This window comes from Virgibacillus sp. CM-4 (genome assembly GCF_000445495.1).
Taxonomy (GTDB): Bacteria; Bacillota; Bacilli; order Bacillales; family Amphibacillaceae; genus Virgibacillus; species Virgibacillus salexigens.
The window spans coordinates 1,557,130-1,614,800 of the sequence record NZ_AUQA01000002.1; the positions used below are offsets into that span (position 1 = coordinate 1,557,130).

The window sequence follows — 57,671 nt, forward strand, 5'->3', positions numbered from 1 at the left end:
ATGCAGATAGGGAAAGTATACGCCTAAAAGCCCTGATATCACCGTATTCTTAAAACAAGGTCTGTTCATTTCGCCTAAAAGATGATAAAATAATAAAGCAACTCTAAACTTTTAAAAGTCCCAACTTAGTAATTCTGCATGAGATACTCTCATTTCCTTATTCCACCTTTCACCAGAATTCTCAGAAAAGACAATCAACAAGAAAGGACGAATGCTATGAATTTAACGAAAAAAATACTGATTGCACTTGTTTTAGGTGTAATTGCAGGTATTGGTTTAACGTTTTCATCTAATGACTTTTTTTCTGCGATTGATACCTATGTATTAAATCCAGTTGGAGAAATATTCTTAAATCTAATCATGATGATTGTAGTACCGATCGTCTTTGTATCAATAGTACTGGGAACGGCTGGTCTTGGTGATCCCTCTAAGCTTGGGAAAATCGGGATTAAAACGATAGGTTTTTACTTGGTTACTACCGCTGTAGCTTTAGTTATTGGTCTTGGAGTTGGGTTAATTCTAGAACCTGGTCAAGCAGGCACGTTTGATACAGAAAATGCAAGTTATGAAGAAGAAGCTGCGCCACCAATTATGGATACATTTATAAATATTATTCCCGAGAACCCAATCGAAGCAATGTCTACAGGGAATATGCTACAAATTATTGCTTTTGCGGTGTTTATTGGAGTCGCCTTAGCAATACTTGGTGAGAAAACAAGTGGAATACACAAGTTATTTGAACAAGCAAATGAAATCTTAATTTTTCTAGTTAATGCAATAATGAAAACGGCTCCTTATGGTGCGTTTGCTTTAATTGCATCAGCGATTGGTGAAGCCGGATTAGATGCTTTAGGGTCAATGGCAATGTATATGGTTGCTGTAATTCTAGCACTACTCATTCACGGGGCTGTTACGTATAGTTTAGCTATTAAAGGATTAGGAAAAGCTAGTCCAATAAAGTTCTATAAACTATTTTTCCCTGCTATGTCTGTTGCCTTCAGTACATCAAGCTCAAGTGCAACGCTGCCAGTTTCTATGAAAATGGCACAAGAAAGACTAGGAGTGAAAAAGTCGATTAGTAGCTTTGTTCAGCCATTAGGTGCTACTATAAATATGGATGGTACTGCGATTATGCAGGCGGTAGCTACTGTATTTATTGCTCAAGTATATGCAGAGCCATTAGGAATCAGCCAAATGTTAATGGTTGTCTTAACAGCAACCCTAGCGAGCATTGGTACTGCTGGAGTTCCTGGTGTTGGACTCATTATGTTAGCAATGGTTCTTAAGCAAGTGGGCTTACCTGTGGATGGTATTGCATTAATTATTGGTGTTGATAGATTATTAGATATGCTACGTACTTCTCTAAACATTACTGGTGATGCTGCTTGTGCTTATATTATTTCAGAAAGCGATAAACGAAATGAAAAAGATCAAGCGGAGCAAACTGCTTAGATATACACACGTCTATTTTTGAAATAGACGTGTTTTTTATAATCATCCAGACGTTCATTTAATTTAACGTACGTATTACTTTAAAATTGTCACGGAATGTTCTAAAATAAATACTAGTTACCAAAAAGTTTGCATAATTTTTAATACATTGTTAATTAATCGGTTTCATTATACAAAACATAAGGTCTTAAATGAATCGTCTAGTATAAACGATAGATGTAACCGATTTCAATTCTAATAACGAGGTGATTGGATGGATATGCAAAAGATACCAGCTAGAGAAGGTAACCACAATCTAACAGACTATGAAAAAACTCGAGAGACATTCTCATGGGAAGCATTGAAGAAACATTTTACTTGGAATGAAACGGGAAAAGTAAACATGGCATACGAGGCGTTAGATCGCCATGCAGAAAACCCAAAGAAAAAAGATCAAGTAGCATTGCTTTATTCAGATCCAGAAAGAGAAGAAAAGGTTACATTTGCAACTCTTCGTGATGAAAGTAATAAATTCGCTAATGTACTTCGTAAATATGATGTGAAAAAAGGCGATCGCGTATTTTTATTTATGCCGAGAAGTCCAGAGTTCTATGCTGCCTTCTTTGGTATTTTGAAAGTAGGTGCTATTGCAGGACCTTTATTTGAAGCGTTTATGGAGCAAGCAGTTAGAGATCGACTGCAAGACAGCGAGGCTCGAGTCTTAATTACTACGCCGGATTTATTGTATCGCGTTCCTCAAAACGACCTACCAGCTTTAGAAAAAATTGTACTTGTTGGAGATCATCAGGAAACTGGAGAACAATATATTGATTACAATAAGGAAATGGAGAACACTTCAGCTAAAACAGAAATCGAATGGGTTGACTTAGAAGATGGAATGTTACTCCATTATACTTCCGGTTCTACAGGGAAACCGAAGGGTGTTTATCATGTGCATCATGCGATGATTCAACATTATGCTACTGGCGACTGGGTGTTAGATCTGAAAGAAGACGATGTCTACTGGTGTACAGCAGATCCAGGTTGGGTAACAGGAACCAGTTACGGCATTTTCGCACCTTGGTTACATGGGGTAACCAATGTCATAAGAGGTGGTCGGTTTACACCAGATGACTGGTACAATACAATCGCTACGTATCGTGTCACGGTTTGGTATACAGCACCAACAGCTCTACGAAAATTAGTTAGTGCTGGTGAAGATATTGTGAAAAAATATGACTTATCTTCATTACGGCATATTATGAGTGTCGGGGAGCCATTAAATCCAGAAGTGGTGACTTGGGGACTCAAAGCATTTAACTTACGGATTCATGATACATGGTGGATGACAGAAACAGGGGCGCAATTGATCGTTAATGTACCGTCTATGGAAATACGTCCTGGATCCATGGGCAAACCTATACCAGGTGTAGATGCAGCAATTATTGATAATGAAGGAAATGAGTTACCGGCGAATCAAATGGGCAACTTAGCTATTAAAAAGGGTTGGCCTTCTATGATGCGGGCGATATGGAAAAATCCGAGTAAGTATGAAAGTTATTTCATACATGGCTGGTATGTTTCCGGAGATAGTGCGTATAAAGACGAAGATGGATATTTTTGGTTCCAAGGACGTTTGGATGATGTTATAAATACTTCTGGAGAGCGAGTGGGGCCATTTGAAGTGGAAAGTAAATTAATTGAACATCCAGCTGTAGCAGAGGCTGGCGTAATTGGTAAACCGCATGCGGAGCGTGGGGAAATCATTAAAGCGTTTATTACATTGAATGATGGTTATCAAGACTCCGAAGAATTGTTAGAAGATATTCGCAGGTTTGTGAAGACCGGATTAAGTGCGCATGCTGCTCCGAGGGAATTAGAAGTGAAAGATACCATCCCGAAAACCCGTAGTGGTAAGATTATGAGACGTTTATTAAAATCGTGGGAGTTAGGACTGCCAACAGGTGATACCTCAACATTAGAAGAATAAATTCACAAAGGCTGACGTTCTGAAATGATTGAATGTCAGCCTTTTTATATGTTTAATTTTAATGTACTTGGGAATATGTAATTATGTAGCAATCGTAAAGGAGTGGATATCAATGAGTAAGAAAATAGCAACAGTCATTACAGATATGTTTGAGGATGTAGAATATACGGATCCAGTAAAGGCTTTTAAAGAGGCTGGTCATGAAGTTGTTACCATTGAAAAAGAAAAAGGAAACAATGTAACAGGAAAGCAGAAAGAAACCACTGTCACGATTGATCAAGGAATTGATGATGTGAACCCGAGTGATTTTGATGCGTTATTTATTCCCGGTGGCTTTTCTCCAGACATGTTACGTGCAGATGATAGTTTTGTTACATTTGCAAAGCATTTTATGGATGAGAAGAAACCGGTATTCGCTATCTGTCATGGTCCACAGTTATTAATTACGGCTAAAACGTTAGAAGGTAGAAAAGCAACAGGATTTAAATCGATTCAAGTAGATATGGACTATGCTGGTGCAAAGGTAGTAGATGAAGAAGTAGCGGTTTGTCAGGATCAACTTGTTACAAGTCGTCAACCTGATGATATACCGGCATTTAATCGCGAAGCAGTTCGTGTATTAAATAAATAATCGAAAAGAAAGAGGAGCTCTATGCATCAAGCAGAGCTCCTCTTTTTTTATGGTTCCATTTTTTCGATGTCAAATTGATCCTGCAGTAACAGCCAATTTTGTGGGAAAGCAAGGCCCAGCTTCCAATAGGATATGCCTAATAATCCTAACTCTTTAATTAGATTAAATTTGGCTTGGATGGATCTGGCATCCTCAAACCAGACCTCATGTTGATTGCCTTCGTTATCCGTATAAGTGAAATAGGGAGCTTGCGAGCCTTCATCAAATTTTATTTCTGCATTGTTCTCCCTCGCTATTGTTATTGCTTGTTGCGGGCTAACTGCTTGTGCAGCTTCACCACCTTCTTCATAAGGTAATGTCCAATCATAACCATATAAATTTTGCCCCAATAAGATTTTATCAGCTGGCATTTCCGTTAAGGCATATTCAACAACTTCTCTTACTTGATCTAGTGGAGATACAGCCATTGGCGGTCCATAACTATACCCCCATTCATATGTCATGAGCACGACAAAGTCTGCAATCTCTCCATGTGCTGCATAATCATGTGCTTCATACCATTGCCCGGTCTGGGTAGCGCTCGTTTTTGGTGCTAATGCAGTTGACATCAGTAAACCGGCTTGTGATAAACGCTCTTTTGCTTTCCGTAAAAAGTTATTGTACGCCTCTCTATCCTCTGGCGGAAGAAACTCAAAGTCAAAATGAACATCGCTATATCCGCCAGTAGTAGCTGTATTGACGATATTATCCAGTAGTGTGTTTTGGACACTTTGAACGGTTACAATAATATGACCAAGTTCTTGGCTGAATTCGCCTTCTTCCAGGTTTGTTACCACAAGCATCTTCGCTGCGTTATTCTGTTGGGCAATCTCTGATAACCCGTTCAATGGGGGCGGTGTCAAACTTCCATCACGACCAACACGATAGCTGAAAATTGCTAAATAGGTTAAGTAAGGTGTTGTTTTTGTGGCTGCGTTTTCTAATGTTTCTGATACGGTTCCACCGGTTGGCTCAATATAGGCGTTTGTCGTGATAGGTGACTTAGAGACTGGCGGTATATAAAGCCTAAATCCGACTGGCAGGATATTACCTGGTGGGAAATTATTGATTTGTGCTAATTCTTGATAAGAGATACCAAATTGTTGAGCAATGGAATATAAACTATCACCAGGTTGAACAAAATAAAATTGTCCAATGATCGGGATCACTAAAGCCTGGCCGACAACAAGATTATTTGGAGCATCAAGTTCATTTGCATCGATAAGCGCCTGCGTAGTTGTGTTATACGTATTGGCAATTCCGTACAGTGACTCGCCTGAGGTAATTACATGTATTTGCATACCGATTCCCTCCTTTATGAGGTTGTTCAAAACCTACAGTTTATAGATGTGCTACTTACAATCTATGAGAAGGGAATCTTTGTTATTCCAATTATATCGCTGAGATATCAGCTTTCATGACAGAATTTAATAAATACAAAGCATAATCATTATTGTCTTTTCCTTCGGATGCCATGCAATTCTTTGGAATATGCATGTTGTATCCGTACATATAGGCATCCTTTGCAGTAAATAGAATGCAAATATCACCAGCAATGCCAGCCATTAATAGATGTGTCTTTCCTAATTCATTTAACAAGGATTGTAATGGGGTTTGAAAAAAGGCAGAGTGCTGTGGTTTAATTAAGAAATAATCTTGATCATCTGGTTTTAACGTTTCGATGATTTCTTGACTGCGATCGTTATGACAATAATCGATAATTTTGTGAAAATCAGCCTGCCATAGACCATAATGGTCATTAATATAGATGATAGGTAATTTATTCTCTTTCGCATATATCCGTAAATTTTTTAAGTCAGGTAATATTTCTTTTGTATTTGCTAATAAGTTATCTCCACCATCAAATCGAAAATCATTAATAATATCAACAAAAAGAACAGCCGTATTTTCTAATGATGTATCCAATGTGATTACTCCTTTCTAAGAGAAGGGATTACCAGTGTTACCATTTAAAACTATGATGAGCTGCTAGAGGCAAGTGCTTTATGCTTTTCTTATTAATTATTACCTTTTTCAAGGTTTTCAAACTTTTAAAGAAAGGTTGTGATAAAATTGTCAGATGAAACGTTCATGCACGTTGCAATAGAAGAAGCAAAAAAAGCAGCCAACCAAAATGAAGTACCAATTGGAGCAGTTATAACCTATGAAGGGGAAGTAATTGCCTCAGGATATAATCTTCGAGAGACTTCTCAACAAACTCTTTCTCATGCAGAGTTAATAGCAATTCAGCAAGCAAATGAATTTATTGGTAGTTGGCGATTAGAAGATTGCACACTTTATGTAACATTAGAACCTTGCCCTATGTGTGCTGGGACAATCGTTCAATCACGAATAAAGCGTGTTGTATATGGAGCTAAAGATCCGAAAGCTGGTTGTGCAGGTACGTTAATGAATCTCTTAGAGGAAGAAAGGTTTAACCATCAAGTAGAAGTAACAAGTGGAGTATTAGAAACAGAATGTGGCGACCTTTTAAAGAATTTTTTCAAAGAGCTTAGGCAGCAGAAAAAAAACAAGTAAGGGAGAGACGGCAATATAAGCCGGAAAATATAAAAGAGTAGTAATGAAACGCTGAGCGAAGATAGAACCTGTCACGATTAATCCGAAATCGAAATGATCAAGTGAAATCATTGGCGGTCTATTATATGAATAATATACTTTTGACTCAGACTCTTAATTTTCCATGCTCTACCATTGCATTTTTAATATAATATAGGTATAATGATTAATGCCGTGCTAAGTGGGGAGGTAGCGGTGCCCTGTACTCGCAATCCGCTATAGCGAGGCCGAATCCCCACCCGAGGTACAATGACTTTATGGTCTGCCTCAAGAGAGTGGTGTTGACGCTTAGGTCCTGCGCAACAGGAACCCATGAACCCTGTCAGGTCCGGAAGGAAGCAGCAGTAAGTGGTCATTCCTGTGTGCCGCGGGGAAGCCTAGGTAGAGCCATGAACTTGAGTAACGCATAGGGTTGTTGTATCAACGGTGGGTGCACGGTTTACATATAAAAAGAAAACCTCTGACTCATTATAGTCAGAGGTTTTTTAATTACTTTGTATAGCCTTCTTCAACAAGATCAAGCCTTCCGGTATTTGGATCAATAATTAATCCATGAACAGGGATATTATCTGGAATGAGTGGGTGATTACGAATGGTCGATACACTTGTTTTTACACTGTCTTCTACATCTGCAAAACCATTTAAGAACTGATCTAGATTTACTCCAGCGTTTTGTAAGGTATCTAGTTTTTCTTGCGTAACCCCACGTTTCTTCATTTTTTCTATTGTTTGATCTGCTTTAACATTTCCCATTCCACAATCATAATGACCAATGACGCATACTTCATCAACGTTTAATTCATAGACTCCTACAATAATACTCTGCATAACATTACCAAATGGTTCGGAGACAAGTGCCCCCGCTGTCTTTACAACCTTGGCATCACCATTCGCGATATTCATTGACTTGGGTAATAATTCTACTAGTCTTGTATCCATACAAGAGAGTATGAGTACACGCTTATTCGGAAGTTTATTACGTTCAAAATCTTCATATTCTTCATTTTGAACGAACGCTTTGTTAAAGGATAGAATTTCATTTAATAAAGTCATTGTTAGTCTCCTTTTCTACATATTCAATACTAATTATAAAGCAAATGATTAAAAACGACACGAGTTATAGTCGAAATGTTAGATAATGGGATTGATTTTTTCTTATTTGTTGTACCGCCATGGTTCACATTCCCCCCTAAAATAGAGTATAATTAGAAAGAGATTTTAAAGGAGAATCGTATCATGAGCTATCAGGCATTATATCGCGTATGGCGTCCAAGGAATTTTGCTGACGTGGTCGGGCAAGCCCATATAACACGGACATTACAGAATGCGATTGTACAGGAAAAATTCTCCCATGCTTACTTGTTTTCTGGCCCACGTGGTACAGGGAAAACTAGTGCTGCGAAGATTTTTGCTAAAACGATTAACTGTGAACGTTCGCCAGTCAAAGAACCATGTAATGAATGTGCAGCATGCCGTGGAATACAAGACGGTTCTATTTCTGATGTCATTGAAATTGATGCTGCATCGAATACAAGTGTTGAAGATATACGTGAAATTAGAGATAAAGTAAAATATGCCTCTAGTGTAGTACCTTATAAAGTATATATCATAGATGAGGTACACATGATATCCGTAAATGCGTTTAATGCATTGTTAAAAACATTAGAAGAACCGCCACAGCATGTCGTATTTATCTTAGCTACAACAGAACCCCACAAGATCCCGTTGACGATTCTATCTAGATGTCAGCGGTTTGACTTTAAGCCTATTTCAAATCAATCGATTGTAGAACGCATGCAAACGATTCTTGATGTAGAGGGAACCGCTGTATCTAAAGAAGCATTAGATACGGTAGCCTTAGCGGCTGAAGGCGGTATGCGAGATGCCTTAAGTATTTTAGACCAAGCGATATCTTATAGTGAGGAATCGGTTGAACTAGAAGATGTTTTAGCAGTTACAGGGGGCGTATCGCAACAAACACTAACAAGTATTGTCCGCGCAATGTATGAAAAGGATGTACAACATGCGCTTATGCAGCTGAATGAGTTGATTCAAAAGGGGAAGGACCCAGCTCGGTTTGTTTATGATATGATCTATTTCTTACGAGATGTATTACTTTATAAAAGTGCCCCAACCCTAGAAGCGCTTCTTGAACGAGCACGTGCAGATCAACCTTTTAAAGAATTAGCCGCGAAGGTAACGAATAGTTGGATTCAAGAAGCAATGAATCAACTAAATCAATGTCAACAGGAAATCAAGTGGACAAATAGCCCTAAAGTATACATTGAAATTGCTATATTATCCATTACAAATGGAAAAGACAATCAAGCCCAATCAGCTCAACCTGCGGATTCAGAGATGATAGCTAGATTAACCTCACAACTTGGGCAATTAGAAAAAGAGGTGAACTTACTGAAGGAAAACCCTGTAGTAAGTGCGCAACCTGCACCGCAGCGTGAAACACGGAAAGCACCATCTCGATCATCTAAGAATAGCTATAAGATTCCATACGAGCGAATTAGAGATGTCCTCAAGCAGGCAGAGAAATCCGCATTAAAACAAGTACATTCACAATGGGCGGCCTTTTTGTCCAATTTAAAAAAAGCAAACGCACCGGCTCACGCTACCATACAAGACAGCAAACCAGCGGCAGCTTCAGATAAGGTGCTTGTAGTCGCGTTTAAATATGAAATCCATTGTTCCTTGTTCTTAGATAACCAGGAAACCATAGAATCCGTATTGGCAAATGTCATGGGAAAATCGTTAACAATCATACCAATACCGGAAACGGATTGGAAAGAATTACGCACAGAATATATATCGAATCAAGAAAAAACAACGACAATTCAGGAAGAAAGTACTGCTGACCCTCTTGTAGAAGAAGCGAGAAAACTGTTCGGGGACGATGTGGTTGAAATTCACGATTAACCAATGAACGTATCTATTATTAAAAGGAGGTATTTCCATGAAAGGAAATATGGGAAATATGATGAAGCAAATGCAAAAAATGCAAAAGAAGATGATGAAAGCACAGGATGAATTACATGAGATGTCTTTTGAAGCATCTGCAGGTGGCGGAATGGTTACTGTAACTGCAAATGGAAAAAAAGAGATTACAGATATTCAAATTAATGAAGAAGTTATTGATCCAGATGATGCAGAAATGCTACAAGATTTAATTCTGACAGCTACCAATGATGTTCTAAAACAAATTGATGATAAAACAAATGATACAATGGGACAATTCACGAAAGGGTTGAATATGCCTGGAATGTTCTAATTCTTGGAGGCGTATAAATGTATTATCCAGAACCAATTTCGAAGCTAATTGACAGTTTTACTAAATTGCCAGGAATCGGACCAAAAACAGCAGTCCGTCTGGCTTTCTTTGTTTTGAATATGCAGGATGATGACGTAATGGATTTTGCTAATTCCTTGGTTAATGCCAAGCGAGAACTAACCCATTGCTCTACCTGTGGTCATATTACCGATCAGGATCCTTGCTCCATTTGTCAAGATACAACACGAGATCAATCGATTATTTGTGTGGTACAAGATCCAAAGGATGTTATTGCCATGGAAAAAATGAAAGAGTATCATGGCAAGTACCATGTACTTCATGGTGCTATATCTCCTATGGATGGCATTGGGCCAGAGGATATTAATGTACCAGATTTAATTAATCGACTGAAAGATGAACAAGTTGAAGAATTGATTTTGGCTACAAATCCAAATATTGAAGGGGAAGCTACAGCAATGTATATCTCCAGACTTGTAAAGCCATCTGGCATCAAGACAACAAGAATTGCTCATGGGCTGCCTGTTGGGGGAGACTTGGAATATGCAGATGAAGTAACCTTATCAAAAGCGCTTGAGGGTAGAAGAGATCTGTAGGAATTAGGTGAATAAATGGCTAAAAAAATAAAGAAAAAAGAGATGGACGGACAATTACTAGAAACAATGATACGGTTGGAAAAAGAGTGGAAGCAAATTGAATCGATGGTATCTAGAAGCATTGATCCCTCTATGGATGGAAACTATTGGGAAGCTTTTGCTCAAGCTAAGTATCTATTTTTACTACGTGAAGCAAGGCATCGAAAATTGCGGGCGACCTATCATTAAATCCAAAAGTTAATTGATTTGGACAGCAAAGACAAGGCAGTGATGTACTTGTCTTTTTCTATAGGTAAGGAAGTAGTTGCTCATAGAAATTTACAACTGCAGCACATCTCCTACTTGGCTGCTTTTATATTTTCGTATGATACTTTTAAAAATAGGGGGAATGAATATGAGTGATCATGCTAAACGCTATCAATTATTTGCCCAAGAAGCGAAGGATAGCAGTCCACTTTATGAGCATTTGGCGTGGAAGATTTCTGAAGATATGGATATGTTACGCTTAAGCGGTCATGCAGCAAAAGGCCAGCCAGAGCCGAATTTATTCTTAGGAGCCGTGCATTATCTGTTGCTTCAGGGAAGAGACCATTCCTTGCAAGCATTTTACCCGAGTTTAGTAGAAAATCCTGCTGATTATCAACAAGTATTCCCAGAGTTTAAAGACTTTTGTACTACCCATCAATCATCGATTATCGATATTCTTGAATCAAAGCGGGTGCAGACCAATGAAGTCAGAAGATGTGCGTACTTGTATCCAATATTCTGTGGCATTTTTAAGCAGACAAATAAACCATTGTCTTTAATAGAAATAGGAACAAGCGCAGGATTGCAATTACTGGTAGAACAATATAGTTATTCCTATGGGGATGGTATAATATATGGAAACCCAAGCGCTGCATTACACATCACTTCAAGAGTGAGGAAGGGGAAGAAGCCACCGCATTTAGCGATTCGGCCTTCTATTGTTTCTCGAGTCGGTGTGGATTTGCATTGTTGTGATGTAACAAAAGCCTCCGATTATAATTGGTTACGTGCGCTTATTTGGCCAGAAAATCAAGAGCGGGTAGAACTTCTAGCATCTGCAGTTGAGCAGCTGAAGAAAAGCCCTCCATGTCTGTTAGAAGGAGATGGTGTGAAACGAATCGTTGACTTATCGAAACAAGCACCAGCCGATAGCATTGTTTGTATATTTCACACGCATGTAGCTAATCAAATACCATTAGAAGTAAAAAATAAATTGATGGATAATTTACAGCAAATAGCCAAGCATCGTGATGTTATTCATATCTATAATAATATGTCAGACCGCAATTTACATATAGACGCTTACATTAATGGCGAAGAGCATATGTATAATCTAGGTGAAACCGATGGGCATGGTAGATGGTTTGACTGGGAATGGCAGAATAAGTAATAGAAACAAACGGTATTGTACCTAATTCTAGGTAGGTGTAGATAATAAAGATGCTGTGTTCGGAAAAACTAAAATATATATGTATCATCAACCTTGTTAATAATGTAATCTGCCGTTTGCACAGCTCTTTCCCATTGTTCAGTTTTTAGGAAGTAATTAAATAATTCCTTTTCATATCGTTTCATGGTAACGAAAAATCCATGTTCTTTAAAATAAGGTAATGCTTTTTCTGTTAAGTAATGATAATACTGTTTTTCTTGATCAAATATGGTGTAATAATGTAGCAAAAACACATGGTTATATAGGGGTTCTTTTATTTCTGAAGCAATGGATAAGCCCTCTTCAATTAAGGATATTAATTGGTCTTTTTCTAAAAAATCCCCTTCATTTGCACATCGAACATATCCTTCTAGTGACAGTAAATAAATATTACTCTTCTTTTCTTTTAAATCCATGGATGCTTTATATAATTTTCCTGCTTCATGGTATTTTTTTCTTTTTAAGTGTTCATAGGCAAAGTTATGTAGTATTTTCCCCTTTTTATCTGGTGAGTTACACAGATCGCAAAGACGAATTAAATCTTGATATTGTTCTTTTGTTTCTTTGAAATTACGATGTTGACCCGACTCCACTTCAATTAGCATTAAATTTTCTGTATCAATAACCCCGAGAAAATAATTTTTCTTTTTATAAGCATTAAGTGCTTTTTCTCCGTAATAATATGCTAGCACGGGGGAGTGAATATGATGATAAGCTGCGGCTAAGTCATAATAAACTAATGCATTTGAATAAATATCGAATTGAATACTTTTTAATAGATGGATGGACTTTAAATGATCGTCTGTCATCATAAAGTAGATACCTAACACATGTTTCATAAGATTTTCTTCATAATTATTGAGTTTATTGCGCTTTTTTTGCAGTGTTTTAATTAATGTTCCTGCTTCTTTAATAAAACCTTGCTTCAAATGATAGATTCCTTTTAGAAGCAAATAGTAAAGATAATATTCTGAAATAATTATCATTTCATTTTCCTGGAATTCATCATAAATGGTAGTAGCACTGCTATAATCTTGAGATATTATCATCTCGTGCCACTGGTCTAACTTCTTTTTTAAATTGATTAAATTGGCAGTTTCCTGCTCCATATTAATGTTAAGTCTTTGAGCTAATAACATAGTGATTTCAGGAGAATACTCCGTTAACCCTCTTTCTATTTTACTAATATGTGTCACAGAACAAATTCCCCGCCCAAGTTGCTCTTGGGTGATTTTTGCTTTTTCTCTGTAAAATTTTAAGATTTTCCCTTCATACATCGCTGTGTGCCCCCTTATTAGAAGATCTTCATCATTAAATAATCATAATCTTTGTATGAGGATTAATGAAAGCTCCTGTCAATACAATAACCGGCTTTTTTATACCAATTATAGCTGACTTGGGGTAATTATTAATAGTGCTTTTGATGTGAATTTAGCTCTTATAATTACACGTAGGCCAGAATACGATTGACGATTAGAATATAGTACGACTGATTAGAGTAAATTTTTAAACCTATTGTATTTCTAGGAATAGTAATCCGAATTTACTATTTTAAATTTTCGGAAATAACAGAATTACCCCAATTTACAGTATTAAAAAGTAGATATAACATATTTAATAAGAAGGAATTTTACTTGAAGTCCACTACATGAAAGGAGGAAAGTGATTCAAATCTAATTTTAGTAGAAAAAAGAGAGGGGAATAGTAGGCTATGTTAAAACGTAGATTGCAATTGTTCACAATTTATTTATCTATTTTTTTACTTATCATGTATCTACTTCCTGGTCACACATTCGCTTCGTCGAATAAAGATAAGGAAATAAATAATCTATTAAGTAACATAACTGCAGAAGAGCGCAAGGCTATCCATGAATTAGAAGCCGATAAAGGTTTTACTATACACCCAGATATTAATATAGAAAGTTCAGAGCCCGTAAAAGTAATTGTTGAATTTAAGCAGGATCCTGCAAAGGTTGAGGTAGCAAAAGCAAAGGCAATGAGGTCACGTAGCAAGGTTACTTTATCGCAAGCAAAAGAAAAAGTAGAATCATCACATAAACAATTTAAAGAAGTCCTAAAAAAAATGAAGAAAACAAAATCTACTGATGGGCCTTCTATTACACATGAGTATCGGCATGCAATAAATGGTGTGGCAATGACATTGCCTGGAAATTCAGTTAAAGATTTAATTCAAACGGGTGTTGTTAAGCGTGTTTGGAAGGATAAAACCGTTCGCTTAGAATTACCTAAAGTTGATCAAAAGAAAGTGGAACCAAAAATGGCAGATAGTGTCCCGCAAATTGGTGTAGACCGATTACATGATGAAGGCATCAAAGGGGAGGGAATTAAAGTTGGGGTAATTGATACTGGTATTGATTATAACCACCCTGATTTGACGGATGCCTATCAAGGTTATCGTTTTACGGAAGGAGAAAACCCAGCTGAAATCGATCCTAGCCAGGTTAAAGGCTGGGATTATATCGATAATGATGCTGATCCAATGGAGACGACCTATAAAGATTGGCGAGAATCTGGTGAAGCTGAATTTATTAGTGGCGTAAGTTATTACACATCACATGGCACCCATGTATCTGGGACGATTGCTGGTACAAAGAGCAATGATGTTGATTATGCGGTCAAAGGTGTAGCTCCTGAAGTGGATTTATATAACTATCGTGTTTTAGGTCCTTATGGTTCTGGGCCAACCAATGGGGTTATCGCAGGAATTGATAAGGCTGTTAAAGATGAGATGGATGTTATCAATCTATCCTTAGGATCTAATGCGAATGATCCTTTGTCTCCTACATCTTTAGCAGTTAATAATGCTGTATTATCTGATGTAGTAACAGTAGTAGCAGCAGGTAATGCTGGACCAGGTGAGAAAACAGTAGGATCGCCTGGGGCCGCTGCATTTCCTATTTCTGTTGGAGCAAGTGATGTGTCACAGACTATCCCCACGTTTAGCGCTACAGCAGGAGATGTGACGGTAACAGATATGCAACTGTTAGCAAAAAATTTCACAGATAATCTAGAAGCGTTCAAAGATCAATCCTTTTCTATAGTTGACGCAGGGCTGGGGTATGCTGAGGATTTTGCAGCGGTTGATGTAGAGGGGAAAATTGCATTAATAAAGCGTGGCGAGATTTCCTTTGATGAAAAAGTTAAAAATGCAAAAGATGCAGGTGCAGAAGCTGCCATTGTATTCAATAATGAAGACGGGCAAATCCCTTATTATATTGGAGAAAGTACAGCCTATCTTCCAGCATTCCGTCTTTCTAATGAGGATGGACAGGCTTTGAAAGAGGTTCTTTCAGATGAACTTTTACTAACGTTTGGCGAGTTAACAAATACGGAATCAGAAGGTGACCATTTAGCAGATTTCAGTTCGAGAGGACCTGCAGCACAAAATTATGATATCAAGCCAGATGTTGTTGCACCTGGGGTGGCAATTTTCTCTACTTACCCATCCTATGTTAATGATCCAGAACATAATAATTATGATTTAGCTTATGCACGTATACAGGGTACATCCATGGCTTCTCCACATGTTGCAGCGTCAGCAGCACTTATTTTACAAGAGAATCCAAATTACAGTCCCTTTGAAGTAAAAGCCGCCTTAATGAATACCTCTGTTGATCTAAAAGAAAATTACTCTGTCTATGAAGTAGGATCGGGGAGAATTAATGCTTATAATGCTGTTCATACTAATACATCGGTTAAAGTCCTTGATAAAACAGAGATGTTGGATGGGGAAGAAACCACTATGATCGACGAGGTTACTGGTTCCATTGGCTATGGCAGCTATTATTTAGAGGAAGGGGAAGGTTTGGAAGAAAAGAAAGATATTCGCATTGAGAATCACTCAGCCGAGGAGAAATCATATGCCATAAATGTTGAATTCCTACACGGAAATGAAGAAGGGATCGAGTTAAACGTACCTGAATCAATAACTGTTGGATCTGAACAATCAGAGGAAATCAATGCAACGATTCAAGTACCAAAAAATGCAGAATATGGCATGTTTGAGGGATATATCCATGTTGAAAACGAAGCTAGTGAAGAGAATTTCCAAGTACCATTCGCTGTTCGTGTTACCGATAAAGGGATTGATTATGTCGATTTAGACCGCCAAGCAGTTCCAAATGAATGGACATTTCATCCATTTTTACTTCCATTTATCAATATGGCCTTAAAAATAAAAAGTCCAATCGAAACAATGGATGTTATTGTGAAAGATGGAGAAACACAAGAGCCGATTGGATTAGTCGGTACATTAGATAGCAGTAATATGGAAGTTGGTAGAGAGTATTACGTGTTGCAAGCATTTATGGGAAGCGTTTTTCCATTTACCGATGACACAGAAAATCCAATAGCAGAAGAAAGAGTCAAATTACCAGAAGATGATTATATCCTTGAAGTGATTGGTCACGATGAGAATGGAGATACGTACACCATACAGAATGTTGCTATTGTCGATAATACACCACCGGAATTAACGTTTAATGATTTGGAACCAGGAGTACATGAAGTGGATGAGTCTATGTATACAGATGAGGATGGGCATCATGCTCTATGGGTTCATACGAATGTGTATGATTCTACAATTGATGTTTTAAAATCAAAAGGCTTGGATTATGATCAATCGGAAAATATTGTCGCCTATTATCAGAATTCTCCATTTCCAGGTCAGATTCCAGTTGAAGCAAACGGAAATATGAAGTTTGGTTTATTGCCTGAAGAAATTGAGAATGGACCAGTAAATTTAGATTTATTGCCTGTTGATTTAGCTACGAATGCCGATATTGTTAATAAAACGAGGTACACATTTGTTGAAGAAGGAACAGCCTATGGCATGTCTACTTATGACAAAGAGGAAATAAAGAAAGGCAATACATTTACCTTGACATTAAGTCTAAACAACGTGAAGGCGTTAATGTCTGGGGAATTTGAAGTAGAGTATGCGAAGGATCTTTATCAGTTTGATGGAGTTCAGGTAAATGAAGCATTTGCAGCATATGCAGAAGAGAATGACTTAGAAATAAACTTGAACGAACCTTCATTTAGAGAAGACTATTGGACAGATTTTGTGAAAGTAGGAGCATCTATCGAAGGTAATGCGTTTTCAGGCATTGATAAAGATATGAAATTTCTTGATGTCACATTTGAATTAATTGATGACCACTATTACGGTGGCGCAACAAGTCTATCTGTTGACGATTTTAGTTATGAGAAAGCCGGTGAATCAGAACCAGTATCGATCTCTGTTTTCTCACATGACAAGTATACGATTGTTCCAAAGCATTCTACTATTACAGGTTTTATCGAGCCAGAAGCATTTCTTCATGAGGATGGATTTGTATTACAGAAAGATTATGAAGAAATGGGCGTTAAGATATATGCAAAAGATCAAGATGGTAAAAAATACAGAGGTACGATTACAGAGCAGGGGAATTTTACGATCAAGGGGCTTCCGGTATCTGAAAGAACGTACAATGTCTATGTTGAAGTCCCCGGTCATTTAAATAATGTATTGGAGACAGAAGTAGGGATAGAAGAGAATGGTGAAGTTATTGGCGAATCCAAGCGAGTGCATCCAGACATGAACACTGCTGGAGATATCAATGGCGATAAAGTTGTCGACATCCATGATGTAATGCGTGTTGTAGCCCATTATGGTAAAGAAAATGATAAAACGGATGTAAACAAGGATGGAATTGTTGATGAAGCAGACATTCGTTTCATTGAAAAGAATTTCTTAGATATTGGTTTTGACGCACCAGAGAATAAAACCCCGTTAGAAAAATTAGGAAATAAAGGGTTGAATGATTTTCTTAAATCAATAGGGCTAGAACCAAATAATTAGAGAGAAAAGTATGAATTGGGAATGCTACACACTTCGGTGTGTGAGTTCCTATTTATAAAAATGAGCTGTCAGGAGGGAGAGGATGGTTGAAATCAAAGATAAATTTAGGAGAGCACTGAAGATATTGCTGCGTCTTTTATTTGTTCTAATGGTTATCTTCGTTCTATTTATTGTGATTCAATTGCTTCGTAATCCTGGACAGCCTCCTTCTTTGTTTAGTTTTCAGCCTTTTACAGTCTTGTCTAATAGTATGAATCCGACATTCGAAACTGGTGATATGGTCATTGTAAAAAGATTGGAAGCATCAGAGATTCAAGAAAATGACGTTATTACCTTTAAAGAAGCAGCGGATAAATATATTACTCACCGAGTAAGTGAAGTGATTTTGCAACAGGGGGATATCCAGTTTGTTACAAAGGGGGACAATAATAATGTTGTTGATGAGACGCTGGTGTCTGCAAAGAATGTTATAGGAAAACAGGTATTTATGATTCCGAATGTAGGTTTTATTTCTAAGTTTATCAGTGGACCGGTAGGGTTTTTTCTGCTTATCCTTCTCCCTTTTACTGGATATATTTGTTTGGAGGTGTATGAAAGGAGTCAGAAATCCGCAAAAAGGCATCCATCAAAACAAAATATTAAAAAGATATGAGGAGGAACTTTTATGAAAAAATTAAAGAAAACATTATTAGGTACGACTTTTGCTGGAATTTTGGTAGCTTCAGCTGGGATAGGAACATACTCTTGGTTTACTTCAGAAACAGAGGCGCAAGGTGACATGCAGAATGGAGTATTACAAATTAATAATGATAGCAATATAGAAACACCGATTTTTTCCGGAGTTAAATTTGCCCCCTCACAGCTTGAATATGGAAATTGGGTGACTATTGAGAACAGTGGTGACTTAGATACGTATCTAAATGCTACTTATACACATTCAATTGATAAAGCATCCTTAGATGCATATGAGGTTGGATACATGGCTATGAAGTACACAACTACTCCCGATCAGGATACCTATGAAAAATCAAAAATACAATTAGAAAATCTATTTAATGGGGAAACAAATGAACGGACATTTACAACTGCTAATACTGAAGGAGTAGAACTTTCTGGAGAACTATTAACAGACGAAGAGGTTGATTCAGGTGAGATTACGTTCGGTGAGGGGAGTGAAGATTCCTTCTGGCAACTTGATGAAGGTCAATATATTGATATTATGATAGCTATTAAGTTAGATGAGAGTGCGGGCAATGAATACCAAGGTGCACAGTATGATGCAACTTTTCATGTGATTGGTAAACAAACAGATGATGGTGCAACGTATGAGTAATGCGAGTTAGAGGGGTGAGCGTGTAGTGGAAAGGAGAAGAGCTTTTATTATACTGCTTAGCTGCATACTCGTTTATACACTATGTATATCTATATCTTCATCTACTACAAAGGCTTGGTTTATGAGTGAAACTGAATCACACGGAAAGGTAGTCAACGCAACTACAAAAGATCTTCTAGATATTGATGCTGATCTTTTATCTTTTGATGCAGCATGTGTTACTAACATAGAAATAAAGATTAAGAATATTGCAGATGTAGAGATACCAATTAAGCTAGATGAAAAGAAACTACAATTATCACCGGGTGAGTTATTTTCGGAAGTAGTTACAAGAAAGGTGTCCTGTGAAGCTGAGCAAGTAAATTTTCATTTAATAGGATTTAATTCCTTTATTGATGAAATTATCATTGTTTCATTTGATCCACCTCCTACTTGAAGGAACGGCAGTGAAATTGAATACAGAGACTTCTAATATCTGATTAGAAGAACGCAATGTATACTGTGTAGTGTTTTTACTATGTCTGGTTCTTTTTCTTTCATTTTATGCATAAGTAGTAGAAAGGGACAAGAAAGAGGGGTTGATTAGTTTGAATTCGACACTAGTAATTTCTATTATGGTTGCATTAATTATTATCCTATTATTTGTAGGGGCGCCCGTAAAACCAATGCGCTTTATTGGACATACGACGGTAAAGCTTGGAATCGGGATATTATTTCTGTTTTTTATTAATGTGTTCGGTGGAGCAATTGGATTGCATATTCCAATAAATTTATTCACAGCGGTAATAGCTGGATTTCTAGGCATCTTCGGGTTGGCATCGTTATCAGCAATTCATTTGTTTATTATTTCATGATTGATTAAATGCAAATATAAAAGAAATTCTTAAAGCTTACTATTTTCAATTCATTTTCAAAGATTTTTTTGTATAAGATCCGTTAGATTAGGAGATACTAATTCATAACGGAGGTGGAGAAATGAAACAAAGCTTAACACATGAACGTTGTGGTATTTGTGAAGAAGAAAAGGAATCAGGTATTCATTTGTACACATTGTTTATCTGTTCAGAATGTGAGCATAATATGATTCATACGGAACCACGTGAAGAAAAGTATAACTATTATCTCCATAAATTAAAAAATATCAACAAACCAAAACTATATTCCTAGATCGGTAAAGTCTTTGTCCGCAAAGGCTTTTTTTGTTATCTAAATGAAAGTCTAGTGCTGATATGATAAGATATGATCAGTTAATTTCATCATATTGAGGCGAAGATAAATGAACCAACAACGAATGCCGTTATTTCATGCACTACAACAATTTTCAGTGAATCGTCCCATTTCCTTTCATGTACCAGGTCATAAAAACGGGAATATATTTCCTGAAGCAGTGAAACAATATTTTCATACACTGCTTAAATTTGATATGACAGAGTTAACAGGATTGGATGATTTACATGCACCAGAAACGGTTATTGCTGATGCGGAACAGTTGGCTGCCGATTTCTTTCAAACAAAGAAAACGTTTTTTCTAGTAGGAGGAAGTACGGCCGGCAATTTGGCTATGATATTAGCTACATGTAAGGCATCTGATAAGGTTATTGTACAACGTAATGTTCATAAATCAATTATGAACGGATTAGAATTATGTGGAGCAAGCCCGGTATTTATTGCGCCAGATTATAATGAAGCTGTTCATCGGTATAACAATCCAAATATAAACACATTAAAGCGAGCCATAGAACAGCATCCTAATGCGAAGGCAGTCGTGCTTACATACCCGGATTACTTTGGACATACATTTGCTTTAAAAAAGATGATAGAACTGGCACATTCCCATCGTATTCCTGTTCTAATTGATGAAGCGCATGGTGTTCACTTTTCTTTGGGTTCTCCCATGCCTCCTTCTGCTATAAAACTAGGTGCTGATATCGTTGTTCAATCGGCTCATAAAATGGCTCCAGCGATGACAATGGGATCGTATCTTCATATGAATTCTAGGTATGTATCTGAACGGCAAGTTGCTCACTATTTACAAATGATTCAATCCAGTAGCCCTTCTTATCCATTAATGGCTTCGTTGGATATCGCACGTGCTTTTCTGGCAAACATGCCTCCAAAAGCTATACATGCCATATTAGATAGCGTCGACAAGGTCAAAGGGGCGTTAAGTCAAACCAATTACTGGAGTATTGTAACAGCAGATGATCCATTAAAAATTACATTGGAAATGCAGGAAGGGATTACTGCAACACAAGTTGCTAGCTACTTTGAGGAACAGCAAATTTATCCAGAATTAGCAACACATAACCAATTATTATTCATTCACGGATTAGCTCCATTTACTGAAGTAAATCGCTTGAAAAAAGCAGTAAAAACCGTGAATGATCAATTAAAAAATACTGCTAGACATGATACAATAGACATACAAGGACTTTTTACTGAGAAGGTTCAGGAATTAGCTTTGTCTTATCAAACAATGGATCAGTTGCAAACGAATTACTTCCCGCTTCAAGATGCAGTTGGGTATGTTGCGGCAGAATCGGTTATTCCATATCCACCTGGAATCGCATTAATACTAAAAGGGGAAGTAATCACAACTACACATATAAACACGCTATTCCTACTGCGTGAACAAGGAGTACGTATGCAACACCGGTATACAGAAGACATCCAAGTATTTATAAATATAGGATTGGAAGAAGGAGAAGAAGGAAGTTGAGGGGACTATTTATCACATTTGAAGGTGGGGAAGGTGCTGGAAAAACCTCGATTCACCATGCTTTAAGTCAACGGTTAAGCAATGAAGGCTATGATGTACTTGCTACTCGAGAGCCAGGTGGTATCAAGATAGCTGAGAAAATAAGGAATATTATCCTTGATCCGCTTCACACAGAGATGGAAGAGCATACAGAAGCGTTGTTATATGCAGCAGCAAGAAGTCAGCATTTCTTTGAAAAAGTGTTGCCAGCATTAAATCAGGGTAAAATAGTGTTATGCGATCGCTTTATAGATAGCAGCCTTGTATATCAGGGTTATGCGCGAGGTCTAGGAATGGATGAGGTACTAAAAATTAATCAATTTGCCATTGGTGATTGCATGCCTGATCGAACTTTATTCTTCGATATTGAGCCCAAAAAAGGATTAGACCGGATCGCGGCGAATAAAAATAGAGAGCAAAATCGTTTGGATCTGGAAAATCTTGAATTTCATGAACATGTCTATGATGCTTATCATATACTTGCAGAAAGATTTCCTAATCGATTTCAATTCATAAATGCGGATCAACCAATGGAAGATGTGGAAGAAGAAGCTTTACGTCATATCTTATCTTTATTTAAGGAAAATAAGAAAATCTAAAGGAGCTGGCAAAAATGAAGTTACTTATCGCAGTGGTTCAAGATAAAGATTCTAATCGTCTGGTGGATGCACTAGGTGAAGAGAATTTTAAGACAACCAAGCTTGCTACTACTGGCGGTTTTTTAAAGGAAGGAAACACCACCTTAATGATCGGGTGTGAAGACGAATATGTTGATGAAGCATTAGATATCATTAAAGACAACTGTTCGCATCGTGAACAAATGGTTGCACCAATCTCGCCAATGGGAGGCAATGCTGATTCTTATATTCCAAAGCCAGTTAAGGTAGAAGTAGGTGGAGCCACCGTGTTTATTTTGCCGATCGAATCGTTTTATCAATTTTAAGGCTAAGCTGTCTTGATAAAAGAGATTGTAGGCCGGAAGGGACTGAGCATTTGAAAATTAGTCAGGATTTAAGACCCCAACCTGAAACAAAGTATATTAGACCAGCTGGAGAAGAGAACCGGACTTTCCAGAAATCGCTGCAGTCCCAGGCCCAACAACTTAAACAGCAAGAATTCCAAGTTTTAATAAAAAATATTAGTCTGCAGGGAGACAAGCTAGCTCGATTCCGTTCGTTCCGAGATTTAGCAAAATTTAAGCGGTTAGTCAAAGGTTTTTTGCAGGAAGCAGTTAATAGTGGGTTGGACTTGGAAAAGTCTCATCGTTTTGGGGTGGATCAACAAAGTCGAAACCTAACCATCGTAAAAGCTGTTAATGAAAAATTAATGGAACTAACCGAAGAAGTCATGAATAACGAAAAAAAGACAGTAGATCTACTAGGTTTAATTGGTGAGATTAAAGGTCTGCTGGTTAACATATATACGTAAGAAGCATGATAATATGAAGGGGATACATATGGAAACGTGGCCTGAGGTTGCCGAAATACAGCCGTTAGCAAGCAGGATAATAACAAATAGCATAAAGAAAGACCGGATTTCCCATGCTTATTTACTTCAAGGTGAACGAGGCACGGGTAAAGAAGCGATCGCCTTGCTCATCGCTAAAGGGTTATTTTGTGAGAATAATTCAGCTGATGAGCCATGTTCACATTGTAATGCGTGTCACCGTATTGCATCTGGAAATCATCCGGATGTACATTGGATTGAACCAGATGGACAATCGATTAAAATAGAGCAAATCAGGAATTTGCAGAAAGAATTTATGTATTCTGGTCTAGAATCGGATCAAAAAGTTTATATTATCAAAGGTGCTGATACGTTAACCGTTAATGCTGCCAACCGTATTTTGAAATTTTTAGAAGAGCCGAATAAAAAAACAACGGCGATTATGATGACAGACAATAGTCAATCAATTCTCCCGACCATTCGTTCCAGATGTCAGGTCATTGATTTAAAGCCTCTTAATCCAGTAAACTTCCAAAAGCAATTAATAGAAAAAGGGATGCATAATAGAAATGCAGTTTTAATGAGTGCACTAACGAATAATTTAGACGATGCCTTTACTAGAAATAACGACGAGTGGTTTGCCTCCGCAAGAAAGATAGTGGTACAATTAGTAGAGGTACTTTCATCCAATCCAGAGGATGTATACTTATTTATTCATCAGCATTGGGTGACTCATTTCAAGGAAAGAAGTGAGCATGAAGAAGGATTGGATCTCCTACTATTCGCATTCAAAGATATTCTTTATTACCATATAGAAAACGAAGCTGGGATGGTATTTTTCGCCCCTTCTGATGAATTGCTTGAAAAGGCAGCAAGACGCTTTTCGCAGGAGCAATTATTAGACGTCTTACAAACGGTGTTGCAGGCAAAGCGAAAGTTAAAGCAAAATGTCCATCCAACCTTAGTGATGGAGCAGCTCACACTTCAAATACAGAGGTGATAAGGAATGATAGAAGTTATCGGTGTTCGCTTTAAGAAAGCGGGTAAAATATATTATTTTGATCCGGGGGAAGAGACGATTCTGTTAGATAGTTATGTCATCGTTGAAACCATCCGTGGAATTGAGTTTGGTAAAGTTGTCCTTACCAATAAACAGGTTGATGAGGAGGATGTTGTTCTTCCACTAAAGAAAGTTATTCGACTCGCAAACGATAAGGATAAATTAACAGTAGTGGAGAACCAAGAACGCTCACAAAAAGCATTTCAAGCGTGCTTGGAAAAAATTAGAGAACATGACTTAGATATGAATTTAGTAGAAGTGGAGTATACATTTGATCGTAATAAAATTATTTTCTACTTTACTGCTGATGGTCGTGTAGACTTTCGAAACTTGGTAAAAGATCTTGCCGCAATGTTTAAGACGAGAATAGAACTTCGTCAAATTGGTGTACGTGATGAAGCAAAAATGCTAGGAGGAATCGGTCCTTGTGGCAGAATGCTATGCTGCTCCACTTTTCTAGGTGACTTTGAACCTGTATCTATAAAAATGGCAAAAGATCAAAATCTCTCCTTAAATCCTGCAAAAATTTCTGGTCTATGTGGAAGGTTAATGTGTTGTTTAAAATATGAAAACGATGATTATGAAGTAGCCAAACGTGAATTACCAGATATCGGACAATCAATGGAGACACCATATGGAAAGGGTAAAGTAGTTGGTTTAAACATCTTAGAACGACTCATCCAAATCGAAATACCTGAAAAAGAAAGAGTAATCGAATATACTTTAGATGAACTAATTGATGAAGGAATTTTAGCGCAAGCCACAGAATAACGGGGTGAGTAGCGTGAAGAACAGGAAAATTTTTGATCAAGTTTCAGATATGGAAAAGCAAATTGGCGAATTATACGAACAGTTAGGTGATTTGAAAGGTAAACTGAGCGACCTTTTAGAAGAGAATCATCGACTAGCCATGGAGAATCATAATTTACGTAGTCACTTAAAACATACAAAAGAGGACAACGCAGACAATGATAATCATGCAGAAGTGAACAAAGGTTTTCCTGGTGAAGGGTATGATAATTTGGCTCGTTTATACGAGGAAGGCTTTCATATTTGTAATTTGGAATTCGGCAGTCCAAGAAGAAATGAAGATTGCATTTTTTGCTTAGACTTCCTAAATAAAACGAAGTAAGATACATGATGTATGGCTGTCTCGATTTCGGGGCAGCCTTTGTTACAGTTAATGCTATGAAAGTAAAGCAGCTCCTGAATCATAAGCTTCATGTTCATTCAGAAAGGAAATACTAAATGGTTGAGGTTGAGTTATATGATGATGAACGAATAGATTATTTACTAGCAGATAACAGCATGAAAATTATACAGAGTCCTTCGGCTTTTTCTTTTTCTCTTGATGCCGTGTTGTTGGCTCATTTTGCTTATGTTCCATTTAAAAAAGGAAAAATACTTGACTTATGTACGGGCAATGGTGTTATTCCTTTACTACTATCGAGAAAAACAAAGGGTTCTATTACTGGAGTTGAAATCCAGGATCGAATTTATCAAATGGCAACGAGAAATGTTGCAATGAATCAGTTAACGAGTCAAATTGAGCTGATTCACGGTGATTTAAACCATTTACAAACGCGTTTGCTCCAAAGTCATTTTGATGTAGTTACTTGCAATCCTCCTTATTTTCCAACACCATCTAAAACAGAGCATAACCATAATGAATATTTAACGATAGCCAGGCATGAAGTATATTGTACATTAGAGGATGTTATCAAAGCCTGTAAACGCTATGTGCGACCAGGAGGCAAAGTGGCCATGGTACATCGTCCTGGTAGGTTAGTCGATATCATCCGTTTGTTTCGGAAATATAAGTTGGAGCCAAAACGATTGCAATTTGTTTATCCAAAGCAGGGAAAAGAAGCAAATATGTTATTAATTGAAGGAACAAGGGATGGGAAGGCAGATTTAAAAATCTTACCTCCACTCTATATTTATCAAGCCAATGGATCATATACAGAAGAAGCTGAGGATATTATATATGACAGAAAATAACCACGTGGTATATATATTAAAATGCAATGATGGGTCATTATATACTGGATATACCAATAATTTGGAGCATCGAGTCAGGATGCATGAAGAGGGAAAAGGTGCAAAATACACCAGAGGTAGGGGCCCTTTTCAAATTGTTTATGTTGAACGGTTCGCCAGTAAAACGGAAGCAATGAGAAAGGAATACGAAATTAAACAATTGACACGAAAAGAGAAATTTCGAATGATTCGTGACAAGTTGAAAGAAGTGATGAGCCATGCAGATTCAAAAAAGTTATGATCAAGTAACGGCAACAATATATATTGTTCCTACACCAATAGGGAACTTAGAAGATATTACTTATCGAGCGCTAAAAACTCTCCAATCCGTATCTGTGATAGCAGCTGAGGATACGCGGAATACAAAAAATCTACTAAGGCATTTTGATTTGAACACACCGCTCATTAGTTATCACGAACATAATAAGTTGGCTCGTGAAGATCAATTATTAACAAAAGTAGAAAATGGAGAATCGATTGCTCTTGTAAGTGATGCAGGGATGCCAGCGATTTCTGACCCAGGACATGACCTTGTACAAGCAGCAATTGGGAAGAGAATACCCGTCGTGGTCTTGCCAGGGGCTAATGCTGCATTATGTGCATTAGTTGGATCCGGGCTTCCAACAAGTGAATTTTATTTCTATGGGTTTTTGCCAAGAAAAAAGAAAGAAAAAGAAACGGAGATCGAGCGGCTGAAACCCCTGCGTGCGACATTATTATTTTATGAGTCCCCATATCGTTTAAAGGATACTTTAAAGGCTCTACATGGGCAGCTTGGCGATCGCCAGGTTGTCCTTGCTAGAGAATTAACCAAACGATTTGAAGAATTTATTCGCGGAACATTAGCTGAAGTAATCTCACATATTAGTGAAAAAGAAATGAAGGGCGAATTCTGTATTGTTTTGGATGGAGCGGAAGAAGATCAGGATATGGATCGATTATGGTGGAGTAATCTATCTATCATTGAGCATGTAAACCATTATTTAGAAAGTCAAACTAATTCAAGTAAAGAGGCCATTAAACTAGTCGCTAAGGAAAGACAATTGCCGAAGCGAGACGTTTACCAAGCCTACCACATTCAAGAATAAAATTTGTTATAGATAAAAAAGGTCTGACGTAGTGATGAACGTCAGACCTTTATTACATGTATAGCGATAAGTATAATTCATTTTATGTAGTGTAATGTACCATCACACTATACCTTTATTATACTTATTTGTTAAGTCGTGATTCTATCTCTTTAACCAGTTCTTGTGCGCCTTCAGGACTAAGGACAAGTTTGCCGTTCGCTAAAGAAAGGTTCTCATCTGAGACCTCGCCAGTAAGATGACAAGTCATGTTGGGCTTATACTTCTTAAGAATGATTTTGTCATTTTCTACATAGATTTCCATCGCATCTTTCTCCTGAATTTCCAGTGTACGACGAAGCTCCATTGGAATAACGACACGTCCAAGCTCATCAACTTTACGTACAATTCCGGTAGATTTCAATTTCTTTCCCCCTAAGGTTAGAAAAACGCGGCATTTTACTTGTCAGTGAGGCCTTCGTTCTTCCTAAAATTTGTTGTATTAAAAAAATCGTCATATTTCGACATCGCTCTAAGCAATAGAATACCAGTGTTTCTTTTTTCTGTCAATAAATATTTACCTGAAAATTTAATTATTTATAAACAACTTATAAACCTTGATATGACAAGGTTTATCCACTGTGATTATGGCAATACTGAAGAGGTATAGGAAAAAATAGGAAATAAACAAATAATATTTTTCGACATAATTCGATTTTGTTTTTCTAATAATTGTCCAAATTAGATGATATTGCACTCTATTTGGCAAATTGCAGGATAAAAGCTACAATAGTAATAGTTTATGGATGCAGGTGGAAATAGGAGGTAAGATAAATGGCAGATAATAAAAAAACATTTTATATAACAACACCGATTTACTATCCAAGTGGAAATTTACACATTGGTCATGCGTATTCGACAGTGGCTGGTGATGCGATTGCTAGGTATAAGCGGATGCGTGGATATGATGTTATGTATTTAACCGGAACGGATGAGCACGGGCAGAAGATACAAAAAAAAGCTACGGAAAAAGGTGTTTCTCCACAAACATATGTAGATGAAATCGTAAGCGGTATAAAGGATTTATGGTCAAAGTTAAAAATATCAAATGATGATTTTATTCGAACAACGGAAGAACGACATAAAAAAATTGTAGCTAACATATTTGATCAATTGGTTAAGCAAGGCGATATTTATCTGGATGAATATGAAGGATGGTATTGTACATCCTGCGAATCCTTTTTTACGGAAAGACAACTAGAGGATGGACATTGTCCAGACTGTGGCGGACCAGTAGAGAAGGTGAAAGAAGAATCTTACTTCTTTAAAATGAGTAAATATGTAGATCGATTGGTGCAATTTTATGAAGATAACCCTGAATTTATTCAGCCGGAAAGCCGTAAGAATGAAATGCTGAATAATTTTATTAAGCCAGGCCTAGAGGATTTAGCTGTTTCTAGAACGACATTTGATTGGGGAATTAAAGTACCTGGGGACCCCAAGCATGTTATCTATGTATGGATTGACGCATTGACAAACTATATTACAGCTTTAGGCTACGGGACGGATGATGACAGCAAATATCAAAAATTTTGGCCGGCCGATGTCCATTTAATGAGTAAAGAGATCGTTCGTTTCCATACCATTTATTGGCCAATTATGTTAATGGCTTTAGATCTTCCATTGCCAAAAAAAGTCTTTGCGCACGGATGGATATTAATGAAAGATGGCAAGATGTCAAAATCAAAAGGAAATGTAGTCGATCCCGTTAAGCTTACGGATAGATATGGATTAGATGCACTTCGCTACTACCTGCTACGCGAAGTACCATTTGGGTCAGATGGTGTGTTCACTCCCGAAGGATTTGTAGAGCGAACGAATTATGACCTAGCAAATGATTTAGGAAATTTATTGAATCGTACGATTGCGATGATCAATAAATATTTTAATGGGGAAATTCCAGCATATACTGCCAAGGAAACAGAATTTGAAGCGTCACTTGAAGCGTTTGGCAATGAATCCATTCGCAAAGTAGAGGAAGCGATGGAAAATATGCAGTTCTCTGTCGCCTTATCTTCGTTATGGCATCTGATTAGCCGCACCAATAAATATATTGATGAGACAGAACCTTGGGTATTAGCTAAGGATGAAGCAAATAAGGATCGATTAGGAAATGTAATGGCCCATCTTGCGGAGTATCTACGTAAAGCAGCGGTCATGCTTCAACCATTCTTAACAGAAGCACCGGCAGAAATTTTCAGGCAGCTTCATATAACAGATGAAACATTAAAAGAGTGGGATAGCCTTTATCAGGAAGGACAGATTAAAACTGGTACAATTGTTCAAAAAGGAAGTCCAATCTTTCCACGACTCGATGTAGAGAAAGAAGTACAAACCATCAAGGCAATGATGCAAAAACCGGCTCAAGAGCCAAAGACAAGCAATCAAGAAGTAACAAATAAAGATGAAATTGTTTTTGATGATTTTATGAAAGTAGATATGCGAGTAGCTGAGGTAGTTAAAGCAGAACCAGTAAAAAAGGCGGATAAATTATTAAAATTGCAATTGGATTTAGGTGCTGAAAAGCGGCAAGTAGTCTCAGGAATCGCACAATATTATCAACCAGATGATTTAGTAGGAAAAAAAGTAATTTGTGTCACTAATTTGAAGCCAGCTAAATTGCGTGGTGAAAAATCAGAAGGTATGATTCTATGTGGTGAAGATGAAAATGGGAAGCTTGTACTTGCTTCTGTAGAAGAAAACTTACCAAACGGTTCCGTTGTAAAATAATGAAGCAGAAAAGACCAATCTCAACGAGTTTGGTCTTTTCAACAATAAGAAGAGCTTATGTTTATAACTGAGGAGTGAAGAAGTTGTTGTTTGATACCCATGTTCATTTAAACGCAAGAGATTTTTTTGAAGATCGAGAAGAAACGATTCAGCGCGCTTTTGATGCTGGAGTTAAATATATGGTGGTTGTTGGCTTTGATCGTGAAACCATTCCCTTAGCAATTGAAATTGCTGAACAATATGAAACAATATATGCAGCAGTTGGTTGGCATCCGGTTGATGCCATTGATATGACAGGTGAAGAGCTTGCTTGGATTGAAGAGTTGTCTTCCCATCCAAAAGTTGTGGCGATCGGTGAAATGGGCTTGGATTATCATTGGGATAAATCACCGAAGGATGTACAAAAAGAAGTATTTCGAAAGCAAATTCGATTGGCTAAAAAAGTAAATATGCCAATTATTATCCATAATCGTGAAGCTACCGAGGATATTATTGATATTCTCAAACAAGAAAATGCGGAAGTGATTGGTGGAATCATGCATTGTTACAACGATTCAGCAGATTATGTACAAACATGTTTAGATATGAATTTTTATATATCTTTAGGAGGACCAGTAACCTTTAAAAATGCTACTTTACCAAAGGAAGTAGCGGTGCAGGTTCCTATGGATCGGTTGTTAATTGAAACTGATGCACCTTTCCTAGCTCCTCACCCCAATAGAGGAAAGAGAAATGAACCAGCTTATGTTAAATTAGTAGCAGAAAAAATAGCAGAACTTCGAGAAACAACCTTGGACGAAATTTGTGAAAACACGACAAAAAACGCTATTTCTCTCTTTGGTTTAAACTTATGACGGTTGTAAAAAAAGAAAAATAATTTGTAAAAAAATAGGAAAAATACGGTATAAAAAGAAGGTTAACGTAAATGTTAAGCTTCTTTTTTTATGAAATAATCGATTCTAATAAACCCCTTATGTATCAATGGTTATGAGGTATTTTTACTAATAAAAAAGGGCTCTCTTTTTTCTATGTAATCTAATTGTAACTTAAACGTAAACGGAATTACTTTGACTTTGCATATAAGTGTTAATATAATCAAAATGCATTAAGAGGGAGGCAGAAGCATGCGAATGATTTCAAAGCTAATGCCGGCGTCGACAATGAAGCTGGTTATTTCGAGCATTGGTGTTTTGGCACTTGTTGTGTTTTCCGGACTCGTCTTATTTGATGCTACTAAAGCAGAAGTGGTTATTGCTGAAGACGGCAAGAAACAAACTGTAAAGACGCATAAAAACACCGTAGAAGAATTACTAGCTGAAGTTGGAATTACTGTTGGAGAACATGATTACTTATCTCATAACAAAGCAGATTCCGTTGAAAATGGAATGGAAATCTCGTACAAACAAGCAAAACAAGTGACTGTTACAATTGACGATGAACAGAAGAATTACTATACAACGGTAGATACAATAAATGAATTCTTAGAAGAAAATAACCTTTCTTTTAAGCAACGAGATGATGTTTCTTTTAAGCCAGAAGATGCAATAGAAGATGGATTACATATTAAAGTTAAGCAAGCCTACCAAGTTACCATCAATAATGGCGGAAAAGAGAAAACAGTATGGACAACAGGCGGCACTGTAGCCGATTTGTTAGAAGAATCTCAGGTGAAGTTTGATCAGGATGGAGCGGATAAAATTAAACCGGCTCTGGGTGAAAAAGTTACGAAAGATACAACCGTCTCGATTGTACGTGTTGAAACAGAAAAAGATGAAGTTACTGAAACAATAGCCTTTTCGACGGAAGAAAAGAATGATAGCAGTCTTCCAAAGGGAGAGAAAAGGGTCCTCTCTGAAGGGAAAGAAGGCAAAGTAGAGAAAGTTTATGAAATTGTTAAAGAAAATGGAAAAGAAGTAAGTAAAGAACTAGTAGATGAGAACGTCATCGAAGAAAGTGAAGATCGAGTAGTAGCTATCGGTACGAAACAGAAAGAAGATAATAATTTGGTTACGTTATCAACTAAAAAGCCCAAGCAATCCGAAGCAAGTTCAGAGAGTAATAACGCACAAAACGCAAATGATCGTTCGCAAGGCGGAAAAACCTATACAATGTCTGCGAGTGCCTATACTGCAAGCTGTAGTGGTTGTAGTGGATTTACTACGACAGGTATAAATTTAAACGCGAATCCGAATAAAAAAGTGATTGCTGTAGATCCAAGCGTTATTCCGTTAGGGTCAAGAGTTTGGGTTGAAGGATATGGGGAAGCGATTGCTGGAGATACCGGTGGTCATATTGTAGGCAATCGTATTGATGTTCATGTACCTTCGAAACAAGCTGCCTACAATTGGGGTCGAAAAACCGTTACTGTAAAGGTCATTAATTAATAAAAATGCTCTTACCATAGAGGTAAGAGCATTTTTTGTATTATAATAAGTGTATAGCTTTAATCGAACTAGAGGAAATTAAAAAAGGCTAAAATGAATGAGTGTAGAAAGAGGAAATAATGTGAGGATAAAAGAAGTAATAGTGGTAGAAGGAAGAGATGATACAGCAAAAGTCCGCCAAGCTGTTGATGCGGATACAATTGAAACAAATGGTTCAGCAATTAATCAAACGATTCTAACCCAAATACAACATGCCAAGGATAAGCGAGGAGTCATTATTTTTACAGACCCAGATTATCCAGGGGAACGTATTCGTCATATTATTGATCAAGCAGTATCTGGCTGCAAACATGCTTTTTTGACGCGACAAGAAGCAACAGCGAAGCATTCTGGTATAAATAAAAGTTTAGGAATCGAGCATGCCTCGATGAAGTCCATTCAACAAGCTCTCTCAGAAGTTTATGAATTGAATGAAACACAAACCAGCGATATTACCAAACAAGATTTAATTAACTATGGCTTAATTGGCGGCGCACAAGCAGCTCAAAAAAGAAAACGCTTAGGAGAGATACTTCAAATTGGTCATATGAATGGCAAACAATTACTAAAGCGGCTCACCATGTTTCAGATAACCAAACAAGAATTTGAGGCAGCTATTGCGCAGATTTGGCAGGAGGATAAGCATGACAACGAATAAATTTATAGCAACACCGTCACGTACAAAAGAAATTTTATCGAAGTATCATTTCTCCTTTAAAAAGAGTTTAGGACAGAATTTTTTAATCGATAGCAATATCTTGGAGAACATTATTGAACATGCTGGTATTGAGAAAGGTGCTGGAGCTATAGAAATCGGTCCAGGCATTGGAGCGTTAACAGAACAATTAGCCATTCATGCTGATCAAGTTATCGCTTTTGAAATAGACCAACGACTGTTACCTGTTCTTGCAGACACATTAGAACCCTATCCAAATGTTACTATTTTACATCAAGATATATTAGAGGCCGATGTTGCGAATATGATCACAACGTACTTTAAGCATGAGCAACCGATACATCTTGTTGCTAATTTACCGTATTACATTACCACGCCAATTCTTATGAAAATATTACGTGAGGATCTCGCAGTGAATAGTTTTACTGTCATGATACAAAAAGAAGTAGCTGAACGCATGGCAGCTGGCCCCAATAATAAAAGCTATGGTTCGCTGAGTATTGCCATCCAATACTACACAAAAGCAGAAGTAGTTATGCATGTGCCTAAACGCGCGTTTATGCCACAGCCAAATGTCGATTCAAGTATTCTGAAGTTAGTGAAGCGCATTCAACCACCTGTCCAAGTTGATAATGAGGATTTTTTCTTTCGAATGGTTCAGGCTAGCTTTGCACAACGAAGAAAAACCCTTCGCAATAATTTAACCAATCATTTTCAAAGCTTGTTTACCAAAGAACAGGTTACCCAGTACTTAGAAAAGGCGGGGATTGATGGCAATAGACGTGGAGAGTCGTTGACGATGGAAGAGTTTGCATTGTTGGCTAATACCTTATATCGGATCCAGCCAAAGGAAGATAAAAACGAAGGCTGAATTTTAGATAAACGCACAGTTTTAGCCGCCTCCTCATAGGCTATATCAGAATGCTTGGTAGGAAGGCTGTGAGGAGAAGGTATGAGCTTTGCAAAAGGTGATTTAGTAACGAGACAATCGTATAATCATGATTTATTATTTCGAGTAGCCTCGGTAAAAAGAGAAAACGTTGAATTATATGGCGAGGATATCCGTCTCAAAGCAGATGCGCCGGTAACTGATTTGGAAATGGTTCAGCAGAGGGAGCTTGAGAAACGGAGAAAAAGAGAGCAGGAAAAAGAGGAATTCTCCTATCGATTATTTCGACAAGATTATCAATTAATGAAAGAAAAACGGGAGTACCAGGCAACCGATGGATACCAGCATGAAACCATGTTTTTTCAACTCCCTGCGAAAGTACTTCACCTTGATGGCGATCAGATGTATTTAAGAAAGTGTATTGAACTATATCAGCGTATAGGACTGCAAGTGCATGGTGTTCATTTACAAGAGCGTGAAATGCCGCTTCAAATTGGAGAGTTAGTGGAGAAGATACAGCCAGATATTATTGTAATTACCGGCCATGATGCCTTCTCTAAAAATAAAGGGCAGAAAAGTGATATTCGTGCATATCGACATTCCAAATTTTTTGTTGAGACAGTACGTGAAGCCAGAAAAATTAACCCTAACCTAGACCAGCTCATCATATTTGCGGGAGCATGTCAATCTCACTTTGAGTCATTAATACGTGCTGGTGCGAACTTTGCCAGTTCGCCACTACGGATCAATATACATGCATTAGACCCGGTATATATCGCAGCAAAGATAGCTTATACACCATTTATGGAAAGGGTTAGTGTTTGGGAGGCATTGAGGAACACGCTGACAGGAGATAAGGGTATGGGGGGCGTAGAGACAAAAGGACTGTTGCGGACTGGTATGCCTTATTTGGAGCAAGAATCGATGGATTAAGCAACTTACCTTGGCAGGTAAGGTTGCCGTATGAAATAAGGACAAGCATTTTACAGAACTATACCTACCACTTTTTTGAAAAAAATATACATAAAAATTTAACATATACAAATAATAGGGTTAATCGACAAATTAAACTGTTGACATTAAATTTGGTAACTTGTTATAATGATAAGTTTTATTTGACATTTGTACAAGTTTATGGTATACTATTTGCAGTGAGGTGGAGTATAGTGGCGAAAACATTAATCGAAATAAAGCAAGGTCTTGAAGGTCATGTTGGTGAACGGTTAAAGCTTAAAGCGAACGGTGGCAGAAGGAAAACGATTGAACGTTCAGGCGTATTAGCAGAAACATATCCTTCTGTCTTTATCGTTGAGCTTGACCAAGAAGAAAATGCATTCGAACGTGTTTCATACAGCTATGCAGACGTTTTAACAGAAACAGTGGAACTAAGTTTTTCAGACGAACATACCATTGCTTCCGTGATTGAGCAGTAGCCCTAAAGGTTTACTGCTTTTATTTTACATTAAAATAACTGAATTATTCGTCAATAATACTTCGATATATTAATGACGTACATTTAGGTTTAACAATCACTTTAAAATCTATCCAAAAGTTATTTGGGATGAACCATAAAATTTTTCCTTTTTTGTATACATATAACGGGATTGTTCGAGAACCTATTAAGCCATACTAAGCATGTCGTAAGGGAATTACTACTCATTTAAATGAAGGGGGTTGTTCTTTCGTGGCTAGACGAAGAGGGATGATGTCAGACCATTTGAAAGAAGAAATTGCCAAAGAGTTAGGATTTTACGACACGGTGCAAAGCGAAGGCTGGGGCGGCATAAAATCTAGGGATGCTGGAAATATGGTTAAACGTGCTATTGAAATGGCCGAAGCGAACATGCAGCAAAAAGGCAGATCCTAATAGGATTTGCCTTTTTTGCTGCTAGAGAAAGCTGAATGGATGTGTTTTCTTTGAATTCGCTTGGTGATTTCTAATATGTTACAATTTCATTATCTATGTACAAGAAGGTGACGGGTGATGGCGCTATTTGAGAAAGCCCCTGCTAAAATAAACTTATCACTCGATGTGTTAAGTAAAAGAGAAGATAATTACCATAATATAGAAATGGTTATGACAACGATAGATCTGTCAGATCGAATTAAATTATACGAGCTAAAGCAGGATCGTATTGAAATTTCGTTGGAAAGCAGGTTTGTGCCTAGTGACGAGCGAAACTTAGCTTTTAAGGCAGCATATGCCTTGAAGCAAATATATGGAATCCGAGCAGGGGTTCATATCAATATAGAAAAGAACATACCCGTTTCAGCAGGATTAGGGGGCGGTAGCACAGATGCAGCTGCCGTCTTGAGAGGGCTGAATCGATTATGGTCATTAGGCATACCGAATGATGAGTTAGCGAGGTTAGGTTCAACTATCGGAACGGACGTGCCCTTTTGTATATATGGAAAGACCGGTATTGCGAAAGGACGTGGCGAGATTATTGAGCCACTCCCTTCGCCTCCGCCGTGTTGGGTTGTTTTAGCGAAACCTGATATCGGCGTATCCTCTAAAACAATATTCCAGCGAATAATTATAAATGAGCTTGCCCATCCGCAGACAAATAAAATAATCCAAGCGTTACGAGAAAATGATTTTCAAAAACTTTGCATCCATTCAGGAAATTCGCTAGAATCGATAACCGTTGAGTTATATCCGGAAGTACAACGGATTAAAGAGGCCATGCGTCAATCAGGGGCTCAAGGTGTGCTGATGAGTGGAAGTGGACCGACTGTATATGGCTTAGTAGAGCAGGAAAGCAAGGCAAGGAGAATTTATAATGGGATGCGAGGATTTTGCGAAGAAGTATATTATGTTCGATTATTAGGTTAAAAATTGATAAAAGGCATATGTTAATGGTATATTAAAGAGAAATATTCGGTTTTGAGGTGTGGTTATGAAACGAAGTAATCGTTTGGTTGCTTTAACAAACTTTTTTCTAGAGAATCCACGGCAACATACGCAGTTGCCTTACTTTGTATCCAATTTGGAGACAACGAAGGCTTCTGTAAGTGAAGATCTTGATATAATTGACACGGTATTTCAAAAAGAGGGCATTGGTTATTTACAACGAACTACTGGCGCTGGCGGCGGCGTTCAATACATTCCTGAGTTCAATAATGGGAGAAATAAAGCTTTTATTAATGATCTATGCCGAAAGCTAGAAGATCCAGTGCGAATTCTACCCGGTGGTTATCTCTACATGAGTGATTTGCTAGGTGATCCAAAGACAGTAAGAGAGATTGGAAGTGTATTTGCATCGTCATTCTCCAAAATGGATATTGATGTTGTGGTTACGGTTGCTACCAAAGGAATTCCTTTAGCCTATTCGGTTGCCTCTTTCCTTCGAGTGCCGGTTGTTATCGTGCGGAGAGATCCAAAAGTAACAGAAGGCTCATCTGTAAGTATTAACTATGTTTCTGGGTCATCAAGAAAAATTCAAACAATGGTTTTGCCTAAGCGAAGCTTAACAGAAGGATCTAATGTTTGTATTATCGATGACTTTATGAAAGCAGGAGGCACCATTACAGGAATGATTAATTTGTTAGAGGAGTTTAATGCTCAAGTAAAAGCAATTGGTGTACTAGCTGAAGCAGACGATGAAGAAGAGGAACGCGTAGTAGAGAATTATACATCGTTAATTAAAATTTCCAATGTCGATTTGAAAGAAAAAAATATAGATGTCCATCCAGGTAATTTTCTTACAAATAGCATGGACGGGAATTAATGTGATTGTTGTTATATAAGTGTGGTTTCTGCTTTTGTGAAGCGTTTAGGAGGAACCATATGAGGAAAATTACCTGTTAATCACCTTATTTGAAAATATTTTATTTTTTTTAATAATTTAGCAGGACTTTTAATAGTTTTGTTGAACTAGTTAATATAGATTCAAATGGGAAAAGGTGGTGATACATCATGGAAGTAACTGACGTAAGATTGCGCCGCGTTAATACAGAAGGTAGAATGCGAGCGATTGCATCGATTACTTTGGATCAGGAATTTGTTGTCCATGATATCCGTGTTATTGATGGGAACAATGGACTATTTGTAGCAATGCCATCTAAGCGTACTCCAGATGGTGAATTTAGAGACATCGCACATCCGATTAATTCCGGTACACGTGCAAAGATTCAAGACGCTGTTTTAGAAGAATACCATCGTGCTGGTGAAGCTGAAGTGAAGTATGAAGAAGCTGGAGCTTCGTAAAACGCACATTTTTTAATACAACTAGAGGTCTAATCTACATCAGGTTAGCCTTCTTTTTTTGTCTGAAAGTACATAACTTATATAATATTTTATTGGAATACATAGGTATAAAAATGCTTAAATACGCATTTAATGGAAACTTTTACATCATGTAAGACCTTGTTTCACACGGTTTATTTGTTGAAATGGAAAGGTTTTTAAGATATATTCATAATGGATAATTAGAAATGATGGAGGTTTCCTTTATGTCGAATCGATATGCTGTTGTGCTGGCAGCAGGGCAAGGTACGAGAATGAAATCAAAGCTATACAAAGTACTCCATCCCGTAGCGGGCAGACCAATGGTAGAACATGTCATAAATCAGATAAACACGGTTCATTTAAATAAAGTAGTAACCGTAGTAGGTTTTGGAGCAGATAAGGTTAAAGAGCGGATCGGGAGTGAATGTGAGTTCGTCGTTCAAGAAGAACAATTGGGCACGGGTCATGCTGTACTGCAGGCAGAAGAGTTGTTAAAAGATAAAGAAGGTACAACGATTGTTGTTTGTGGAGATACGCCGCTTATAACTGGTGAAACATATCAAGATCTCTTTCAGCATCATGAACGAACTGGAGCGAAAGCAACAGTACTAACTGCTAAGGCCCCAAATCCTTTTGGCTACGGACGAGTAATTCGTAACAAAGCAACTAACGAAGTGGAAAGAATTGTAGAACAAAAAGATGCCAATGAGGAAGAACTTCTTGTAGATGAGATAAATACAGGTACATACTGTTTTGATAATCAAGCTTTATTTCACGCTTTACAAAATGTTTCGAATGATAATTCGCAAGGTGAGTATTACCTGCCGGATGTTATTGAAATTCTTCAAAAGGAAGAAGAAAAGGTTAGTGCTTTTATGACAACGAATTTTGACGAGACATTGGGCGTAAATGATCGTGTTGCTTTGGCTCAAGCCGAAAGGTTAATGAAACATCGTATTAATGAAAAGCATTTACGTAACGGTGTTGCTATTATAGATCCTGATCATACGTATATCGAACCCGATGTCGAGATTGAAGCAGATACGATCATTTATCCGGGTTCCATTCTAAAAGGAAACACGGTTATAAAAGGAAATTGTGCAATTGGACCACACTCAGAAATAACAAATTGTTATATTGGGGAAGGTACGATTGTTAAACAAAGTGTTGCTAGTGACAGTAAACTAGGAAATGATGTAAAGGTAGGCCCATATGCACATATTCGTCCATCAAGTTCTATCGGTGATGAGGCTAAGATCGGCAATTTTGTTGAGATCAAAAAAACTGAACTAGCTGAAAAGAGCAAGGTTTCCCATTTAAGTTATATTGGCGATGCAGACGTTGGACGAAATGTTAATATCGGCTGTGGAACAATAACTGTAAACTATGATGGGAAGAATAAATATTTAACTACCATTGAAGACGATGCATTTATTGGGTGTAATTCGAATCTAATTGCACCAGTAACTGTTGGAAAAGGCTCTTATGTTGCAGCGGGTTCAACAATTACAAAAGATGTCCCTGAAGATTCTTTGTCAGTAGCAAGATCTAGGCAAACGAATAAAGAAGGATACGCATCTAAAATAAAAAACAGACAAAAAGACTAACGGAGGGTTCTTACTCATGGCATCTACGTACAAGGATACATCTTTGAAGGTATTCACACTTAATTCTAATCCCAAACTAGCAGAAGATATAGCAGCACATATAGGTACAAATTTGGGAAAATGTACCGTGTCTCGTTTTAGCGACGGAGAAATTCAAATTAATATTGAGGAAAGCGTCCGCGGCTGCGATGTCTATGTAGTTCAATCTACTTGTTCACCAGTAAACCAGCATATCATGGAGCTATTAATTATGATTGATGCTTTAAAACGGGCTTCAGCCAAATCAATTAATATTGTGATGCCATACTATGGTTATGCTAGACAGGACCGTAAAGCTCGTTCCAGAGAGCCAATTGCAGCAAAGCTTGTTGCTAATTTATTAGAGACATCGGGATCGGACCGAGTAATAACGCTTGATTTACATGCACCGCAAATTCAAGGTTTCTTTGATATTCCTATAGATCACTTACAAGGTGTACCAATTCTTTCCGACTACTTTGAAAAGAAAAATCTAGAAGACATCATCATTATGTCTCCAGATCATGGAGGCGTTACACGTGCACGTAAAATGGCCGATCGATTAAAAGCTCCAATCGGTATTATAGACAAGCGTAGACCAAGGCCTAATGTGGCAGAAGTGATGAACATTGTAGGTAATATTGAAGGAAAGACAGCTATCCTTATAGACGATATTATTGATACAGCAGGTACAATTACGCTTGCTGCTAATGCCTTAGTAGAAAATGGTGCTAAAGAGGTGTATGCTTGTTGTACACATCCTGTATTATCTGGTCCAGCTATTGAGCGAATTGATAATTCTAGAATTAAGGAACTGGTAGTCACTAATTCCATTCCATTACCGGAAGAGAAGCAACTTGAAAAAATCACAGAATTATCCGTCGCACCACTTATTGGAGAAGCGATTATTCGTGTACATGAATTGCAATCTGTAAGTATCCTGTTCGATTAGATGTTTAGAGTATGTTAGATATGGGTATTCTCTATTATGGATGTTTTTAATATAACTACTACAAGAGTTACACAGACAAAAACAGAAGAGTAAGACTTTGATAATTCGTAAATCTTGATAAGTCAAGTTTTTCAAATAATTTGGAGGGTGATCAACGTGGCAGTTAAATTAGCAGCAACTTTAAGAGAGGATCAAACAAAATCAGCAACGAAAGAAATAAGAAACAGCGGTAGAGTGCCAGCTGTTTTATATGGAAAGGCAATCGATCCTAAATCGATTTCAGTAGATAGCATTGAACTAGTAAAAACAGTAAGAGATGAAGGAAGAAATGCGATCATCTCACTTAATGTTGGCAATGATAAGCCAGTAAATGTTATGTTACATGAATATCAAATCGATCCGTTGAAAGATGAGCTCATTCATGCTGATTTCTATATCGTTAATATGGCAGAAGAAATGGATGTTGAAGTGGCACTTCGCCTAGAAGGTGAAGCAAAAGGGACCAAAGATGGCGGTGTACTACAACAACCAATGTACGAGTTACAGGTTCGTGCTAAACCTGCTGATATTCCAGAAGAAATTGTAGTAGATATTTCCGAACTTGAGGTAGGAGATAGCATTGCTATTTCAGATATAACTACAACAGGAAACTTCGAATTATTAGATGAAGCCGATACTACTATTGCAACCATTGTACCGCCGGATACGTTGGAGGATGTAGAAGAAGCTCCTGACGAAAATGCAGAGCCTGAATTAGTAGATGCAGAGCCTGAATCTGAGAACGAATCAAAAGAAGATTAAAATTAATATTTTAAACTATATTACAATATACCCCTCCTGTACAGGAGGGTTTGTTGTATTGTATGATAACGGTGACGAAGACTTTGTAGTAAAGGAAGAAGATTATGAAGTGTATTGTAGGATTAGGTAACCCTGGTAAAAAATATAAACATACAAGACATAATGTTGGCTTTATGGTTATTGATGAATTACTTAGAAGGCATCAATGGGACTTAAATAAATCAAAATTTAAAGGAGATTATACGATCGCTACGCTGCATGGTGAGAAGGTCATGCTCATAGAGCCCCAGACTTTCATGAATTTGTCAGGGGACGCTGTCAGACCGCTGATGGAGTATTACAATATAGATATAGCTGATGTTTTAATTGTTTTTGACGATTTAGATTTGTCTCCTGGAAGAATTCGTTTACGCCAGAAAGGTGGACATGGTGGACATAATGGTATTCGTTCAATTATTGACCATTTAGGGACAAAAGAATTCAAACGAATACGAATTGGTGTGGGTAGACCGACCGCTTCAACTATTTCCATTGTAAATTATGTGCTAAGTGATTTTTCTAAAGGGGAAGCTGATGACGTTAGCGATAGTATAAAACGCGCTGCTGATGCATGTGAAGCTTGGTTGCAAGCTCCTTTTCCAGAAGTGATGAATGAATATAATCAGTAATCCGCTCATAAGCATAAAAGAAGTAAGTTGAAACACACATTAACAAAGCTCTTTTTGTATATTTTACTTGGTATTCGGATAAACTTTAACTGTTAGCTAAAGTTATTCGAGGAGGTTCCCAGTTTGTCTATTGTGTATATGTGCAGACACTGTGGTCAGGAAATAGGGCAACTAAAGCAGCAACGTGTTGATACATCTATGCTGGGGTTAGATCAATTAACAGCAAAGGAAAAAGAAGAGATGGTTACTTATAAACCTAACGGTGATGTACAAATCAAGGCTATTTGCGAGAATTGTGAGGATGCCTTAGGACATCATCCACACTATCATGAATTAGATTTTTTTATACAGTAAAATAGAGAGAGCAGCTTTGGTTTTTTAGCCAAGGCATTTTTGCGTTTTTACCATAAGTTTAAATGAAGATAATATATAAGCTGCTGAATGCTAGAAGATGGCCATGAAATAGGTGTAAGGGTTTTCTAGTTATTTACTAGGGTAAGTGGAGGTTTAGGAATGAAAGGTATACAGAATTACTTACAGTCGAAAGAGGATATACAGTCAATAATTAATGGAATATCAGATGGAATGGAAGAACAACTTGTTGCTGGACTATCCGGTTCCGCGAGAAGCTTGCTTGTCTCTATTATTCATGGTGCTATCCATAAACCTGTGCTGTTAGTGACACATCAATTGGTGCAAGCGCAACAATTATACGATGATCTCACGGCATTCAATGGCGAGGATAATGTGCATCTTTATCCGGTTAATGAATTAATTGCGTCAGAAATTGCAATTGCTAGTCCAGAATTGCGAAGTCAGCGGATTGAGTCATTAACTGCTTGGACTAGAAATAAATCGGGTATATTAATTGCGCCAGTTGCTGCCCTTAAGCGAATACTTCCCCCACCGGAATATTGGAATAATTATCAACTGCCATTTAAGCTTGGAGAAGAGATAGACGTAGAGCATTATTTAGCATCATTAGTAGATATGGGGTATGAACGCGCTTCTATGGTTACTACGCCAGGGGAGTTTAGCAGACGTGGGGGAATCATAGATATTTATCCGATAACCGAAAAACATCCAATTCGCATTGAGCTATTTGATGAAGAGATAGACTCTATTCGTTATTTCGATGCAGAAACACAACGTTCATTAGATAAATTGCAAAATATTACGGTAGGGCCTGCAACAGAGTTACTTTTAACGGAATCGGATATTTATGCAGGTGGCGAACGTTTAGAGGAAGCACTGTCTGAAACGTTAAAATCGTTGAAATCTTCTGAAGCCAAAGAAAAATTAATGGAGTCGATCAAAGGTGACATCGAACGGTTAAAAAACCTCGAACATTTCCCTGAAATGTATAAATATATTGGATATCTTTATCAGAATCCTGCTAGTCTACTAGATTATCTCCCTCAAGATGGACAGATTATTTTTGATGAGATGAGCCGCATACAAGATACAGCTGTACATCTAGATAAGGAGGAAGCTGATTGGTATAGTAGCCTCTTAGAGTCAAACCAGATGGTGAAAAAAAGTATATTCTCATTTGATTGGTATCGTATTTGGGCGAATATTAAGCAGCCTCGTGTGTATATGTCGGTCTTCTTGCGTCATATACCGAATACGCAGCCTCAAAATATTATTAATTTATCTTCAAGACCAATGCAAGAATTCCACGGTCAAATGCACTTATTTAAAAATGAGCTAAAGCGTTGGGAAAAAGGAGACTATTCTGTCGTTATATTAGCGCCAGATGAGGAGCGAGCTGAAAAGATTCACTCTATCTTTATAGATTATAATTTGGAGATACCTATCTCGGATAAATTGGTTCTCCCATCTGATAAACCAGTGATTGCGGTAGGTAATGTAACGAATGGGATCGAATTACCAATGCATAAATTGGTATTGGTAACAGAACAAGAACTCTTTAAGAAGCGTACGAAGCGGAAAAGAAAGCAACAAAAAATATCAAATGCAGAACGTATTAAAAACTACCAAGAGCTAAAAGTTGGAGATTATGTTGTCCATGCGAACCATGGTATCGGTAAGTATCTAGGAATTGAAACATTACAAGTAAACGATCTACACAAAGATTATATGCTTATTAAATATTCTGGGGACGATAAACTGTTTGTGCCAATTGATCAAATCGATCAAGTTCAAAAGTTTGTTGGATCGGAAGGAAAAGAGCCCAAACTATATAAGTTGGGCGGGAGTGAATGGACAAAAGTAAAACGGAAGGTACAGTCTTCTGTAGAAGATATTGCTGACGATTTAATTAAATTATATGCAGAAAGAGAAGCAAAAAAAGGTTACGCCTTTTCTGAGGATACCGAAATGCAACGAGAGTTTGAAGCGTCCTTTCCATATCAGGAAACAGAAGATCAGCTACGATGTATCGAAGAGATTAAACACGATATGGAACGAGAGCGCCCAATGGACCGGCTGCTTTGTGGGGATGTTGGCTATGGAAAAACGGAAGTGGCAATTCGTGCAGCGTTTAAAGCAATAGCGGATGGAAAACAAGTAGCTATATTGGTTCCGACGACTATTTTAGCTCAACAGCATTTTGAAACGATTCGCGAGCGATTCCAAGATCATGCCATTAATATTGGTTTGCTAAGTAGGTTCCGAACAAGAAAACAACAGAAGGAAACACTAGAAGGGGTAAAAAAAGGTACGGTAGATGTTGTTATTGGTACCCATCGAATTCTTTCTAAGGATGTACACTATCAAGATTTAGGTCTTCTAGTCGTTGATGAAGAGCAGCGATTTGGTGTAAAGCATAAAGAAAAGATTAAACAGCTAAAAACAAATGTAGATGTACTTACATTGACAGCTACCCCAATTCCAAGGACATTACATATGTCCATGCTAGGTGTACGTGATCTGTCCGTGATTGAGACCCCACCTGAGAATAGGTTTCCGATCCAAACTTATGTGATGGAATATAATCCTATTTTTATGAGGGAAGCGATCGAAAGGGAGATGGCCCGAGGAGGGCAAGTGTTTTTCCTATATAATCGAGTAGAAAACATCGACAAAGTCGCAAGAGATCTTGGTATGCTTGTTGATGCAAGAATTGCTGTAGCGCATGGACAAATGAACGAAACGGAATTGGAAAATATTATTTTTGCTTTCTTAGAAGGTGAATATGATGTACTTGTAAGTACAACAATTATTGAAACTGGTGTCGATATACCAAATGTAAACACGTTAATAGTGAATGACGCGGATAAAATGGGATTAAGTCAACTGTATCAATTAAGAGGTCGAGTCGGCCGATCCAATCGTGTTGCTTATGCTTACTTCACCTATCAAAAAGACAAAGTATTAACGGAAGTTGCGGAAAAACGCCTACAAGCAATTAAAGAATTCACCGAACTGGGTTCTGGTTTTAAAATTGCCATGCGAGACTTATCCATTCGAGGAGCAGGAAATCTGCTTGGTGCACAACAACATGGGTTTATTGATTCCGTTGGTTTTGATATGTACTCACAAATGCTAAAAGAAGCAATTGATGCTCGTAAAGAAGGAAAAGAAATCGAAGAGATTACTCCTTTTGAACCGGAACTCACTTTATCTATTGATGCGTATATTCCTGATGAGTACATTGATGATGAGAAACAAAAAATTGAAATATATAAGCAATTTCAAGCAATGGATGAAAACGGAGATGCAGAAGACTTACGTGACGAATTAATGGATCGATTTGGTGACTATCCAGAAGAAGTAGAACATTTATTCACCGTGTCTACTTTGAAGCTGATGGCTAAGAAAGAGAAGGTTGTATCCATTACTGAAAAAAATAATAAGATTGAACTGTTAGTAGATGAAAACAGAAGTCAACAAATAGATGGGGCTAAATTATTTGAGCTTGCCAATGAATTTGGGCGAGGTGTTCAACTAGGAACAGAAAATAATAAGTTAAAAATTGTGTTTAAATATACAAAAGATAAGAAGCATCAACGCTATGATCTGGTTGAAGAATTCATTGGAAAATTGAAAGAGGCGAATCGCTCGGAGTAAAACTTTGGTATCTTATGTATAGATATCCTGTATTGCATCATACTAAAAACACACCTGGTGATTTTTACACATACAGAAAACATTTAGAAGTGTAAAAAGAGAGCAGTAATCATCATTAGAAAGTGAGGCTACTTAGTATGAAAGCAACAGGAATTGTCCGTCGAATTGATGATCTAGGAAGGGTAGTAATTCCAAAGGAAATCAGAAGAACCTTACGGATACGTGAAGGAGATCCGTTGGAGATTTATGTGGACAGAGAAGGGGAAGTAATTCTAAAAAAATATTCTCCAATAAATGAGTTGGGTCATTTTGCAAAAGAATATGCAGAGGCTTTATTTGACTCTCTGCATGTACCTGTTATTATATCTGATCGCGATGAAATTATTGCGGTAGCAGGAGAATCAAAAAAGGATTACTTAAACAAAAACATTAGCTCCCAAATAGCTAAAATGATCGAGGGTCGTACACAAGTAATAGAAAAAGAACAGAAACCATTAGAAATAATAGATGGAAATGAGCAAGAACTGAATTCTTATTGTATTAGTCCTATTATTGCGAATGGGGATGCGATTGGTTGTGTGTTAGTCTTTTCAAAAGATGGCGAGGCATTTACGAAAGTGGAGCAAAAAGCAGCAGAAACAGCGGCAAGCTTCCTTGCCAAACAAATGGAATAATACTTCATTATTGAGGATTATTCAACCTGTTAGTTTGTTCAAAGCTTATTCTCTTTGGTATAGGGTAAGTAAAGAGGACGCTTAACATCATTGCGTTCGGCTCAACGATTATTGCTTCGTTGAATTAGCCCGAACAGAAGCTGTCTTACCAAAACGGTAAGGCAGCTTTTGTTTAATACGAGGTTGTTTTTTGCTATGCTATAATGAAATAGAAGTGAGAACAAAAAGGAAGTAAGTTATTGATGAGTGATAATGAAACAAATCGGCTTGTGAAAGGGGCGTTAGTGCTTACACTAGCTGGTTTGATAAGTAAACTATTAAGTGCAGGTTATCGGATACCATTACAAAATCTAACAGGTGACATCGGTTTCTATGTCTATCAGCAGATCTACCCAATCTTAGGTATTGTATTTGTTTTAACCCTATATGGTTTTCCTTCCGCCATCTCGAAAATGGCAGTAGAGCTAAAAGCACAAGGAACCCCCCTATCTATCAGAGGTTTTTATATACCAGTCTTTCTTATTTTATTTGTATTAAGTACGATTTTATTTCTTTTTCTTTATTTCAATGCACCGTATATAGCAGGCTGGGTAGGCGACTCTCATTTAACATCAACCTACCAATTTGCTGCTTTTGCATGCTTACTTGTACCATTTTCATCATTCATTCGTGGGGTATTTCAAGGTGAATATATGATGAAGCCAACCGCTCTTTCTCAAGTTGTAGAACAATTTGTCCGTGTAACTATTATTATCCTGGCAGCACTTTTTATCTTTAAAGAAGGCGACCATATATATCAAGTTGGTAGAGCGGCGGTTTTAGCATCAATACTTGGGGCAATTGCTTCAAGTATTATCCTGATTGTTTTGTTTATGCAGAAGAAACCATATGCGAAACAGCAAAATGAGGAAATACAATGGCAATATTATATACGTACTATATTTATCTTAGGGATTGCTGCAGCCTTAAATCATATGATTTTACTTATCCTTCAATTTGCAGATACGTTTACGTTGTTTCCTAGCTTAATTGAAGCAGGTTATTCGAAAGAAGCAGCAATGGAAGCTAAAGGGGTATTTGATCGCGGCCAGCCATTAATTCAATTCGGAACGGTGTTAGGCTCGTCATTTGCTTTAGCACTGCTGCCATCAATCTCTCTAAAAAAAATAAAACAAGAACCGAATACGTACTACCCTTATATTGGAGGAGCAATGCTGGTTAGTATTTATTTAGCCCTTGGAGCGACAATTGGATTAGTTGCTATCTTTCCAGAGGTTAATCGATTGCTTTTCCAAGATAATCAGGGGACACTAGAACTCCAATTATTAGTTGTATCAATTATACTTAGTTCGATCGCCATTACAGCATCTTCTATTCTACAGGCACTAGGGTTTATCAAACGAATTGCCTTGTTCATACTGCTTGCTTTTTTTGTTAAATGGATAGCGAATCAAGTGCTAGTTGTGCAGTTAGGTCTAATGGGAAGTGCGGTAGCAACCATTCTCTCTCTATTGTTGTTAAGCTGTATTGTATTAATCGAATTACAAAGAAAATTACCTATGTTACACCTTTGGCAAATGTTACGCTGGAAGGCATTAATTTTTCCTGGGATCATCATGGTGATCTATCTATCAATTGTTGAGTGGATCGCTTTGCCTTGGCTAGATAATTCTCGCATAAGCTTGTTCATATATGTCGTTTTCATATCGCTTTCTGGTGCTCTACTATATGGATACATGCTTATTAAATGTCAAGCATTCACAGAAAAACAGTTACGTATGCTTCCATTTAACCAATTTTTTAAAATGAAATAGGAACAGTTACTATATATTAGGAGGAACAACGATGTATAAGGTTGAAGTTGTCGGCCTAGGAGCAGGTGATATGGACCAGCTACCTTTAGGCATTTATAAAAAACTAATCTCTGCTTCTAATCCAATATTCATGAGAACAATGGATCATCCAGTGGTGCATGGATTACAGCAAGAAGGCGTCCGTTTAGAATCTTTTGATACCATTTATGAATCAGAAGATCAATTTACGTCTGTTTATGAACGAATTGTAGACATCATTTTACATAAAGCCAATGAACAAAATGTGATTTATGCTGTGCCTGGACATCCAATGCTTGCTGAAAAAACAGTTCAGTTACTACTAGAACAACAAAAAGTTCCGGTGAATATTATTGGTGGCAAAAGTTATTTGGATGATCTTTACACTGCTTTAAAGATTGATCCAATTGATGGGCTTCAATTTCTAGATGCGACATCATTTGATCGAAGCCAGATAAATTATCAAAATCATCTTATCTTTTGCCAAGTGTATGACCAATTTACTGCTTCGGAAGTTAAACTAACTTTATTAGAGGATCTTCCTGCTGATTATCCAATCACCATTGTTGAAGCCGCCGGAAGCAAAACTCAGGAAGTTATTACCCTTCCATTAGAAGAGCTGGATCGTATGGTGGAAATCAGTAACTTAACAAGTGTTTATATTCCACCTGTTCCAGATCATTTATTACATCATTCATTCCAACAACTGCGTCATGTTATTCGTTTGTTACGTGGACCAGATGGATGCCCTTGGGATAGGAAACAGACACATGAGTCCTTACGAGAGTATGCAATTGAAGAAGTCTATGAATTAATTGATGCCATTGATCATCAAGATGATGAAGGAATCGTAGAAGAGCTTGGGGATGTGCTTCTTCAAGTAATGTTACATAGCCAAATTGGCGAGGATGGGGGCTATTTTAATATAGACGATGTCGTTCGGTCGATCACTGATAAAATGATACATCGACATCCGCATGTTTTTCGGGATACAAATGTGCAGTCCGTTGAAGAAGTGATCTCTAACTGGGAGCAGTTGAAGAAGCAAGAAAAGGGCGACAAACGTACATCTATTTTAGACGGGGTGGCCAAACATTTACCTTCTCTTGCACGCTCCTATCAATTACAGAAGAAGGCGGCTAAAGTTGGCTTTAATTGGGATGACGAAAATGATATATGGGAAAAACTGAATGAAGAAGTACAGGAGTTTAACGAAATGGTGGAGGCAGCCAATAAGCTTGAAATGGAAAAAGAATTTGGAGATGTTCTATTTGTACTTGCAAATCTTTCAAGGTATTATAAGATCAACCCTGAAGTGGCATTAAATCGAACAAACGAGAAGTTTATTTCCCGTTTTTCGTTCATTGAGCAACAATTAGCAATACAAAATAGCAGTGTACAAGATGCTACGTTAGAGGAAATGGATGAATTATGGAATCAGGCAAAGGAAAAGGGGGAATAACATGAGACTAGATAAGTTTTTAAAAGTTTCAAGACTAATTAAGCGTAGAACATTAGCGAAGGAAGTAGCTGATCAAGGACGAATTACAATCAATGGAAATCAAGCAAAGGCCTCTTCTACGTTAACAGCTGGTGATGAGCTTGTTATTAAATTCGGCCAGAAACTTGTAACTATCCATATTAATGACTTGCGTGGGACAGTAAAGAAAGAGGAGGCAGAGTCGTTATATACAGTTGTCAAAGAAGAGAAATTAAATAATTAAAATACTATGTTCTATACTTGTCCCTCCTATCATAAAGTAATAATGATAAGGAGGGCTTTTACGATGAATTATTATGAAAATAAGGAAAATATAACGCGTGTCCAAACAGATCATTATGTGAAGATTAATAATCGAAAAAACCTAGAAATCAGTGGTGTGAAAGAAGTAGATAGCTTTGATAATGAAGAATTTTTATTGGAAACAGTTATGGGGTATTTAATTGTTCGCGGACAAAACCTGCAATTAAAGAATCTTGATGTAGGTGAAGGGCTAGTAACGATTAAAGGTAAGATATATGAGCTTTCCTATGTAGATGAGCAGCAGGAGAAGGCTAAAGGATTCTTTAGCAAGTTATTTAAATGAGTCTAAGTACGCAATTTCTAACAATGATTACAATGATTGCGGGTGGGTTTTATCTTGGATTGATTCAAGATACCTTCCGTCGCTTTAGTGCCTATTGGAAAGATAGGCGGATAATGACCTATCTGATGGAAGTGTGCTTTTGGCTAACACAAACGATGTTATTATTTTATATTTTATTTCGAATTAATGGGGGAGAATTAAGGTTTTATATCATTGCGGCCTGTTTATTGGGATTTGCCTTTTATCAAGCAGTGGCTGCTAACATCTATAAAAAATTGCTTGAATATTTAATTCATATAGCAGCAAATATATATCGTTTTATAGAAAATGTTGTACAAGCTCTCATTATTTCTCCAATTAAATGGGTCGTGAAGTTGGTCTACGCCATTGTCCTTTGGCTTATAAAGATTATCGGAACGATTCTCCTTTTTATTTTAACGGTTATCATAACTCCTTTTAAATGGTTCTTTCAACTGATATATCGCCTATTACCGGAAAAAATTCAATTATATATTTTCAAAGTAGCAGGATTTTATAGTACAATGAAGAATATATGTATTAAGGTGATGAAGTATGTTAAGTTTAAGAGGAGGTAACCATCGTTGGCTTCAGACAAACAAACGGTAACAAGATTAGACTCTAATTATATGCAGCAATATGATGCGTACGTTGACAGGCAAAAGCGAAAGAAGAAGCGGTTAATTCGCAGACTTGTGCTTTTTTCTTTAATCGCCGTAATTGCTTTTGGGAGCATGGCAACATACCATATTAAACAACGTGTACTTCATGCTGAAAAAACGGAAGAATATGAAGCCTTACAACAAGATCTTGCTGAATTAGAGAAACAAGAAAATAATTTAAAAGAAGAAGTAGAGCTGTTGAAAGATGAAGATTACGTATTACAAATAGCAAGAACGAATTATTTCTTTTCAAAAGAAGGAGAATTAATTTTCAAAATTCCTGAAGAAGATCCGTCTTATTGACACACTTTTGTTTGCTTGGCTATAATATAATAGTAAGCTGATGAAGCTTCATCAGTGATGATATATTAGTTTTCTTAAAAATTTTAAGGAGGAGCATTTTTTTTATGTCAATTGAAGTAGGCAGCAAGCTGCAAGGAAAGGTAACTGGTATCACTAATTTCGGGGCCTTTGTAGAGCTTGAACAAGGCACTACTGGTCTTGTTCATATTAGTGAGGTTGCTGACAACTATGTAAAAGACATTAACGATCACCTTTCCGTAGGAGATGAAGTAAAGGTGAAAGTTATTAATGTCGAGAAAGACGGAAAAATCGGCTTGTCTATAAAAAAAGCTGTAGATAAACCAAAACGTCAACGAGATAACCGTGAACGGATGGAATCTTTTGAGTCAAAAATGAATCGTTTTCTTAAAGATTCAGAGGACCGTCTTGCCTCTTTGAAGAAGCACACGGAATCCAAACGCGGGGGTCGAGGTGCTAAAAGAGGATAGCAGTTGCTGTCTATATAATAATGCTCTATAGGATAGATACGAAAAAAGCAGCAGCCGTAAATTAATTTACGGCTGCTGCTTTTTGGTATACACACATATGCATAAATAAAAACCCTACTAATGTAGAAACATAGTAGGGTTTTTATATAGATGGCGGCGGAGGGGATCGAACCCCCGACCTCACGGGTATGAACCGTACGCTCTCGCCAGCTGAGCTACACCGCCTAATTAGCCAACAGAAAATATAATACAGCAGGATTGGATGTCTGTCAATCATTTTTCGGTAGAAATAATAGAAAAGCAGAAAAAGTTATCGGTGTGCTCGGTTGTCATTATAAACTCGAATGAAGGGTTGCCCATTCGTCAAATTGGATTATGTTAGTAAGAATGATTCAGATTTCAACAAAATCTGTTTATCTATAAGAAGAAAAATAAATCAATGGAAACGTTTTTTATAATTGATTCAGCGCGAAGTACTGTAAAAGAGTGACTCTTAGTTAAAACAGGGATACACACGCGTGTTCGTGTTGAAAACTGTTCGATTGATAGAAAGCCGTCGAACGATTCTTGGTAATTGCTCTCTTGTTTTGACAAAAATAGTTGGCATATTGTGGTTTAATGATATGCACAAAGAGGGAGTGGTAGTTATGATGGATTCAATTACAAGAGTCGAACCGAAAGCATTTAGAGCAGAACGCACCAAACAAATGGACAAGCTCCGTAATCGATTATATGCGAAACTTCGTGTAATTCTACTTGAACGGGGATGGCTGTTTTATATTATCGGGTTTCTATTAGGTCGTGCCGTTATTTTATCTGTCGTATCCCCGTTTGCGGTAGCCTTTTTAGCTACTATATGGCTAGTTCATAAAGAAAAAACATTAAAATCGATTGTAGCTGTTCTAATAGGTGCATTAAGCTACTCGTTAGACCATTCAATATTTATTGCACTAGCTATGCTTGTCTTTGTCTTCTTGGGCGGATTTTTTAAGAAAGCTAAAAATCAACAGGTCCTTATTCCTTTATTTGTATTTCTTTCCACGGTAGCAACTAGAGTATTTCAATACTCTATTTCTCAACAATTATCACCGTACGATTGGATGCTCGTATTTGTAGAAGGAGTATTAGGTACGGTTTTAGTATTAATATTTATGCAAAGCATTCCTTTATTATCACCTAAACGTTATAACCCCGCTTTAAAAAATGAGGAGATCGTATGCATGATCATACTTATTGCCTCTATTCTTACTGGAACAATTGGATGGGAGCTTTATGGTGCTTCATTTGAACAGGTATTTTCTCGTTATTTTGTATTATTACTTGCTTATGTCGGCGGGGCGGCAATTGGTTCTACAGTAGGGGTTGTGGCTGGGCTTATTTTGTCTCTAGCTAATGTAGCAAATCTATATCAAATGAGCTTACTTGCTTTTTCCGGACTGTTAGGAGGGTTATTAAAAGAAGGTAGAAAGCCAGGGGTTGCCGTTGGTTTATTTGTAGGAACTTTTCTTATAGGTATTTATGGCAATGCCAGTCAATTAGTTCCATCGATTTTGGAATCATCGATAGCAATTTTCTTCTTTTTACTAACGCCAGCAAGTTGGTTTAAGAAATTATCTCGTTATATTCCAGGAACAGAAGAATACACCAACGAACAGGAACAGTATTTACAGAAAGTGCGAAATGTTACTGCTAAACGGGTTGAGCAATTTTCAAATGTATTTCAGGCATTGTCCAATAGCTTTACTACGGTTGATGGACAAGTAGAAGAAGACCAGGAATCAAGAAGGGAGACGGATTATTTTCTAAGTCAAGTAACAGAGAAAACATGTCAAAATTGCTTTATGAAGGAAAGGTGTTGGCAGAAAGAATTTGATAAGACATATTCGTTAATGGAGATGATGAAGGATGATATGGGAGAGGGTGGTAAACTTAATCGAAAGACGGCACGTGAGTTCGAAAGTTATTGCGTCAAGCCAAAGAAAGTTCTCGATGCAATGAAGGAAGAAATGTCTTATTTTGAAGCGAATCAAAAGCTTAAACAACAAGTGATGGAAAGTAAAAAACTGGTTGCAGATCAATTACAAGGTGTTTCAGAAGTAATGGAGGATTTTGCAAAAGAGATATTAAAAGAACGTCAGCATCATGAGCAACAGGAATTGCAAATTGTTCACGCATTGAAAAAAATGGGTATTGAACTAGAAAAATTAGAGATTTATCGTTTAGATAAGGGGAATGTAGATATAGAAATGACATTAACCTTCTATGATTATCATGGTGAGGGGTCAAAACTAATTGCGCCGGTATTATCAGATATTTTGAAAGAGGTTGTTGTGGTAAAGCAAGAAGAAATTGCACCATTTCCGAATGGATATAGTTATCTTGCATTCGGTTCTGCAAGAGAATTTGTAGTAGAGACAGGTGCTGCAAATGCAGCCAAAGGAGGAGGACTGGTTTCCGGTGATAGCTATACGACGATTGAGCTTGGTGCAGGGAAGTATGCGATGGCGATTAGTGACGGTATGGGGAACGGAGAAAGGGCTCAAGAAGAAAGTGTAGAGACACTTCGATTGCTCCAACAAATCCTACAAACGGGTATACCGGAAAAGGTTGCGATTAAATCGATAAATTCAATTTTGTCTTTACGATCAACGGATGAAATGTTTGCTACCTTGGATTTAGCAGTTATTGATTTACACAATGCGTTTGTACAGTTTCTTAAAATAGGATCGACACCAAGCTTTATTAAACGCGGGGATCAATTAATTAAGGTAGAAGCCAGTAATCTTCCAATGGGGATTATTCAGGAATTTGATGTTGACATTGTTAGTGAACAATTAATGTCAGATGATCTATTGATTATGATGAGTGACGGGATTTTTGACGGTCCAAAACATGTAGAAAATACGGATATCTGGTTGAAACGGAAAATCCGTGATATGCGAACCAATGATCCGCAAGAAATAGCCGATTTAATACTGGAAGAAGTGATTCGTACCAGGTCAGGAGAAATAGAAGATGATATGACAGTGGTTGTAGCCAAAGTGATGAAAAACATTCCCAAATGGGCTTCTGTTCCAGTTTATCATGATAAAGCGCAATGAAAAATAAAATCGTTTCAGTTGAATTCCATTGTTTCAACCAACCGTATACCTCCCCTGTTCTCTTCCGCGATACCATGTATAGATAGCTATAAAACTGGCGATGATGGTACTGAAAAGTTGGGAGGTAGATGGTGTTGAAAAAAGGTACGCTTAAACAAATCTTGTTAATCACCGACGGGTGTTCGAACAAAGGAGAGGACCCCGCCGCTACTGCATCATTGGCAAATCAGCAAGGAATTACCGTAAACGTAATTGGTATTTTAGAAGATGATCAATCTGAACAACCAGAGGGCCTTAAAGAAGTAGAAGACATTGCCTTATCTGGTGGTGGAGTCAGTCAGCTTGTTTATAAACAAGCTCTATCCCAAACCGTACAAACGGTAACAAAACAAGCAATGACACAAACCCTGCAAGGATTTGTAAATAAAGAATTACAGCAAATCTTAGGACAGGATCAATCGCTAGAGGATTTAGAACCGGAAAAACGAGGAGAAGTTATGGAAGTAGTTGAAGACATGGGAGAAACCTGTGATCTTGAAGTGCTTGTTTTAGTAGATACTAGTGCAAGCATGCATGATAAACTACCAACAGTAAAAGAAGCATTAATTGATCTATCTATTAGTTTGAATTCTCGTATTGGCCGTAATCGATTTTGTATTTTCAACTTTCCGGGTAAACGCAAGGATATCCAAAAAGTGTTAGATTGGTCTCCTGCTTTGGATTCAATATCAAGTATTTTTCCGAAGCTTACAAGTGGTGGAATTACACCTACTGGTCCTGCCATTCGCGAGGCAATGTATCAATTTGGTAAGAAGACCTTGCTAAGGAGCTTGAGGGATGAAGATGAATCAGGAATGGAAGAAGTATAGTACAGTTGTTCGCCCTGGAATGTACATTCAAGGGAAATGGCATAAGAAGGTTTACGTTATTAAACAAAAGCTGGGAGCAGGAGCAATTGGTTCTGTTTATTTATGCGAAGCAAATGGAAAGCCTGCTGCATTGAAAATCAGCGATAAACGTTCATCGATGACCGTTGAAGTTAATGTGCTTAAGTCATTAGGGAGGGTCCAAGGGAGTCGACTTGGACCTTCTTTATTAGATGTAGATGATTGGACAGCACCTTCCGGGGAAAAATATTCTTTCTATGTGATGGAATATTTACAGGGAGAACCAATGTCTGCTTATATTAGACGGCATGGTAAAGAATGGATAGGGGTATTTATGTTGCAACTATTAGAAGACTTAGAGCAGCTTCATCAGCATGGATGGGTATTTGGTGATTTAAAAATAGATAATTTACTTATCGTCTTATCCCCACCAAGAGTCAGATGGGTAGATGTTGGTGGTACAACTCAAGTAGGCAGAGCAATAAAGGAATACACCGAATTCTATGATCGTGGTTATTGGGGGATGGGAACACGAAAAGCAGAGCCTAGCTATGATTTATTTGCATTTGTAATGGTTTTTTTAACTATCTACTATCCAAATCGTTTTAATAAAGACACACAACCAGAAAAGATGCTGTTTCGAAAAATTGACGAGGCAAAAGGGTTACGGCCGTACCGTTTAGTGCTGAGGAAAGCGTTGATAGGCAAATATGTAACCAGCTCCCAAATGAAAAAAGAATTATTGCAAGTTATCCACAATATCCAAAAACAGAATACAGTAACTGGAAATCAAGCACAACCAACGAAACAAGACCCTTTTTTGCTTGAGGCTGCAGGCATTTCCTTTTTAGCAGCAAGCTATTATCTAATTTCTTTGCTTTTTCAGTGATTATGATTATGATACGATAAAAGTAGAATTGCTCTGTTGGAGATGGACAAATTGA

General features: G+C 37.4%; 59 protein-coding genes, 1 tRNA gene and 1 other RNA gene (1 of these 61 running past the window's edge). 55 read left to right on the forward strand and 6 right to left on the reverse strand.

Features of this window, described 5'->3' with window-relative positions; genetic code table 11:
- The first annotated feature begins 216 nt into the window (after window positions 1-216).
- The 3 genes from M948_RS30815 to M948_RS30825 all read left to right on the forward strand — a co-directional run bounded on the left by M948_RS30815 (window position 217) and on the right by M948_RS30825 (window position 4,052).
- On the forward strand, window positions 217-1,452 hold the full coding sequence (locus M948_RS30815) for a dicarboxylate/amino acid:cation symporter (protein ID WP_021290313.1): 1,236 nt from the start codon (window positions 217-219) through the stop codon (window positions 1,450-1,452).
- A gap of 253 nt (window positions 1,453-1,705) precedes the next feature.
- Window positions 1,706-3,421, forward strand: a complete 1,716-nt coding sequence (gene acsA, locus M948_RS30820; RefSeq protein ID WP_021290314.1) for an acetate--CoA ligase — start codon at window positions 1,706-1,708, stop codon at window positions 3,419-3,421.
- A 112-nt stretch (window positions 3,422-3,533) separates the two neighbouring features.
- Window positions 3,534-4,052, forward strand: coding sequence for a type 1 glutamine amidotransferase domain-containing protein (locus tag M948_RS30825; RefSeq protein WP_021290315.1), 519 nt, complete (start codon window positions 3,534-3,536; stop codon window positions 4,050-4,052).
- 47 nt (window positions 4,053-4,099) lie between these two features.
- Here the strand turns inward: M948_RS30825 and M948_RS30830 are convergent, their stop codons facing one another.
- Complete coding sequence (locus M948_RS30830; protein ID WP_021290316.1) at window positions 4,100-5,392, reverse strand: glycoside hydrolase family 18 protein; 1,293 nt, start codon at window positions 5,390-5,392, stop codon at window positions 4,100-4,102.
- A 91-nt stretch (window positions 5,393-5,483) separates the two neighbouring features.
- Complete coding sequence (locus M948_RS30835) at window positions 5,484-6,017, reverse strand: isochorismatase family cysteine hydrolase (RefSeq protein WP_021290317.1); 534 nt, start codon at window positions 6,015-6,017, stop codon at window positions 5,484-5,486.
- Between the two features lie 147 nt (window positions 6,018-6,164).
- On the opposite strand from M948_RS30835, the gene tadA reads away from it, so the two are divergent.
- Entirely contained in the window at window positions 6,165-6,629 is a 465-nt protein-coding gene (tadA, locus tag M948_RS30840) for a tRNA adenosine(34) deaminase TadA (RefSeq protein ID WP_021290318.1), read from the forward strand.
- Between the two features lie 211 nt (window positions 6,630-6,840).
- An RNA gene (ffs, locus tag M948_RS42790) (signal recognition particle sRNA large type) lies at window positions 6,841-7,106 on the forward strand.
- Window positions 7,107-7,157: 51 nt separating this feature from the next.
- Here the strand turns inward: ffs and M948_RS30845 are convergent.
- On the reverse strand, window positions 7,158-7,721 hold the full coding sequence (locus tag M948_RS30845) for a beta-class carbonic anhydrase (RefSeq protein WP_021290319.1): 564 nt from the start codon (window positions 7,719-7,721) through the stop codon (window positions 7,158-7,160).
- Between the two features lie 183 nt (window positions 7,722-7,904).
- Here M948_RS30845 and dnaX point away from each other — a divergent pair, with 183 nt between their 5' ends.
- The 5 genes from dnaX to M948_RS30870 all read left to right on the forward strand — a co-directional run bounded on the left by dnaX (window position 7,905) and on the right by M948_RS30870 (window position 11,979).
- The gene (gene dnaX / locus M948_RS30850; RefSeq protein WP_021290320.1) at window positions 7,905-9,596 is read left to right on the forward strand and encodes a DNA polymerase III subunit gamma/tau; all 1,692 of its coding nucleotides are present in this window, start codon (window positions 7,905-7,907) and stop codon (window positions 9,594-9,596) included.
- A gap of 37 nt (window positions 9,597-9,633) precedes the next feature.
- Window positions 9,634-9,948, forward strand: coding sequence for a YbaB/EbfC family nucleoid-associated protein (locus M948_RS30855; protein ID WP_021290321.1), 315 nt, complete (start codon window positions 9,634-9,636; stop codon window positions 9,946-9,948).
- 17 nt (window positions 9,949-9,965) lie between these two features.
- Complete coding sequence (gene recR, locus M948_RS30860) at window positions 9,966-10,562, forward strand: recombination mediator RecR (protein ID WP_021290322.1); 597 nt, start codon at window positions 9,966-9,968, stop codon at window positions 10,560-10,562.
- A 15-nt stretch (window positions 10,563-10,577) separates the two neighbouring features.
- Window positions 10,578-10,790 (forward strand): YaaL family protein, encoded by a 213-nt coding sequence (locus tag M948_RS30865; protein WP_021290323.1) that lies wholly within the window; start codon window positions 10,578-10,580, stop codon window positions 10,788-10,790.
- Window positions 10,791-10,950: 160 nt separating this feature from the next.
- Window positions 10,951-11,979 (forward strand): DUF2332 domain-containing protein, encoded by a 1,029-nt coding sequence (locus M948_RS30870; RefSeq protein ID WP_031335306.1) that lies wholly within the window; start codon window positions 10,951-10,953, stop codon window positions 11,977-11,979.
- A gap of 68 nt (window positions 11,980-12,047) precedes the next feature.
- Here M948_RS30870 and M948_RS30875 read toward each other — a convergent pair whose 3' ends face one another.
- Complete coding sequence (locus M948_RS30875; protein WP_021290325.1) at window positions 12,048-13,295, reverse strand: helix-turn-helix domain-containing protein; 1,248 nt, start codon at window positions 13,293-13,295, stop codon at window positions 12,048-12,050.
- Between the two features lie 434 nt (window positions 13,296-13,729).
- Here M948_RS30875 and M948_RS30880 point away from each other — a divergent pair, with 434 nt between their 5' ends.
- The 16 genes from M948_RS30880 (at window position 13,730) to rsmI (ending at window position 27,606) form a co-directional block, all read left to right on the forward strand.
- On the forward strand, window positions 13,730-17,881 hold the full coding sequence (locus tag M948_RS30880; RefSeq protein ID WP_021290326.1) for a S8 family serine peptidase: 4,152 nt from the start codon (window positions 13,730-13,732) through the stop codon (window positions 17,879-17,881).
- Window positions 17,882-17,963: 82 nt separating this feature from the next.
- A complete protein-coding gene (locus tag M948_RS30885) occupies window positions 17,964-18,533 on the forward strand; it encodes a signal peptidase I (RefSeq protein WP_021290327.1) in 570 nt (189 codons plus the stop codon).
- 12 nt (window positions 18,534-18,545) lie between these two features.
- Window positions 18,546-19,214 (forward strand): hypothetical protein, encoded by a 669-nt coding sequence (locus tag M948_RS30890; protein WP_021290328.1) that lies wholly within the window; start codon window positions 18,546-18,548, stop codon window positions 19,212-19,214.
- 121 nt (window positions 19,215-19,335) lie between these two features.
- Window positions 19,336-19,650, forward strand: coding sequence for a hypothetical protein (locus M948_RS30895; RefSeq protein ID WP_148530672.1), 315 nt, complete (start codon window positions 19,336-19,338; stop codon window positions 19,648-19,650).
- A gap of 151 nt (window positions 19,651-19,801) precedes the next feature.
- Window positions 19,802-20,068 (forward strand): pro-sigmaK processing inhibitor BofA family protein, encoded by a 267-nt coding sequence (locus M948_RS30900; RefSeq protein ID WP_021290330.1) that lies wholly within the window; start codon window positions 19,802-19,804, stop codon window positions 20,066-20,068.
- Between the two features lie 121 nt (window positions 20,069-20,189).
- Window positions 20,190-20,381 carry a sigma factor G inhibitor Gin gene (locus M948_RS30905; protein ID WP_021290331.1) on the forward strand — a complete coding sequence of 64 codons (192 nt, stop codon included), beginning with the start codon at window positions 20,190-20,192 and terminating at the stop codon, window positions 20,379-20,381.
- 109 nt (window positions 20,382-20,490) lie between these two features.
- Window positions 20,491-21,933 (forward strand): aminotransferase class I/II-fold pyridoxal phosphate-dependent enzyme, encoded by a 1,443-nt coding sequence (locus M948_RS30910; RefSeq protein WP_021290332.1) that lies wholly within the window; start codon window positions 20,491-20,493, stop codon window positions 21,931-21,933.
- Window positions 21,930-22,571 (forward strand): dTMP kinase, encoded by a 642-nt coding sequence (gene tmk / locus M948_RS30915; protein ID WP_021290333.1) that lies wholly within the window; start codon window positions 21,930-21,932, stop codon window positions 22,569-22,571. The genes M948_RS30910 and tmk overlap by 4 nt, the downstream gene beginning before the upstream one ends.
- Before the next feature lie 14 nt (window positions 22,572-22,585).
- Window positions 22,586-22,915: a cyclic-di-AMP receptor gene (locus M948_RS30920; protein ID WP_021290334.1), complete on the forward strand. Its 330-nt coding sequence runs from the start codon at window positions 22,586-22,588 to the stop codon at window positions 22,913-22,915.
- Between the two features lie 50 nt (window positions 22,916-22,965).
- Window positions 22,966-23,400 (forward strand): YaaR family protein, encoded by a 435-nt coding sequence (locus M948_RS30925; protein WP_021290335.1) that lies wholly within the window; start codon window positions 22,966-22,968, stop codon window positions 23,398-23,400.
- A gap of 28 nt (window positions 23,401-23,428) precedes the next feature.
- Complete coding sequence (holB, locus tag M948_RS30930; RefSeq protein WP_021290336.1) at window positions 23,429-24,418, forward strand: DNA polymerase III subunit delta'; 990 nt, start codon at window positions 23,429-23,431, stop codon at window positions 24,416-24,418.
- 6 nt (window positions 24,419-24,424) lie between these two features.
- Complete coding sequence (locus tag M948_RS30935) at window positions 24,425-25,249, forward strand: PSP1 domain-containing protein (protein WP_021290337.1); 825 nt, start codon at window positions 24,425-24,427, stop codon at window positions 25,247-25,249.
- 13 nt (window positions 25,250-25,262) lie between these two features.
- Window positions 25,263-25,610: a DNA replication initiation control protein YabA gene (gene yabA / locus M948_RS30940; protein ID WP_021290338.1), complete on the forward strand. Its 348-nt coding sequence runs from the start codon at window positions 25,263-25,265 to the stop codon at window positions 25,608-25,610.
- 116 nt (window positions 25,611-25,726) lie between these two features.
- Window positions 25,727-26,479, forward strand: a complete 753-nt coding sequence (locus M948_RS30945) for a tRNA1(Val) (adenine(37)-N6)-methyltransferase (protein ID WP_021290339.1) — start codon at window positions 25,727-25,729, stop codon at window positions 26,477-26,479.
- On the forward strand, window positions 26,466-26,759 hold the full coding sequence (locus tag M948_RS30950) for a GIY-YIG nuclease family protein (RefSeq protein ID WP_021290340.1): 294 nt from the start codon (window positions 26,466-26,468) through the stop codon (window positions 26,757-26,759). Before M948_RS30945 ends, M948_RS30950 begins: the two co-directional genes overlap by 14 nt.
- Window positions 26,737-27,606 (forward strand): 16S rRNA (cytidine(1402)-2'-O)-methyltransferase, encoded by an 870-nt coding sequence (gene rsmI, locus M948_RS30955; protein WP_021290341.1) that lies wholly within the window; start codon window positions 26,737-26,739, stop codon window positions 27,604-27,606. Before M948_RS30950 ends, rsmI begins: the two co-directional genes overlap by 23 nt.
- A 124-nt stretch (window positions 27,607-27,730) precedes the next feature.
- Here rsmI and M948_RS30960 read toward each other — a convergent pair whose 3' ends face one another.
- Window positions 27,731-28,009 (reverse strand): AbrB/MazE/SpoVT family DNA-binding domain-containing protein, encoded by a 279-nt coding sequence (locus M948_RS30960; RefSeq protein WP_021290342.1) that lies wholly within the window; start codon window positions 28,007-28,009, stop codon window positions 27,731-27,733.
- Window positions 28,010-28,419: 410 nt separating this feature from the next.
- Between M948_RS30960 and metG the strand changes: the two genes are divergently transcribed.
- From metG to M948_RS31085, 25 genes are all read left to right on the forward strand, one after another.
- On the forward strand, window positions 28,420-30,375 hold the full coding sequence (gene metG / locus M948_RS30965) for a methionine--tRNA ligase (protein WP_021290343.1): 1,956 nt from the start codon (window positions 28,420-28,422) through the stop codon (window positions 30,373-30,375).
- A gap of 83 nt (window positions 30,376-30,458) precedes the next feature.
- On the forward strand, window positions 30,459-31,229 hold the full coding sequence (locus M948_RS30970) for a TatD family hydrolase (protein WP_021290344.1): 771 nt from the start codon (window positions 30,459-30,461) through the stop codon (window positions 31,227-31,229).
- 270 nt (window positions 31,230-31,499) lie between these two features.
- Window positions 31,500-32,759 carry a G5 and 3D domain-containing protein gene (locus tag M948_RS30975; protein WP_021290345.1) on the forward strand — a complete coding sequence of 420 codons (1,260 nt, stop codon included), beginning with the start codon at window positions 31,500-31,502 and terminating at the stop codon, window positions 32,757-32,759.
- 121 nt (window positions 32,760-32,880) lie between these two features.
- Complete coding sequence (rnmV, locus tag M948_RS30980; protein WP_021290346.1) at window positions 32,881-33,456, forward strand: ribonuclease M5; 576 nt, start codon at window positions 32,881-32,883, stop codon at window positions 33,454-33,456.
- Window positions 33,443-34,345 (forward strand): 16S rRNA (adenine(1518)-N(6)/adenine(1519)-N(6))-dimethyltransferase RsmA, encoded by a 903-nt coding sequence (gene rsmA / locus M948_RS30985; protein WP_021290347.1) that lies wholly within the window; start codon window positions 33,443-33,445, stop codon window positions 34,343-34,345. Before rnmV ends, rsmA begins: the two co-directional genes overlap by 14 nt.
- Window positions 34,346-34,426: 81 nt before the next feature.
- Window positions 34,427-35,296 (forward strand): sporulation peptidase YabG, encoded by an 870-nt coding sequence (gene yabG / locus M948_RS30990; protein WP_021290348.1) that lies wholly within the window; start codon window positions 34,427-34,429, stop codon window positions 35,294-35,296.
- 233 nt (window positions 35,297-35,529) lie between these two features.
- Window positions 35,530-35,796: a biofilm formation stimulator Veg gene (gene veg, locus M948_RS30995; RefSeq protein WP_021290349.1), complete on the forward strand. Its 267-nt coding sequence runs from the start codon at window positions 35,530-35,532 to the stop codon at window positions 35,794-35,796.
- A 251-nt stretch (window positions 35,797-36,047) separates the two neighbouring features.
- Complete coding sequence (locus tag M948_RS31000; protein WP_021290350.1) at window positions 36,048-36,230, forward strand: small, acid-soluble spore protein, alpha/beta type; 183 nt, start codon at window positions 36,048-36,050, stop codon at window positions 36,228-36,230.
- Window positions 36,231-36,347: 117 nt separating this feature from the next.
- A complete protein-coding gene (gene ispE / locus M948_RS31005) occupies window positions 36,348-37,199 on the forward strand; it encodes a 4-(cytidine 5'-diphospho)-2-C-methyl-D-erythritol kinase (protein ID WP_021290351.1) in 852 nt (283 codons plus the stop codon).
- A 64-nt stretch (window positions 37,200-37,263) separates the two neighbouring features.
- Window positions 37,264-38,094, forward strand: coding sequence for a pur operon repressor (gene purR / locus M948_RS31010; protein WP_021290352.1), 831 nt, complete (start codon window positions 37,264-37,266; stop codon window positions 38,092-38,094).
- Between the two features lie 188 nt (window positions 38,095-38,282).
- Window positions 38,283-38,573: a septation regulator SpoVG gene (spoVG, locus tag M948_RS31015; RefSeq protein ID WP_021290353.1), complete on the forward strand. Its 291-nt coding sequence runs from the start codon at window positions 38,283-38,285 to the stop codon at window positions 38,571-38,573.
- A gap of 245 nt (window positions 38,574-38,818) precedes the next feature.
- On the forward strand, window positions 38,819-40,201 hold the full coding sequence (gene glmU / locus M948_RS31020; protein WP_021290354.1) for a bifunctional UDP-N-acetylglucosamine diphosphorylase/glucosamine-1-phosphate N-acetyltransferase GlmU: 1,383 nt from the start codon (window positions 38,819-38,821) through the stop codon (window positions 40,199-40,201).
- Window positions 40,202-40,217: 16 nt separating this feature from the next.
- Entirely contained in the window at window positions 40,218-41,171 is a 954-nt protein-coding gene (locus tag M948_RS31025; RefSeq protein ID WP_021290355.1) for a ribose-phosphate diphosphokinase, read from the forward strand.
- A gap of 156 nt (window positions 41,172-41,327) precedes the next feature.
- Entirely contained in the window at window positions 41,328-41,972 is a 645-nt protein-coding gene (locus M948_RS31030; protein WP_021290356.1) for a 50S ribosomal protein L25/general stress protein Ctc, read from the forward strand.
- Window positions 41,973-42,076: 104 nt separating this feature from the next.
- Complete coding sequence (gene pth / locus M948_RS31035; protein WP_021290357.1) at window positions 42,077-42,640, forward strand: aminoacyl-tRNA hydrolase; 564 nt, start codon at window positions 42,077-42,079, stop codon at window positions 42,638-42,640.
- A 132-nt stretch (window positions 42,641-42,772) separates the two neighbouring features.
- Window positions 42,773-42,994: an anti-sigma-F factor Fin family protein gene (locus tag M948_RS31040; RefSeq protein ID WP_306465020.1), complete on the forward strand. Its 222-nt coding sequence runs from the start codon at window positions 42,773-42,775 to the stop codon at window positions 42,992-42,994.
- A gap of 159 nt (window positions 42,995-43,153) precedes the next feature.
- On the forward strand, window positions 43,154-46,675 hold the full coding sequence (gene mfd, locus M948_RS31045; RefSeq protein ID WP_021290359.1) for a transcription-repair coupling factor: 3,522 nt from the start codon (window positions 43,154-43,156) through the stop codon (window positions 46,673-46,675).
- 137 nt (window positions 46,676-46,812) lie between these two features.
- Window positions 46,813-47,349, forward strand: a complete 537-nt coding sequence (spoVT, locus tag M948_RS31050) for a stage V sporulation protein T (protein WP_021290360.1) — start codon at window positions 46,813-46,815, stop codon at window positions 47,347-47,349.
- Between the two features lie 242 nt (window positions 47,350-47,591).
- A complete protein-coding gene (locus M948_RS31055; RefSeq protein WP_021290361.1) occupies window positions 47,592-49,163 on the forward strand; it encodes a putative polysaccharide biosynthesis protein in 1,572 nt (523 codons plus the stop codon).
- A gap of 31 nt (window positions 49,164-49,194) precedes the next feature.
- Window positions 49,195-50,643 (forward strand): nucleoside triphosphate pyrophosphohydrolase, encoded by a 1,449-nt coding sequence (gene mazG / locus M948_RS31060; protein WP_021290362.1) that lies wholly within the window; start codon window positions 49,195-49,197, stop codon window positions 50,641-50,643.
- Window position 50,644: 1 nt separating this feature from the next.
- A complete protein-coding gene (locus M948_RS31065; protein WP_021290363.1) occupies window positions 50,645-50,905 on the forward strand; it encodes an RNA-binding S4 domain-containing protein in 261 nt (86 codons plus the stop codon).
- Window positions 50,906-50,968: 63 nt separating this feature from the next.
- Window positions 50,969-51,268: a sporulation protein YabP gene (yabP, locus tag M948_RS31070; protein WP_021290364.1), complete on the forward strand. Its 300-nt coding sequence runs from the start codon at window positions 50,969-50,971 to the stop codon at window positions 51,266-51,268.
- A complete protein-coding gene (yabQ, locus tag M948_RS31075; protein WP_021290365.1) occupies window positions 51,265-51,864 on the forward strand; it encodes a spore cortex biosynthesis protein YabQ in 600 nt (199 codons plus the stop codon). The genes yabP and yabQ overlap by 4 nt, the downstream gene beginning before the upstream one ends.
- A 6-nt stretch (window positions 51,865-51,870) precedes the next feature.
- Window positions 51,871-52,251 carry an FtsB family cell division protein gene (locus M948_RS31080; protein WP_021290366.1) on the forward strand — a complete coding sequence of 127 codons (381 nt, stop codon included), beginning with the start codon at window positions 51,871-51,873 and terminating at the stop codon, window positions 52,249-52,251.
- Between the two features lie 104 nt (window positions 52,252-52,355).
- A complete protein-coding gene (locus tag M948_RS31085; protein ID WP_021290367.1) occupies window positions 52,356-52,739 on the forward strand; it encodes a S1 domain-containing RNA-binding protein in 384 nt (127 codons plus the stop codon).
- 151 nt (window positions 52,740-52,890) lie between these two features.
- Here M948_RS31085 and M948_RS31090 read toward each other — a convergent pair.
- Window positions 52,891-52,964 (reverse strand) — tRNA-Met (locus tag M948_RS31090).
- Window positions 52,965-53,389: 425 nt separating this feature from the next.
- Here M948_RS31090 and spoIIE point away from each other — a divergent pair.
- The 4 genes from spoIIE to tilS form a co-directional block, all read left to right on the forward strand.
- A complete protein-coding gene (gene spoIIE / locus M948_RS31095) occupies window positions 53,390-55,840 on the forward strand; it encodes a stage II sporulation protein E (protein WP_369759841.1) in 2,451 nt (816 codons plus the stop codon).
- Between the two features lie 134 nt (window positions 55,841-55,974).
- A complete protein-coding gene (locus tag M948_RS31100) occupies window positions 55,975-56,709 on the forward strand; it encodes a VWA domain-containing protein (RefSeq protein WP_031335309.1) in 735 nt (244 codons plus the stop codon).
- Window positions 56,678-57,616, forward strand: a complete 939-nt coding sequence (locus M948_RS31105) for a protein kinase domain-containing protein (RefSeq protein WP_021290370.1) — start codon at window positions 56,678-56,680, stop codon at window positions 57,614-57,616. Before M948_RS31100 ends, M948_RS31105 begins: the two co-directional genes overlap by 32 nt.
- 51 nt (window positions 57,617-57,667) lie before the next feature.
- Window positions 57,668-57,671: the start of a tRNA lysidine(34) synthetase TilS gene (tilS, locus tag M948_RS31110; RefSeq protein WP_021290371.1), read on the forward strand. 1,388 nt of this gene lie beyond the right edge of the window; the window shows 4 of its 1,392 coding nt (coding positions 1-4); its start codon is at window positions 57,668-57,670; the stop codon falls past the right edge of the window.

What these genes read in the sequence shown, in the direction of transcription:
- M948_RS30815 (WP_021290313.1), top strand. Translation starts at nt 217, where the DNA reads ATGAATTTAACGAAAAAAATACTGATTGCACTTGTTTTAGGTGTAATT.
- acsA (WP_021290314.1), top strand. Translation starts at nt 1,706, where the DNA reads ATGGATATGCAAAAGATACCAGCTAGAGAAGGTAACCACAATCTAACA.
- M948_RS30825 (WP_021290315.1), top strand. Translation starts at nt 3,534, where the DNA reads ATGAGTAAGAAAATAGCAACAGTCATTACAGATATGTTTGAGGATGTA.
- M948_RS30830 (WP_021290316.1), bottom strand. Translation starts at nt 5,392, where the DNA reads ATGCAAATACATGTAATTACCTCAGGCGAGTCACTGTACGGAATTGCC.
- M948_RS30845 (WP_021290319.1), bottom strand. Translation starts at nt 7,721, where the DNA reads ATGACTTTATTAAATGAAATTCTATCCTTTAACAAAGCGTTCGTTCAA.
- dnaX (WP_021290320.1), top strand. Translation starts at nt 7,905, where the DNA reads ATGAGCTATCAGGCATTATATCGCGTATGGCGTCCAAGGAATTTTGCT.
- M948_RS30855 (WP_021290321.1), top strand. Translation starts at nt 9,634, where the DNA reads ATGAAAGGAAATATGGGAAATATGATGAAGCAAATGCAAAAAATGCAA.
- recR (WP_021290322.1), top strand. Translation starts at nt 9,966, where the DNA reads ATGTATTATCCAGAACCAATTTCGAAGCTAATTGACAGTTTTACTAAA.
- M948_RS30865 (WP_021290323.1), top strand. Translation starts at nt 10,578, where the DNA reads ATGGCTAAAAAAATAAAGAAAAAAGAGATGGACGGACAATTACTAGAA.
- M948_RS30870 (WP_031335306.1), top strand. Translation starts at nt 10,951, where the DNA reads ATGAATATGAGTGATCATGCTAAACGCTATCAATTATTTGCCCAAGAA.
- M948_RS30875 (WP_021290325.1), bottom strand. Translation starts at nt 13,295, where the DNA reads ATGTATGAAGGGAAAATCTTAAAATTTTACAGAGAAAAAGCAAAAATC.
- M948_RS30880 (WP_021290326.1), top strand. Translation starts at nt 13,730, where the DNA reads ATGTTAAAACGTAGATTGCAATTGTTCACAATTTATTTATCTATTTTT.
- M948_RS30885 (WP_021290327.1), top strand. Translation starts at nt 17,964, where the DNA reads ATGGTTGAAATCAAAGATAAATTTAGGAGAGCACTGAAGATATTGCTG.
- M948_RS30890 (WP_021290328.1), top strand. Translation starts at nt 18,546, where the DNA reads ATGAAAAAATTAAAGAAAACATTATTAGGTACGACTTTTGCTGGAATT.
- M948_RS30895 (WP_148530672.1), top strand. Translation starts at nt 19,336, where the DNA reads ATGAGTGAAACTGAATCACACGGAAAGGTAGTCAACGCAACTACAAAA.
- M948_RS30905 (WP_021290331.1), top strand. Translation starts at nt 20,190, where the DNA reads ATGAAACAAAGCTTAACACATGAACGTTGTGGTATTTGTGAAGAAGAA.
- M948_RS30910 (WP_021290332.1), top strand. Translation starts at nt 20,491, where the DNA reads ATGAACCAACAACGAATGCCGTTATTTCATGCACTACAACAATTTTCA.
- M948_RS30920 (WP_021290334.1), top strand. Translation starts at nt 22,586, where the DNA reads ATGAAGTTACTTATCGCAGTGGTTCAAGATAAAGATTCTAATCGTCTG.
- holB (WP_021290336.1), top strand. Translation starts at nt 23,429, where the DNA reads ATGGAAACGTGGCCTGAGGTTGCCGAAATACAGCCGTTAGCAAGCAGG.
- M948_RS30935 (WP_021290337.1), top strand. Translation starts at nt 24,425, where the DNA reads ATGATAGAAGTTATCGGTGTTCGCTTTAAGAAAGCGGGTAAAATATAT.
- M948_RS30945 (WP_021290339.1), top strand. Translation starts at nt 25,727, where the DNA reads ATGGTTGAGGTTGAGTTATATGATGATGAACGAATAGATTATTTACTA.
- M948_RS30950 (WP_021290340.1), top strand. Translation starts at nt 26,466, where the DNA reads ATGACAGAAAATAACCACGTGGTATATATATTAAAATGCAATGATGGG.
- rsmI (WP_021290341.1), top strand. Translation starts at nt 26,737, where the DNA reads ATGCAGATTCAAAAAAGTTATGATCAAGTAACGGCAACAATATATATT.
- metG (WP_021290343.1), top strand. Translation starts at nt 28,420, where the DNA reads ATGGCAGATAATAAAAAAACATTTTATATAACAACACCGATTTACTAT.
- M948_RS30975 (WP_021290345.1), top strand. Translation starts at nt 31,500, where the DNA reads ATGCGAATGATTTCAAAGCTAATGCCGGCGTCGACAATGAAGCTGGTT.
- rsmA (WP_021290347.1), top strand. Translation starts at nt 33,443, where the DNA reads ATGACAACGAATAAATTTATAGCAACACCGTCACGTACAAAAGAAATT.
- yabG (WP_021290348.1), top strand. Translation starts at nt 34,427, where the DNA reads ATGAGCTTTGCAAAAGGTGATTTAGTAACGAGACAATCGTATAATCAT.
- ispE (WP_021290351.1), top strand. Translation starts at nt 36,348, where the DNA reads ATGGCGCTATTTGAGAAAGCCCCTGCTAAAATAAACTTATCACTCGAT.
- purR (WP_021290352.1), top strand. Translation starts at nt 37,264, where the DNA reads ATGAAACGAAGTAATCGTTTGGTTGCTTTAACAAACTTTTTTCTAGAG.
- spoVG (WP_021290353.1), top strand. Translation starts at nt 38,283, where the DNA reads ATGGAAGTAACTGACGTAAGATTGCGCCGCGTTAATACAGAAGGTAGA.
- glmU (WP_021290354.1), top strand. Translation starts at nt 38,819, where the DNA reads ATGTCGAATCGATATGCTGTTGTGCTGGCAGCAGGGCAAGGTACGAGA.
- M948_RS31025 (WP_021290355.1), top strand. Translation starts at nt 40,218, where the DNA reads ATGGCATCTACGTACAAGGATACATCTTTGAAGGTATTCACACTTAAT.
- pth (WP_021290357.1), top strand. Translation starts at nt 42,077, where the DNA reads ATGAAGTGTATTGTAGGATTAGGTAACCCTGGTAAAAAATATAAACAT.
- mfd (WP_021290359.1), top strand. Translation starts at nt 43,154, where the DNA reads ATGAAAGGTATACAGAATTACTTACAGTCGAAAGAGGATATACAGTCA.
- spoVT (WP_021290360.1), top strand. Translation starts at nt 46,813, where the DNA reads ATGAAAGCAACAGGAATTGTCCGTCGAATTGATGATCTAGGAAGGGTA.
- M948_RS31055 (WP_021290361.1), top strand. Translation starts at nt 47,592, where the DNA reads ATGAGTGATAATGAAACAAATCGGCTTGTGAAAGGGGCGTTAGTGCTT.
- mazG (WP_021290362.1), top strand. Translation starts at nt 49,195, where the DNA reads ATGTATAAGGTTGAAGTTGTCGGCCTAGGAGCAGGTGATATGGACCAG.
- M948_RS31065 (WP_021290363.1), top strand. Translation starts at nt 50,645, where the DNA reads ATGAGACTAGATAAGTTTTTAAAAGTTTCAAGACTAATTAAGCGTAGA.
- yabP (WP_021290364.1), top strand. Translation starts at nt 50,969, where the DNA reads ATGAATTATTATGAAAATAAGGAAAATATAACGCGTGTCCAAACAGAT.
- yabQ (WP_021290365.1), top strand. Translation starts at nt 51,265, where the DNA reads ATGAGTCTAAGTACGCAATTTCTAACAATGATTACAATGATTGCGGGT.
- M948_RS31085 (WP_021290367.1), top strand. Translation starts at nt 52,356, where the DNA reads ATGTCAATTGAAGTAGGCAGCAAGCTGCAAGGAAAGGTAACTGGTATC.
- spoIIE (WP_369759841.1), top strand. Translation starts at nt 53,390, where the DNA reads ATGGATTCAATTACAAGAGTCGAACCGAAAGCATTTAGAGCAGAACGC.
- M948_RS31105 (WP_021290370.1), top strand. Translation starts at nt 56,678, where the DNA reads ATGAAGATGAATCAGGAATGGAAGAAGTATAGTACAGTTGTTCGCCCT.